Source organism: Streptomyces amakusaensis, assembly GCF_039532665.1.
GTDB classification, from domain to species: domain Bacteria; phylum Actinomycetota; class Actinomycetes; order Streptomycetales; family Streptomycetaceae; genus Streptomyces; species Streptomyces amakusaensis.
Genome location: NZ_BAAASB010000030.1, coordinates 1 through 56,585, shown reverse-complemented (window position 1 = coordinate 56,585; position 56,585 = coordinate 1). Strand labels below are relative to the sequence as shown.

Here is a 56,585-nt window from a genome sequence, read left to right as displayed (position 1 = left end):
GCACCCGGGAGACGATCGTCGTGATGTTCTCGGCCTCGTTGTAGGTCGGAATGATCACCAAGGATCTGCCGAGCGGCCCATACCGCTTCGCCTGGGCTTCGCTGTCCCTAGCGCCGTCGTTCACTGCTGGCCCCTTTTATGTCCGTGCACAGAGCCCAACCATAGCGATCGCCGGGCGGGGCTCCCGCGACGGCACGGGGCTGGGGTGTCGGCCGGGGCGTGGCCGAGGGGCCGGGGGCCCGCCGCGCGCGAGACGACGGGAGAGGCGACAAAGGGTACGGACAGGGGTCCGGCGTCCTTCGGGCCGGCCTGGGACCCGCCGGCTGCGGGCCGACCGAGAGCCGTTGTCTACTGAACGCCGGACCCCGTCCGGGTCTCACCTGCCGTCCGGCTGAAACCTTCCCTCGCTCCCGAGGCGCGGGCGCTGGACCTGGCTCCCAGTGGCGGTGCTCCGGTGCGGCGCACTGCCCCATGGCCCAGCGGCGTTCGACGACTGCGTGGAGGTCTGCCGGTCGGACGTCCTGTGGTGGACTCGGCCGAACCTACCCGCCCCTGGGCGCTTCATGTCAACAGTCGAGCGATCTGCGCGGTTTGCCCAATTCAGCCGGTTCCACGGGAAAGACTCGCAGGTCGCGGCCGACCGCCCGGAACGGCGGGCCGGGGAGTGAGATACCCGTACGTCACTCGTTCGGCGGCTCACGACCGGTTGGTCCAGCTCACGACCGGTTGGTCCAGACGGTCCGTCCGCGCACCACCGTCCGCAGACAGACCGGCAGCTCCCGGCCGGGGGTGAGGTCGGGCAGTCCGGGGGTGCCGGAGCGCGGGTCGGTGGACCAGCGGGCGACCCGGTCGTCGGGGGCCTGGACGATGAGTTCGCCGGTGCGCCACAGGGCGTAGTCGGCCGGGGCTCCGGGCACCAGTACGCCCGCGTCGTCCCGGCCCGCGGCCCGCCAGCCGCCCCGGGTGTGCGCGGTGAAGGCGGCGCGGACCGAGATCCGGTGCTCGGGGGTTTGGTGGAAGGCGGCGGCGCGGACGGTTCCCCACGGGTCGAGCGGGGTGACGGGGCTGTCGGAGCCGAGGGCCAGCGGGACCCCGGCGCGCAGCAGCGCCGCGTACGGGTTGAGGGTGCGGGCCCGCTCCACGCCCAGGCGCTGGGCGTACATGCCCTCGTCCCCGCCCCAGGCCGCGTCGAAGGCGGGCTGCACGGAGGCGGTGAGGCCGAATTCCGCGAAGGCGGCGACGGTTTCGGGGGTGAGCATCTCGGCGTGCTCGATCCGGTGGCGGGCGGCGCGCACCCGGGCGAGGCCGAGGGTGTCGGCGGCCCGGCGCACACCCGCCACGACGGCGGTGAGGGCGGCGTCGCCGATGGCGTGGAAGCCGGCCTGAAGACCGGCCTCGGTGCATGCGGTGACATGGGCGGCGATGTCGCCCTCGTCGAGATGGGCGGTGCCGGTGTGGTCCGCGTCGGCGTAGGGGGCGTGGAGGCAGGCGGTGTGGGAGCCGAGGGAGCCGTCGGCGAAGAGGTCGCCCGCCGCGCCCCGCGCCCCCAGCTCCCGTACCCGCTGGGCGTCCTTCTCGTCCGCGACTCGCTCGGCCCAGTAGCCGACGACCCGGGGGCCGGGGCGGGCGGCGGCGAGGGAGAGCAGGCCGGTGAAGTCGTCCTCGTCGGAGATGTCGGGCCCGGCGCACTCGTGGATCGTGCCGATGCCCAGCGAGGCCGCGTGCTCCAGGGCGGCGAGCTGGGCCCGCTCGCGCTGGGCGGGAGTGATCGCCGCGTGGGCGGCGGCGCGTACGGCGTGGTGGGCGGCGTCGGTGAGCGGCCCGTCGGGGTGGTAGCCGGTCAACCCGGTGACCTGGGGCGCGAGGTCGAGGAGGGCGGTGGTGACCACGGCCGAGTGGACGTCGATACGGGTGAGGTAGAGCGGGCGGCCACCGCTCGCCTCGTCCAGCTCGGCGCGGGAGGGGTGCCGCCGCTCGGGCCAGCGCGCGGCGTCCCAGCCGTGGCCGATGAGCACTTGGCCGGCGGGGCGGCCGGCGCTGTGCTCCCGCACCCGCCGCAGCGCGTCGGCGAGGGTACGGGAACCGGAGAGGTCGAGGCCGGTCAGCGCGAGGCCGGTGGCCGTGGTGTGCACATGCGCGTCGGTGAACGCCGGGGTGACCAGAGCCCCTTCGAGATCGACGACCTCGTCGACCCCCGCGGCGAAGGCGTCGGCCGCGCCCTCGGAGCCCACCCAGGCGACATGCCCCCGCTCGACGACCATGGCGGTCGCGAAGGGGTCGGCGGGGCTGTGGACTTCTCCGCCGCGCAGCAGTGTGGTGCGGTGCTCGTCGCTCGGGTGGCTGTTCTCGGTCATGGCACCACCCTAGGTCGTGCCCTCGGGCGGCCGGATTCAGGCGGTCCGGTTCAGCCGGTCCAGTTTCGCGGGCCGGTTTCGCGGGCCGGTTTCGCGGGCCGGTTCAGATGCGCGGCGGGCGGGCCTCGTAGGGGGTGGAGAGGACGACGGTGGTACGGGTGGAGACACCGGCCAGCGAGCGGATGCGGGTGAGGAGGTTCTCCAGCTCCAGGGGGGTGGCGACCCGCACCTTGAGGATGTAGTTCTCGTCGCCCGCGACGCTGTGGCAGGCCTCGATCTCGGGGACGTCGGCGAGGCGTTCGGCGATGTCGTCGGGGGCGCTGGGGTCGAAGGGCTTGGCCGAGATGAACGCGGTGAGCGGCAGCCCGACCGCCTCGGGGTCCACAACCGCGGCGTAACCGCGGACGACTCCGCGCTGTTCGAGCCGGCGCACCCGCTGATGCACCGCCGAGGTGGACAGGCCGGTGGCCTTGCCCAGGTCGGTGTAGCTCATGCGGCCGTCCTTGACGAGCAATTCAACGATGTGACGATCCAGCTCCTCCATGCGGATCAACCTAATTGCCCGAGCCGTCTCCGGCACAGTCCCGCGGGCCGTGCCGGGGCATCTACGAGGCTCATGTGACGAACGCCACAGAGATGGAGGGGGCTCGGCCGTGACCGGACGGTTACCAGCTAATCGCATGGGGAAGTGCTTGCTGTGGTCGAGGCCACATGTCCCTGGTTGGCCCACCCGAGGGGGAGAACCCATGCAGAGTGTCAAGAACATCGGCCGTCCCGAACCGGAGCCTCTCGATCCGGCCGAGTCGGCTGAGCTGGACGAGTTCGACGCGTACGACACCTTCGAGATGTACCGGGTCGTATGCCCCGACTGCTCCCAGCCAATCGCGCTTCTCGCGGAGGAGGAGACACTGCCGGAGCACGCGCTGTGCCCCACTCCGTGGAATCCGTTCGGGCTGACCGTCTGCTCCGGCACCGGCCGCTCCGCCGGCGCGGCCCGGCCCGCCGACGAGACGCTGGAGGTCCAGGAGCAGGAGATGGGGCTGCTGCTGACGCTGCCTCAGAGCCTGGACTGGCGTATGCAGCCCTTCTCGCACGTCGGCGGCCCCGGCTCCCGTCCGGTGCCGACCCGGTCCGCGCACCGGCGCGCCGCCTGACCTTCCGTACCCGTACGACCCTCCGCACCCCGTACGACCCGGCGGTCCGGGAGCCCCGCGGCGGCCCGGGACGGAAAACGGCAGTGCCGCGCTCTCCGGGAGAACGCGGCACCGGGGCGGGGAGGTTCAGCGCGACTCGGGTCCGGCCAGATGGCGGGCGATGACCATGCGCTGGATCTGATTGGTGCCCTCGACGATCTGGAGCGCCTTCGCCTCGCGCATGTAGCGCTCCACCGGGAAGTCGGCGGTGTACCCGTAGCCGCCGAGCACCTGGACGGCGTCGACGGTCACGCTCATCGCCGCGTCCGTGCAGAACAGCTTCGCCATGGCGGCCTGCCGGGAGAAGGGGCGTCCCGCGTCCCGCAGCCGGGCGGCGGAGAGACAGAGCGCGCGGCCGGCCTCGATCCGGGTGGCCATGTCGGCGAGCATGAACCGCAGCCCCTGGAAGTCGGCGACCGGGCGGCCGAACTGAAGGCGTCCGGTGGCGTATCCGAGGGCCTCGTCCAGGGCGGCCTGGGCGACGCCCACGGCGCAGGCCGCGATGCCGAGCCGGCCGGAGTCGAGGGCGGAGAGCGCGATGGCGAAGCCCTGCCCCTCCTCGCCGAGCCGGCGGGCGTCCGGGACACGGACCCCGTCGAAGTGGAGCTGAGCGGTGGGCGAACCCTTCATGCCCATCTTCTTCTCGGGCAGGGCGGCCTCAAGGCCGGGCGCGTCGCCGGGGACCAGGAAGGCGGTGATGCCCCGGGCCCCCTCCTCTCCGGTGCGCGCGAGCACGGTGCAGAAGTCCGCGACACCGCCGTGGGTGATCCAGGCCTTGGTCCCGGTGATGATCCAGTCCTCGCCGTCGCGCACCGCCCTGGTGCGCAGCGAGGCGGCGTCGGAGCCGGAGGACGGCTCGGAGAGGCAGTACGCGCCGAGGAGTCCGCCGCCGAGCATGTCGGGCAGCCACTTCGCCCGCTGCTCCTCGGAGCCGTATCCGGCGAGTGCGTGGCAGGCCAGCGAGTGGACGCTGACGCCGAGGCCCACGGTGAGGCGGGCGGCGGCGAGTTCTTCGAGGACCTGGAGATAGACCTCGTACGGCTGGTCCCCGCCGCCGTGCTCACCGGCGTAGGGGAGGCCGAGCAGTCCCGAGGAGGACAGCAGGGAGAAGAGTTCCCGGGGGAAGTGCCCCGACTCCTCCTCCTCGGCGGCCCGGGGGGCGATCTCCCGCCGGGCGATGTCTCGGACCAGGGCGATCAGTTCCCCGGCCTCCTCCGTGGGCAGTTGGCGGTCCACCGGCTGCGGGACGCTGTCGGGCATTGCGCGTGCTCCTCCCTGTCGGGCGCTGTGGCGTGGCGCGCGAAGGGTGGGTGCGCGCATCGCCCGTCGTTCTGCCAGGCCGATGCTGCGCCTCCGGATCACGGAAGGCGCTGGTCGGCGGCTGTGGCGCGTTGAGTATGCCCGATCGGATGAGATACGTCACGGGTTGGCGGAGGCCGATGCTCCGTCAACTCCCGGCACGGTGGGAGGCGCTGCTCCGACGACGCGCCTCAGATCAGGCCGAGCCGGGTGACGAGCATGGCGACGACGACCACCAGGGTCCAGCCGACGATGTGCTCGACGAGGTCGGAGCGGTCGTCGGGGCCGCCGGTGCGGGTGCGGGCGGCGGCGGGAGCGACGGCGGTGGCTGCGGAGCCGGAGGCAGAGGTCATGGCGGTCTCGCTCGGTCGGACGGCGGGGGACGGGGGACGGCTCCCCGGGGGGTCTCGAAAAGCTCCCCGGTCGGCCGGTGTCCCGACCACAGTGCCAGGCGGACCGCCCCGGGGGTAGAGACGTACGTCACCGGCCCCGGGGCCGCGCCCGGCGTCAGCGCACCCCGAGAGCGTCCAGAGCCCGGCGCTGGGCGGGCGTGGGGCGCTCGGGCCAGTAGAGGTAGCAGACGCCTCCTGTGCCGGACGACACTTTCCCGCTCGCGTTGTACCGCTTGGTACGGAGCCAGATGTTCTCCCATTCCCGGCGGCGGTAGACCCTCCGTACCTCCTCGTTGGAGTCGGACGCGGGATCGTTGGCGATCACATCGCCCTCGGGGGTGAACCCGATCACGGTCATCAGATGGCCCGCGGTGCCGTAGCCCGCGCCGGTCAGCTCCTCCTTGAGGAAGGACTGCGAGGTGATCACGGGGATGCCCGCCGCGATCAGCCGCTCCAGGTCGGTCAGCGAGGTCAGCCGGGTGACGACCGCGTTCATCCCGGGGTGGGACGCCGCGTAGGCGGCGTTGAAGGGCCAGTTGCCGCAGCCCCGGTACTGATGGTCGTAGGTGGACCGGGCCGCGTGGCAGACCTGGGGGTCGTCGAAGGCCGGGTCGACCCAGGCGAGATCGCCGGGGGTGGGGCGGCGGCCCCAGTACTCGATGATCATCTGTGAGGAGGCGGGGCTGCACCACGCCTCGCCGCCGTTGTCGTACTCCGGGTAGCGGCCGATGTGGATGTTCTGGGAGTAGCGCGGCACCTCCAGCTCGCGCGCGGCACCCGGCCGTGTCACAGGTGTCGCGGGCACCGTGAAGCGGTCCGGTACGTCGGAGGCCATCGCCCCGGCCCGGTGGACCGTGGGGGTGAGCCGGCTGCCCGGCCTGCGGTGGAGGGTGAGCCGCAGCCGGTACGAGCGCAGCCGCGGCCCGTTCGCGGCGTCGTCGATCGAGAGGGTGTCGGTCCAGACGGAGGCCCGGCCGTCGGACTGGCCGTCCAGCGAGGTGCGTCCGATGTCCTGGTCGCCCGAGGCCCAGCGTCCCAGCACGAACCACGGCGAGGCCGTGCCGTCGGAGTAGACGCCCCTCAGCTCGGTCTGGAGCCAGGTGCCGGCCGGGGTCTCGGCGTTCCAGGAGGCGATGACCTCGGTCGCGGGGACCTCCGGGCAGTGCTCGGGCGAGGTCCAGGTGGCGTACTCCCAGCTCTCGGTCCGCCCGGTGTGCGGATCGGCGTACTCCAGCAGCCCGGCCGGGCGGGTGATCACCAGGCCGGAGCGGCGTCCGGCGACGGCCCGGACGCCCTCCCGGTCGCCGGAGCGCCAGTCGGCGTACGAGGACCAGAAGCGGTTGTCCACGGTCGGGGGCATCCGGTGCGGCCGGGGCGGACGCGGCGGCCGTCCGGCGGGCAGAGTCGCGGGTACGGAAAGAGCTGGGACGGGAAGGGCGGCGGCGGACGCGGTGGAGAGCGCTCCCGCTCCCGCGGCCGCCGCGATCGCGGCGCTCAGCACGGTTCTGCGCGAAGTGGCCAATGGAACCCCCAGGTCGGTGACGCTCGGCCGGTTGGACTCGACGGGGGCCACTATCGCCGCTGCCGACGGGTCCCGGCCAGCGTTCCGACCCCCTTCCCGCACCCCAGTATTGGCCTGGACCACTGGTGTGACCTGCGGCGTCCGCCCGCCGTAGGCTGGCCGAATGGAGGATCTCGACCGACTCGCCCGAACGCTGCGCGCACGGCCGCCGTCCTGCGGCCCGGTACGGCTGGTCGCGGTCGACGGCCACGCGGGCTCCGGCAAGAGCACCTTCACCGCCCGGCTCCGGGAGGCGCTGGCGCGCCTCCCCGGCCCCGAGGCCCCCGTCCCCGTCCCCGTCCCCGTACTGCACCTGGACGATCTGGCCAGCCACGAGGAGCTCTTCGACTGGACGGGCCGGCTGTTCGACCAGGTGATCGGGCCCCTGGCCCGGGGGGCGGACGCGCGCTACGCCCCGTACGACTGGAACGAGCGCCGCTTCACCCCGGCGCGCGCCCTGCCCACCGCGCCCGTCGTCCTGATCGAGGGCGTGGGGGCCGGCCGCCGGGCGCTCCGGCCCCACCTGGCGGCACTGCTGTGGATGGAGCGGGACGCCGAGGACTCCTGGCTCCGCGGCCGGCGGCGGGACGGCGAGGGGCTGACCGCCTTCTGGGACGGCTGGACGGCGGCGGAGACACGCCATTTCTCGGCCGACCCGTCGCGCCCTTTCGCGGATGCGCTGGTACGTGAGCGCCCCCAGGGGTACGAGTTGCTCCCAGGGCCCCGAACAAACGCACGTCAGAACCAGATCATCACACTGGGTGACCACCCTGCGGTGGGGTGGGGAGTCGTCGGAAAACCGCCCCCAGGGGGCCCGAACTCCGCTTGACCAAGGGGCCATACAGGTCTTACGTTCTCAATGTGCGGCCTTGAAGGCCGACTCGGACGCGAAGCCCCCGGTTGTTCCCCCGTGACCGGGGGCTTCGTTCTGCCCTTCTTCTCCGCCCGGATCCGCCAACCGCGACACCTCTTCCTCACCCTCGGTCACCGCGATCCGGATCACTTGACGGCACCCTTAATCTCGGCGTCTCCTCGCAGGTACGATGCCCTTCGTTGGGGTCAAATCCCGTCCAAGGAACGGCGGTTCGGTGCCTTGGCCGCCGTCACCCGCCGACGGCGGGCCGGGGGACGTCCTCCCGGACACGGCGCAGGTGCACTTTGTGGGGGGCCTGATGGACATCGGCACGCAGGGCGCACCGGCCCCCGCAGACCTCGCCTGGGTGCGCGGCGTGGACGCGTACACCATGGGGGCCTACCCCCAGGCGGAGGACGAGTTCCGGACCGCCGTACAGCTCGACCCCGGCATGGCCGACGGCTGGCTGGGACTGCACGCGCTGCGCGTCGACACCTCCAACGCGCTGCTGCGGATGTACCGCTCCCGCGACCGCTTCGGCGAGCAGCGCTCCCGCCACCGGCGCACCCTCAACTCCTGGTACTGGCTCGGCTGGTGGGTCCAGCCGGTCCTGGAGACCCCGCGCGATCTGCTGCTCGCGCACGCCTCCCACTGGCTCGACGGCCGCCATGTGCCCGATCTGGACCGGGCGCTGGCCGGGCTGCCGCCCGTGGACGCCGACCCCCAGGTCCGCTTTCTGCACGCCTGCCGCGCCTATCTCGTCAAGGACTGGGAGGAGTTGGTCCGCCACACCGAACCCCTGGTCGGCGACGCGCTGCTGGGCATCGAGGCCGGTCTCTTCGGCGGCATGGCCCGGGTGCGGCTGGAGATGTACGGACAGGCCGAGCCGCTGCTGTCGGCGGCCCTGATGCGCTGCCGCAGCGAACAGCCCCAGCGCAAGGAGCTGCGCTACTGGCTGGCGCGGGCCCATGAGGGCACCGGCCGCAGTGCGGCCGCCCTTCCGCTGTACCGCGCGGTGCACCGTGTCGACCCCGCCTTCATGGACACCTCGGCCCGGCTGACGGCGATCGCCGAGTACGACGGGATCGACGGCTACGACGAGTCGGCCGGGCTCGCCGTCTCCCTCGCCGGATTCGGCCCCGAACCCCTCCAGGAGCGGGCGGCCGAGGCCGTGGAGGCCGAGGGGACCGTCCCGGCCGAGGCCCGCCCCGGGCCCGACCAGCAGAGCCAGCTGCCCGGCGCGACCCCGCCCGGCCCGCCGTCCGACGCGATCAGACGGCGGACCCAGGGCGCGGGGCCGGACTCCCCCACCCTGCTGCCCTCGGGCCCCACCGATCCCGCGCTGCTCGCCGAGGCACTGGCCGAGCTGGAGCGGATGGTCGGCCTTGAACCGGTGAAACGGCAGGTCAAGGCGCTCTCGGCGCAGCTGGAGATGGCCCGGCTGCGGGCCGGTCAGGGGCTGCCGGTGCAGCCGCCGAAACGCCATTTCATCTTCTCCGGGCCCTCGGGCACCGGGAAGACCACCGTCGCCCGGATCCTCGGCAGGGTCTTCTACGCCCTCGGTCTGCTCGGCGGCGACCATCTGGTGGAGGCCCAGCGCTCGGACATGGTGGGCGAATTCCTCGGCCAGACGGCGGTGAAGGCCAATGAGCTGATCGACTCGGCGCTCGGCGGTGTCCTCTTCGTGGACGAGGCCTACAGCCTGGCCAACTCCGGCTACACCAAGGGCGACGCCTACGGCGACGAGGCCCTCCAGGTGCTGCTGAAGCGCGCCGAGGACAATCGCGACCACCTCGTGGTCATCCTGGCGGGCTACCCCGAGGGCATGGATCGGCTGCTCGCCGCCAACCCCGGGCTCACCTCGCGCTTCACCACCCGGGTCGACTTCCCCTCGTACCGCCCGCTGGAGCTGACCTCGATCGGCGAGGTGCTGGCCGCCGAGAACGGCGATGTGTGGGACGAGGAGGCCGTGGACGAACTGCGCTCCATCAGCGGCCATGTGGTCGACCAGAGCTGGATCGACGAGCTGGGCAACGGCCGCTTTCTGCGGACCCTGTACGAGAAGAGCTGCGCCTACCGCGATCTGCGGCTGTCCGGCTATCCGGGCACGCCCACCCGGGAGGATCTCGCCACGCTGCGGCTGCCCGATCTGATGCAGGCGTACGGCGAGGTGCTCTCCGGCCGGGGCCCGCGCGACCGGGGACCTCAGGAGCCCCCGGCCGGCTGAGCCAGTGCCGCGTCAGGCAACGTTCGTCCTGTCGACGACTTGGCGTAGGGGTTCGTGGGTGTTGTGGCGGTTTCGCCTGAGGACGCAGCGACGGATCATGCCGCGCATCACCCTGGCACGACGCGCCGCCCGGCACGGAACCCGGCGGCTCGTCACTCACCACAGGGCGGGCGCGACCTGATCTGGCGTCATACGCCGGTGGTGCCGTCGATGCGCTCCCGGAGCAGGTCGGCGTGGCCGTTGTGGCGGGCGTACTCCTCGATCATGTGGACGTGGATCCAGCGGAGGTTGACGTCCTGCTCCATGAAGCGGCCTGTGTCGGTCAGGGCACGGTCGGCGCAGAGCTCGCGGGCGCGGGCGATCTCCGCCTGCCAGGTGGCGAGGGCGTCGTGCAGTGAGGCGCCCTCGGCCAGTTTGAAGCCGCCGTCGGGGGCAGACGGGTCGGCCTGCGGGTCGTAGATGGGCGGGGCCTGTTCTCCGGCGAACACTCGGCGGAACCAGTTCCGCTCCACCTCTGCCATGTGCTGGACGAGGCCGGTCAAGGTGAAGCCGGACGGTGGCACGGACGCGACGGCGGCCTGCCCGTCGTCCAGGCCCTCGCACTTCATGGCGAGGGTGGCGCGGTGAAAGTCGAGCCAGCTTTCGAGCACGGTGCGCTCGTCGGCGTTCAGGGGCGGCAAAGGGCGTTCGACGGCATTCATCGGTCGATTATCGCCAGCGGCCGAAGCCGTCGGCGGGCAGGGCCTCCGACAGGGCGGACGTTGTCTGATGCGGCACTAGGAAGCGGACGGCCGGCCCGCGCGCTCGTCGACGAGCGCGCGCAGGGCGCGGGCGTCGGTGATGGCCTGCTCCCTGGCTACCCCGGGCTGGATACCGAGGACCGGCAGGCTGGTGCCGTCGCTCAGATCGAGGAAGACCCAGGGGTCACCCGGGCGGAGGTTGACCCGGACGATCTCCGCCCACTCCAGCCGGCGCACCCCGGTGATGTTGGTGACCGTGACACCCTGGTCGTCGGCGACCACCTTGGGCCTGCTGAGCAGGATGAGGACCCCGAGGAAGAGCAGACCGGTGAAGACGAAGCTGATCCGCTCCCCCGTGTTCAGCCGTTCCAGCGTGAGACCGACGAAGGCGACGACGGCGAACATCGCCACGCCCATGGTCAGCAGGAGGACTCGGGTACGGGTGGGGCGGAAGGTCACCGGGAGGGTGTCGTTACGGGTGGCGGGGCTGCTGGACATGGTGTCGGTGATCCTCAGAGCCGGCAGGCGTGGATGGCGGTGGTGAGGATGGCCCGCGCGCCCAGCTCGTACAGATCGTCCATGATCCGCTGCGCCTCCTTGGCGGCGACCATGGAGCGGACGGCGACCCATCCCTCGTGGTGCAGGGGGGAGATCGTCGGCGATTCGAGACCCGGGGTGAGGGCGACGGCCTGTTCGAGGTGCTCGACGCGGCAGTCGTAGTCCATCATCACGTAGGAGCGGGCGACCAGGACGCCCTGGAGGCGGCGGAGGAACTGCCGCACCTTGGGGTCCTCGGTGTCGGCCCCGGTGCGGCGGATGACCACGGCCTCGGAGGTCATGATCGGCTCGCCGATGACTTCGAGGCCCGCGTTGCGCAGCGAGGTCCCGGTCTCGACCACATCGGCGATGATCTGGGCGACGCCCAGTTCGATCGCGGTCTCGACCGCGCCGTCGAGGTGGACCACGGAGGCGTCGATGGCGTTGTCGGCGAGGTGCTTGGCGACGATGCCCTCGTAGGAGGTGGCGACGGTCATGCCGCCGAAGTCCTCGACGCCCTTGGCCGTGCCCGGCCTGGTGGCGTAGCGGAAGGTGGAGCGGGCGAAGCCGAGCTGGAGGATCTCCTCGGCCCCCGCTCCGGAGTCGAGCAGCAGATCGCGGCCGGTGATGCCGATGTCCAGACGGCCGGTGCTGACGTAGATCGCGATGTCGCGGGGGCGGAGGTAGAAGAACTCGACCTCGTTCTCCGGGTCGACCAGGACCAGCTCCTTGGACTCCTTGCGCTGCTGGTAGCCGGCCTCATGGAGCATCGCCGACGCAGGTCCGGACAGTGAACCCTTGTTGGGAATGGCGATGCGCAGCATGAGGTCGGCTTCCTTACGTAGGCAGGCAGGCGGGTGGAGGGGAGCGGGCCGGTGGTGGATCAGAGGTGGGCGTAGACGTCGTCCAGGGAGATCCCGCGCGCCACCATCATCACCTGGACGTGGTAGAGCAGCTGCGAGATCTCCTCGGCGGCGGCTTCCTTGCCCTCGTACTCGGCGGCCATCCAGACTTCGGCGGCCTCCTCGACGACCTTCTTGCCGATGGCATGGACGCCCTTCTCCACCAGCTCGGCGGTGCGGGACGTGGCCGGGTCGCCGTTCTCCGCCTTGAGCCGCAGCTCGGCGAAGAGTTCTTCGAAGGTTTTGTTCGCCATGATGGTCTCAGGGTACGGGGTACGGGCGGCCGGTTCAGCGCCAGGGTTCGCTGACCGAGCGCAGGGTGGCGGCGGTGGCCACGGCGGCGGTGACCGCTTCGTGGCCCTTGTCCTCGGTCGACCCTTCGATCCCCGCCCGGGCGAGCGCCTGCTCCTCCGTGTCGCAGGTGAGCACGCCGAAGCCGATGGGGACGCCGGTGTCCACCGAGACCTGGGTCAGGCCCTGGGTGACGCCCTGGCACACGTACTCGAAGTGCGGGGTGCCGCCCCGGATGACGACGCCGAGCGCGACGATCGCGTCGTAGCCCCGGCCCGCGAGCACCTTGGCGACCACGGGGAGTTCGAAGCTGCCGGGGACCCTCAGCAGGGTCGGTTCGTCGATGCCCAGCTCGCCCAGGGCGCGCAGGGCCCCGTCGACGAGCCCGTCCATGATCCTCTCGTGCCAGAGGGCCGCGATGACGGCGACACGGAGGTCGCCGACGTTGCGTACGGACAGTTCGGGTGCGCCCTTGCCACTCACGCTTCTCCTCAGAGTTCTCGTGGTTCTCGTGGTTCTCGTGGTTCTCGTGTGCGTTCGGTGGTGATGCTCGTGATGCCGGTGGTTCCCGGTGGCTGTCTTCTACTGATTTCCGCAGGCGGACGCGGTGGACGCGTCGAGACCGGGCAGATCGTGGCCCATCCGGTCGCGCTTGGTGCGCAGATAGCGGAGATTGTGCTCGCCCGCCTGAACGGGCATCGACTCCCGGCCGTGGACGGTGAGGCCGTACCGCACCAGCGCGGTGATCTTGTCGGGGTTGTTGGTCATCAGCCGTACGCTCCGCACGCCGAGGTCGGCGAGGATCTGCGCGCCGGCCGCGTAGTCGCGGGCGTCGGCGGGCAGTCCGAGTTCGAGGTTGGCGTCGAGGGTGTCGCGGCCTCGCTCCTGGAGTTCGTACGCGCGGAGCTTGGGCAGCAGCCCGATGCCCCGGCCCTCGTGGCCGCGGAGATAGACCACGACGCCCCGGCCGGCCTCGGTGATCCGGTCCATGGAGGCGTGCAGCTGGGGGCCGCAGTCGCAGCGCAGCGAGTGGAAGATGTCGCCGGTCAGGCACTCGGAGTGGACGCGGACGAGGAGGTTCTCGCCGTCGCCGATGTCGCCGTGGACGAGGGCGACGTGCTCCACGCCGTCGATGGTGGAGCGGTAGCCGTAGGCGGTGAAGCGGCCGAAGGAGGTCGGCAGGTCGACGGCGGCCTCGCGCTGGACGGTGGGCTCGGTGGCGAGCCGGTGGGCGACGAGGTCCTCGATGGAGATGATCGTCAGTCCGTGCTTGCGGGCGAAGGGGACCAGCTCGGGCAGGCGCAGCATGACGCCGTCCTCGCCGGCGATCTCCACGATGGCCCCGGCGGGGCGCAGTCCCGCGAGCCGGGCGAGGTCGACGGCGGCCTCGGTGTGGCCGTTGCGGACGAGGACGCCGCCCCGCTTGGCGCGGAGCGGGAAGACATGGCCGGGGCGTACGAAGTCGGCGGCCGAGGCGGTGCCGCCGGCCAGCAGTTGGAGGGTGGTGGCGCGGTCGGCGGCGGAGATGCCGGTGGTGACGCCGTGGGCGGCGGAGGCGTCGACGGAGACGGTGAAGGCCGTCTGCATGGACTCGGTGTTGCGCTCCACCATCTGGGGGAGTTCGAGCCGGTTCAGCTCGTCGCTCTCCATGGGGGCGCAGATCAGCCCGCGGCACTCGCTCATCATGAAGGCGACGACCTCGGGGGTGGCCTTCTCGGCGGCGATGACGAGATCGCCCTCGTTCTCGCGGCTCTCGTCGTCCACGACCACGACGGGACGGCCCTCGGCGATGTCACGGATGGCCTGCTCGACCGGGTCGAGGGCGAAGTCCTCGCGGTTGTCGGTCGAGTACCAGGTGGGGGCCGCCCCCTCGGCCGGGCGCGGCGGGAGGGGGGTGGCGGGTGCCGCCGATTCCAGGGGGAGGGAGGTCATGCCGGGGCTCCTTTCAGAACCGGGGTGCGGGAGCGCAGCCACCAGTCGCGCATGCCCCACAGGACGAGCGCGAAGTAGATGACGTAGACCAGTCCGGAGAAGGCGAGGCCGCTGCTGAAAGCGAGCGGTACGCCGACGATGTCGACCAGCAGCCAGGCGAACCAGAACTCGATCAGGCCGCGGGCCTGGGCGACCATGGCGACGAGAGTGCCGACGAAGATGTACGCGTCGGCCCAGGGGCTCCAGGACAGCGACGGGTAGAGGGTGAAGAGGCCGCCGACGGCGAGGGTGCCGAGGACCGCTCCGCCGATGAGCAGCCCGCGCTCCTTCCAGGTGGCGAAGCGGACGGCGATGGAGCCGTCCTGGGCCTGCCGGCTGCCCCGGGACCACTGCCGCCAGCCCCAGAGCGCGACGAGGATGACGAGGAACTGCTTGCCGACCCCGCCGCTCAGCTCGGCGGAGGCGTAGGCGGCGATCAGGACGACGCCGGAGAGCAGCTGGGCGGGCCAGGTCCAGATCGAGCGCCGCCAGCCGAGCGCCAGGGCGGCCAGACCGATCGTGTTGCCGATCATGTCGGACCATTTGATGTCCTGGCCGAAGGCGGTGAAGGCGACGGAGTTCAGGGTGGACAGGGCGCTCATGGCGCGATCCCCTCGATTCGGGATCCGAGCAGTCGTTCGACGTACTTGGCGATGATGTCGACCTCGAGGTTGACCGGGTCGCCCTTGCCCTTGAGGCCGAGGGTGGTCAGCGCGAGGGTGGTGGGGATGAGGCTCACGGTGAAGTGGTCGGAGCCCGCCTCCACGACGGTGAGACTGACCCCGTCGACGGTGATGGAGCCCTTCTCCACGACATGGCGGGAGAGGGCGGCCGGGAGGGCGATCTTGACGATCTCCCAGTTCTCCGAGGGGGTGCGGTCGAGGATGGAGCCGGTGGCGTCGACGTGCCCCTGGACGATGTGTCCGCCGAGCCGTCCGCCGACCGGTGTGGGTCGCTCCAGATTGACCCGGGAGCCGGGGGCGAGGGCGCCGAGGCTGGAGCGGCTCAGGGTCTCCGCCATCACATCGGCGGTGAACTCCCCGCCGCCGGTCTCGACCACGGTGAGGCAGACGCCGTTGACGGCGATGGAGTCGCCGTGTTTCGCGCCCTCGGTGACCACGGGGCCGCGCAGACGGAAGCGGGACGCGTCGCCGAGGTCCTCGACGGCGGTGACCTCACCCAGTTCTTCGACGATTCCGGTGAACACTCAGCGCTCCTTGGGTGCGATGACGGGGACGGGGCCCGTGGTGTCGGGGACGGCCGTGTCGGCGGTGTCGGGGACGGCCGTGATCCGGAGATCCGGGCCGATGCGTACGGTTTCCGTCGTTCTGAGCCGGAACGCTTCACCGATGGTGGAGATTCCGGCGTCGCCGAGGGCGGCTGGGCCCGCGCCGAGGAGTACGGGGGCGAGGTAGCCGACGACCTCGTCGACGGCTCCGGCGGCGACGAAGGCCCCCGCGAGGGTGGGGCCGCCCTCCAGGAGCACGGCGCGCACCCCCCGGGCGTACAACTCGTCCAGCAGGGCGTGGACGGAGAGGCCGCCGCCGTCGCCGGCCGGGAGGCGGACGGTGTCCACCCCGGGCAGCGAGCCGGTGTCGGCGCGCTCGCCCACGGCGATCAGGGTCGGCGCGGCGCCGTCCAGGACGCGGGCCGCGGGCCGGATCACGGCATGGGTGTCGAGGACCACGCGCAGCGGCTGGCGCGCGCCGTCGACGCCGCGCACGGCGAGCTGCGGATCGTCCGCGGTGAGGGTTCCGGAGCCGACCACGACCGCGTCGGCCTCGGCGCGCAGCCGGTGCACGTCGGCGCGGGCCTCGGGCGAGGTGATCCAGCGGCTGGTGCGGTCCCGGGCGGCGATCCGGCCGTCGAGGGTGGCGGCGTACTTCCACCGGACATGGGGGCGGCGCAGGCGTACGGAGGTGAGCCAGGCCGCGTTGCCCGCCGCCGCCTCGGCCGCGAGCAGGCCGGACTCGACCCGGACGCCGGCCGCCCGCAGGGTCTCGGCTCCCCCGGTGGCCTGCGGGGTGGGGTCGCCCACCGCGTAGACGACCCGGTCGACGCCGGCCTCGATGAGCGCCCGCGTACAGGGGCCGGTGCGGCCGGTGTGGTCGCAGGGTTCGAGAGTGACGTACGCGGTGCCGCCCCGGGCGCTCGCGCCCGCCGCGGCGAGGGCGTGCACCTCGGCGTGGGGTCCGCCCGCGCGCTGGTGGTGGCCGATGCCGGTGATCTCTCCGGAGGCGTCGGCGATGACGCATCCCACGACCGGGTTGGGGCTGGTGAAGCCGAGGCCGCGGGCGGCGAGCGCGATGGCTCGGCGCATGGCGGCGGTGTCGGCTGCGGTGGCCACCGGGTCCTCCTGCCTCTTCGGGCACGGACTCCGGGGCCTGTCGATGACGACAGAGAGCGGGACGCCTGACACGCAACAGCGCCGGGCCGCCGGACACACCGATCGCCGCGAGGGCGATCAGCCGCCGATGACGGCCGGCGTGCCGTGAAGGGCCGCCCGCCGCGCACTGCCTCCCATCCGGACTTTAACCGTCGGTCCAGGAATTTCACCTGGTCAACCGGCCGCTGGATGCGGACGGGTCGCGGACTGTAACCGCCGGTTCGGAATTTCACCGACCCCGGAGTGCGCTGCTGCTGATACAGGGCCAGTCTGCCACGGGAGGGTGTGGACCATGCGGGTGAAGCGTGTGGTCTGACTCACAGGCATCGGCCAACGAGCTTGCCCACTGGCTTGATTTCCCCCTATTGACCCCTCTGGTCTAGTCCTTTTACGCTCTGCGGACCTCCGCACGCGCGCGGGGTGACGGACGCCCGGCGGCGGAGTCCCGGCCCTTGCCGCCGCCGGGCGTCCCTCCGCGCCGGGCCGCGGCACAGATCACGGCTCCGGTACTCAGAGAGCCGGGCCGAAGACCTCCTCCTGCGCCGCGTCGCGGGCGGTGAGCAGCGCCCCGCGCAGCACCGCCGCGCCGCCCAGCTCCCCCGCCCTGACCCGGGTGGCCAGCGGGGTCAGCTCCGCCAGCGCGGATTCGACCCGGGCCGCCAGCTCCGCGCCGCCCGCCAGACCCACCTCCCCGCCGAGCACCACGCACCCCGGGTCGAGCACGGAGGCCACCGCCGCCGCCCCCAGGGCCAGCCGCCGGGCGAGCGCGTCCAGGAAGGCGTCCTCCCCCGCCGCGACCGCCTCGGCGACGATCGCCGCCGCGGCCGGGCCCGGCGCGTCGGGCGCCTTGACGCCGTACTCCTCGGCAAGGAGACAGATCGCCGCCGACCCCGCCAGGGAGTGGAAGCCCCCCTCGCAGCCGTGGGCGGAGGGCAGCCCGCCGGTGCCGGGCACCGGGAGGAAGCCGATCTCGCCGGCGCCGCCCGACGCGCCCCGGCGGAGCCGGCCGTCGAGGAAGAGCGCCGCGCCGACGCCGTGGCCGAGCCAGAGACAGACGAAGGTGTCGCGGTGGCGCGCCGCGCCCGCGCGCTGCTCCGCGACGGCGGCGAGATTGGTCTCGTTCTCCAGCACCACCCGCGCGGGGAGTCGTTTCTGCAGCTCGGCCACGAGGAGCCGGTGCCAGGCGGGCAGGCCCGTGGCGTCGCGCAGCTCTCCGGTGGCCGGGTCGATCAGGCCGGGCACCCCGATGCCGACGGTGTGCAGCCTGGTCGCGCCCGCCTCCCGCACGGTCCGCTCCAGCACCGCCACCGTCCGCTCGACGGCCGGGCCGGGGCCGGTGTCCCGGTCGATGGGGAGCGCGGCCTCGGCGAGGATCTCGCCGAGGAGGTCCGCGACGACGAGCGAGACGCCCTCGGTGCGGATGTCGAGGGCCGCGAGATGGGCCCGGTCCGCGACGATCCCGTACACCCGGGCGTTGGGGCCGCGCCGGCGCGCGCCCGTCTCGCCGACCACTCCGACGAGCCCGGAGGCCTGGAGGCGTTCCACCAGATCGGCGACGGTGGGCCGGGAGAGTCCGGTCAGGGTCTTCAGCTGTCCGGCCGTCAACGGACCCTCGCTCTGGAGCAGTTCGAGCGCGAGCCGATCGTTGATGGCCCGTGCGGTGCTCGGGGATGCGGGCATGCGGGAATCCTTTCAGATCGGCTCCCCCGCATTGACCATTATCTATCAGGCAGGGTTCCTGATAGTTTACTGCCAACCAACGGACAGGGAGGGACGCCGGCATGGCGTACGCAGTGGTTTCTGGGCAACAACGATGGAAACGGGCGCGGTTCGCCGTGGCCATGGTCTTCTGTGTGCACGGCGCGGTGACGGGCAGCTTCGCCACCCGCATCCCCTGGATCCAGGATCACGCCGGGGTCAGCGCCGGACAGCTCGGGCTCGCGCTCGCCTTTCCCGCGATCGGCGCTTCGCTGACGATGCCGCTGGCCGGCACGGTCAGCCACCGCTTCGGCGCACGGAACGCCCTGCGCGGACTGCTCGCCCTGTGGACCCTGGCGCTGACACTGCCCGCCCTCGCGCCGAATCTCGTGGCGCTCTGCGGCGCGCTCTTCCTGTACGGGGCCGCCGCCGGGCTCTCCGACGTGGCGATGAACGCGCTCGGGGTGGAGACCGAGAACCGGATCGGCCGCTCGATCATGTCCAGCCTGCACGGCATGTGGAGCGTGGGCGCGCTGATCGGCTCGGCGGGCGGCACCCTCGCCGCGCACCTGGGCACCGACGCCCGGCTGCACCACGCGATGGCGGCGGCGGTCCTCACCGCGCTCGGGCTGATCGCCTGCCAGGGCGTGCTGGATCTGCGCAGCACCCCCGACGAGGAGGCTCCGCCGAGGTTCGCGCTGCCGCCCAGGTCCGCGGTGGTCATCGGAGCGATCGGTTTCTGCGCGGTGTTCGCGGAGGGCGCGAGCCTGGACTGGTCGGCGGTCTACCTCCGCGACGAGCTGGGCGCGTCCGCCGGTCTGGCCGCCGCCTCCACCACGGCCTTCGCCCTCACGATGGCGGTGGCGCGGCTGGTCGGCGACCGGGTGGTGGACCGCTTCGGCCCGGTGCGCACGGTCAGGTCGGGCGGAGTGCTGGCGACCGCCGGCGGACTGCTGGTGGTGCTGGCCCCCCATCCGGCGCTGGCCGTCAGCGGCTTCGGCCTCATCGGCCTCGGGGTCGCCGTGGTCGTCCCGCTCGCCTTCGCCGCGGCCGCCCGGAGCGGGCCCCGCCCCGCCCAGGCCATCGCGGGCGTCGCGACGATCACCTACACCTCGGGCCTGATCGCCCCCTCCGCCATCGGCGCGGTCGCCGACGCGACCAGCCTCATCGTCTCCTTCGGCCTGGTGACGGCGCTCGCCTTCGGCATCATCCTCGGCGCGGGGGTGCTGCGCTCCGCGCGCGGCGAGCGGGCCCGGTCGGCCCCGACGGCCCCGACGGCCACCCAGGACCACGCCCTCACCAAGCCGAAGGCCTGACCCGGGGCCGGGCCTCCGGGCCTCCCCTCCGGGGTGAGCACCGGCGCGACGAAGGACGCGCCGAACATGGCCACGCCCCGGACGCGCTGCCGCCCCGGTCGAGGCGGGCCCGTACGGTCCGGGCGCAGGGCAGGACGAGAGGCAGGCCGTGTCCTGCCCGAGCACGGCGCGCACCCCGTACGGGCGAAGGCTTCCGACCGCCGCTCCCCCGCCGGAGGCGCACCCCCGGTGGGCGGGGTGACAATCCCGCGCCGCCCGCCCGAAGGGAAAAACCTGGCCGAAACTCGCACTACCATTGCGCCGATCGCATTGCGCCGATCGTCGAACACCCCCGAAGGACACAAAGGAGCGGCCCGTGAACCTCGGCGTGCGCTGGACCCTGCACGGCGACGGGCGGACACCCGCTCCGGGTGCCGTCGTACGCCCCGACGAACGGCTCTCCTGGCCACGGACGGCGGGCCTGGGCGCTCAGCATGTCGTGGCCATGTTCGGCGCGTCCTTCGTCGCACCGGTGCTGATGGGGCTGGACCCCAACCTCGCGATCATGATGTCCGGCGTCGCGACGATGATCTTCCTTCTCGCCACCCGGGGACGGGTGCCCAGCTATCTGGGCTGCTCGCTCTCCTTCGTGGGCGTGGCGGCGGCCATCCGGGCGGGCGGCGGCGACAGCGCGACCGTCACGGGCGCGGTCTTCGTGGTCGGTGCGGCGCTCTTCCTCGCGGGCCTGGCCGTGCAGCGCTTCGGCGCGCGGATCATCCACGCCGCGATGCCGCCGATCGTGACCGGCGCGGTCGTGATGCTCATCGGCTTCAATCTGGCCCCGGTCACCGCGAGCACCTACTGGCCGCAGGACCAGTGGACCGCGCTGCTGACGATGCTCTTCACCGGGCTCGCCGTGGTCTGTCTGCGCGGCTTCCTCTCCCGTATCGCGATCTTCCTCGGGCTGATCTTCGGCTATCTGCTCTCCTGGGTGCTGGACCGGGTCTTCGGCAAGATCAACTCCCCCGTGGGCGGCGGCGAGGCCGTCGACCACTGGCGGCTGGACTTCTCGGCGGTGGGCAGGGCCGACTGGATCGGGCTGCCCTCCTTCCACGGGCCCAGCTTCGAGTGGTCGGCGATCCTGATCGCGCTCCCCGTGGTCATCGCGCTGATCGCGGAGAACGCCGGGCACGTCAAGGCCGTCGGCGAGATGACCGGCGACTCCCTCGACGACAAGCTCGGCACCGCGATCGCCGCCGACGGCGCTGCCTCGATGCTCTCCACGGCGGTGGGCGGCCCGCCGAACACCACGTACTCCGAGAACATCGGCGTGATGGCCGCCACCCGGGTCTACTCGACCGCCGCCTACTGGGCCGCCGCCGGATTCGCCCTGCTCTTCGGCCTCTGCCCGAAGTTCGGCGCGGTGGTCGCCGCGATCCCCGGCGGGGTGCTCGGCGGAATCACCGTGATCCTCTACGGCATGATCGGGCTGCTGGGCGCGCAGATCTGGATCAACGCCAAGGTCGATCTGAGCAATCCGCTGAATCTGGTGCCGGCCGCGGCGGGCATCATCATCGGCGTCGGCGGGGTGAGCCTGAAGGTCACCGACGACTTCGAGATCGGCGGGATCGCGCTCGGCACGATCGTGGTCATCACGGGCTACCACGTGCTGCGGGCCTTCGCCCCGGCGCATCTGAAGGAGCAGAAGCCGCTGCTGGACGCCGGGACCTCGGCGTACGACTCCGGGAACGGCCCCGCCGACGGTCCCGAGGGCGGCACGGAGCGGTAGCCGCCTACCCCGTTCCGGGGAAGTCCGGGCCCGCTCGCCCCGTGAGCGGCCCGGCTGCTGGGACGCTGCCCCCATGACGTACAGCGAAGTGATCGCGACGGACCCGGCGAACCCGGCGGATGTGGCCGATGTGGCCGATGTGGTGGCGCGGCTGCGGGCGCTCGGCTCCCGCTGGCCCGCCGCCGACGGGGTGGCGGTCTTCAACCGGGTCTATCTGGCGGTGACCGAGGAGATCGGCCGGCGCATCGGGGCGGGCGAGTTCCCCGACCGCCGGGCGGCGGCCACGCTGGACGTGCTCTTCGCCGGGCGCTATCTCGCGGCGGTGACGGCGGCGGAGACGGGGGCCGGGGCCCCCGCCTGCTGGCGGCCGCTCTTCCAGTACCGGCACCATCCCGGTGTACGCCCGGTGCAGTTCGCCCTCGCCGGGGTGAACGCGCACATCGGGCACGATCTGGCGCTCGCGGTGGTCGACTCCTGCCGGGCGCTGGGGTGCGAGCCGGCCGAGCTGGAGACCGAGTTCGACCGGGTCGGCGAGATCCTCCGGCTGATGGAGGAGTCCGTGCGCGAGGATCTGATGCCCGGCCCCGACGCGCTGGAGCTGGCCGATCCGCTCACCCATCTGGTCGGCGCGTGGAGCCTGGACCGGGCCCGTGAGGGGGCCTGGTCGGCGGCCCGGCTGCTGTGGCGGATCAGGGAGCTGCCCTCCCTCGCCGAGGAGTTCACCGAACGGCTGGACTCGGGGGCGGGGCTGGTCGGCCGCTGTCTGCTCACCCCCTGGTCCTGAGCCGCGCCACGACGCGGAAGGCAGCGGTCCGTCAGTCCTCCGGCAGCTCGACCGGCGCGATCTCCTCGTACAGATCACCGGGACCGGGGTTGCCCGGGTCGCTCGCGCCGCCGAAGTGGGTCATCACTCCCCAGACCGCGTTCAGCGCGGTCTGCACGGCTCCCTCGGCCCAGCCCGCCGTCCAGGAGATGTCGTCACCGGCCAGGAAGATGCCCCGCTTGTCCTCGGGCAGCCGGTCCTGCATGAAGTGGGTGAACAGCCGCCGCTGGTAGCGGTAGTGACCGGGCAGATTCGCCTTGAACGCGCCCATGAAGTACGGCTCGTTCTCCCAGGAGACGGTCACCGGGTCGCCGATGATGTGCCGGCGGATGTCGACCTTCGGATAGATCTCGCCGAGCGACTTCAGCATGACCTCCATCCGCTCGTGCGCCGAGAGCGGCAGCCACTTGAGGCTGTCGTCGCACCAGGTGTACGAGAGGCAGATGACGGCCGGCGCGTCCGGGCCGTTGTCCAGCAGATAGGTGCCCCGGGTCATCCGGTCGGTCAGCGTCATCGACATGGCGTCCCGCCCGGTCTCCTCGTCCTTGTCCAGCCAGAACGGCCGGTCGACGGGGACGAAGAGCTTGGAGGACTCCATGTAGTGGGTGCGCTCGATCGCCGTCCAGTGGTCGATCGGGAAGAGCGAGTCGTCGCAGGCGATCTTGGACAGCAGCATCCAGGACTGTGCGGTGAACACGGCCGCACGGTAGGTGCGGATGGATCCCGAGGAGTCCGTGACGGTGATCCGGTTGCCGGCCGTGCGGTTCAGCCGGGTGACGGCGGGCCGGGGCTCGCCGCCGTGCAGCGAGGCGAGCGAGGTGCCGAGCGGCCAGTGGACGATCTTCGCGGGCTCGCGCTCCCACAGCCGCAGCGGAAGCTGCTGGCTGCCCTCCACGATGCCCCGGTGGTGGTCGTCCGCCTCGGAGTAGACCACCCGGAGGATCTCCAGGATCGAGTTGGGGAAGTCGGTGTCCCAGCCGCCGGTGCCGAAGCCGACCTGGCCGAAGATCTCGCGGTGGCGGAAGGACTTGAACGCCTCCGACTCGCAGAGGAAGCCGTAGAAGGTCTGGTTGTCCAGCTTCTCCACCAGCCGCGCCCAGATCTCCCGGATCCTCGGCACATCGCGCTCGCGCATGGCGCGGTTCATGTCCGAGAAGTCCGCGCCCTCGTCCAGACAGGCGTTCCAGGCGTCCATCACATCGCGGTAGACCTGCGGCAGATCGTCGATGGTCTCGGCGTAGTGCGTCTCGCCCTTGAGGTCGACCACGGTCGAGGGGGTGCCCGGGGCCAGCGGGTTGGGGAAGGGGGTGGTGGTCAGCCCCACCAGGTCGATGTAGTGCTGGAGCGCGGTGGAGGACGGCGGGAACCGCATCGCGCCCATCTCGGCGCTCAGCGAGGGGTCGCACCCCTCGAAACCGACCGTGCGCAGCCGGCCGCCGATCCGGTCCGCCTCGTAGACGACCGGCTTGAGCCCCATCTTCATCAGCTCATAGGCCGCGATCAGCCCGGAGAGCCCGCCGCCGATCACCGCGACCTCGGCCCCGTGCTCGGTCGCGGGGATCTGGCCGAGCCCGGCGGGGTGCGCGAGGAAGTCGTCGTACGCGTACGGGAAGTCCGGACCGAACATGGTGATCGGCGGCTGCGCGTCGGTGTGCTGGACGGCGGTGGGCACCGTGGACGTCATGGGGTACGGACTCCTTGCGCGGGAAAAGCGGAAAAGCTTCAGAGCGGGTGGGACGGGGCGGCGAGAGGGGCGGGGCGGTACGCGGGCGGGTCAGCCCAGCGAGGAGTAGAGGCCGGGCCTGCGGTCGCCCAGATAGGGGTTGGCCTCCCGGGAGTCCCGGAGGAAGTCCGGGTCCACCTCGCCGACGACCAGTTCCTCGCCGCGTCCGGCGCGGGTGCGGGCCAGCCCGTCGGGGCCCGCGAGACAGCTCAGCCCGACGAACTCGAACTCGCCCTCGGGGCCCGTCCGGTTGACGTACGCGATGTAGAGCTGGCTCTCGAAGGCACGCACCGGGATCATCGATTCGGCGACGAACTGGAAGGGGTGCATCTGCGCGGTGGGCACGGCCAGCAGATCGGTGCCCGCGAGGGCGTGCGCCCGGACGTTCTCGGGGAACTCCACGTCGTAGCAGATCAGCATCCCGATCCGGACGCCGTCCAGCTCCGCCTGGACCACCGGCTCCTCGCCGGGGGTGAACCAGCGCTGCTCGAAGGGGCCGAAGAGATGGGTCTTGCGGTAGCCCGCGAGCCGGTCGCCCCCGGGGCCGATCAGCTGGACGGAGTTGAAGATCCGCTCCCCCGAGCGCTCGGGGTATCCGTAGGCGATGCCGAGACCGTGGCGTACGGCGATCTCGGCCACCGCCCCGGCGGCGGGCCCGTCGGCGGCCTCGGCCAGCACCGGCACCCGGTCGCCGATCGCGTACCCGGTCAGAAACAGCTCGGAGGTGATCAGCAGGCGCGCGCCGGCCTTCGCGGCACGGGCGGCGGCGGTGTCGAGCGCCGTCAGATTCTCGGCGACCGAGCCCGGTCGACCGGAGCTCTGGAGCAGGGCTGTGCGCAACGGCGGCATGGCTGACCTCGGGCGATGTACGGACGGAAGCACCGGATGTCCGGGGCGTCGCCCGGGGGTTTAAGGACCTCCAGAACCGTACGATCCGGGCTCGGGTGCGGGCAAGGCGCGAGCGTTGCGCTCCGACGGCCGATTCATTGCGCGATTCGGGCCGGGTGCGGCGATTCGTTGCGCGGCGCGTTTCGCTGAGCGGTACGGAGGGGCCCGGCGGGGCCGGACGGGGTCAGGCGGGTGAGCCCGAGGAGTAGCGGCGCAGCAGCGGGGAGAGGACCAGCACGGATTTGGTGCGCTCGACGAAGGGCTCGCCGGCGATCCGCTCCAGCACGCGCTCGAAGTGGCGCATGTCGGAGGCGAAGACCTGGACGATGGCGTCGGCCTCCCCGGTGACGGTGGAGGCCGAGGCGATCTCCGGGTAGCGCTTCAGGCCGCGCTCGATGGCCTCGGGGGAGGTGTTGCTGCGGCAGTACAGCTCGATGTACCCCTCGGTCTCCCAGCCCAGCGCGGCCGGGTCGACCCGCACGGTGAAGCCGGTGATGGCCCCCACCTCGCGCAGCCGGTCCACCCGGCGTTTCACCGCCGGGGCCGAGAGCCCCACCAGCGCGCCGATGTCGGCGTAGGAGCGGCGGGCGTCCTCCGCGAGGGCGTGGACGATGCGTTCGTCGAGGTCATTGAGGAGCACTGCGGGTGGATCACTTCTCTGCCGGGCCGGTGGGGCGGGGACAGCACGAGGCCGTCACCGCAGTAGACCATGGCGGCGGGGGCGATCCGGAACGGTGGGCGGCCACCGGGGCGATCTTCTTCGCCCCGGTGGCCGCCCACCGTCCGTTCATCCGGCTCGCCCGGCTCACTCGGCGACGAGGAGTCCTTCGCGGAGCCGGGTGGTGATCCGGGTCAGCAGCCGGGAGACATGCATCTGGGAGACGCCCAGCTCGGCGCCGATCTGCGACTGGGTCAGCTCCTCGCCGAAGCGCATCCGGAGGATCCTGCGGTCGCGGTCGTCCAGCTCCTCGATCAGCGGCTTGAGCGCCTGGACGTTCTCGGCGATCTCCAGATCGGCGTCGGGCGCGCCGAGCCGGTCGGAGAGCGGGGTCGCGGTGTGGTCGGAGGAGTCCTCCATGGGCATGTCGATCGACCCGGCCGTGTAGCCGTTGCTGGCGACGACGCCCTCGATGACCTCCTGCTGGTCGATCCCGAGGTGTTCGGCCAGTTCGGCGGTGGTCGGGGAGCGGTCCAGCCGCTGGGAGAGGTCGTCCGTGGCCTTGGCGAGGTCGATCCGCAGCTCCTGGAGCCTGCGCGGGACATGGACGGCCCAGCTGGTGTCCCGGAAGAATCGTTTGATCTCGCCGACGATGTACGGGACGGCGAAGGTGGCGAACTCCACCTCGCGGCTCAGCTCGAAGCGGTCGATCGCCTTGATCAGGCCGATGGTGCCGACCTGGACGATGTCCTCCATCTGCTCGGCCCGATTGCGGAAGCGGCCCGCCGCGTACTTCACCAGCGCCAGATTCAGCTCGATGAGCGTGTTCCGGACGTACTGGTGGTCGCGGGTGCCCTCTTCCAGTTCCGCCAGCCGGACGAAGAAGATCCGTGAGATCTCCCGCGCGTCCTTGGGGGCGACTTCCCCAGGGTTCGGCACCTCCGGAAGATGCAGCTCGGCGCTCGGCCCCCGTGTTCCCGGCTGTGTGAGTTCGGTCGCGACCTGGCTCGCCGTGGACACTCAGTCCTCCCCTGCTCCGTGGTCAGTGCACAGCGCGCCTACCCCGGTTCACTCCTTCCATGCGCGGGAGATTTTCCAGGGGGGTGTCCGGGGGGCCGGAAACGGCGGATCCGGCCCCCGGGGACTCTTGGGGACCGGATCCGCCGGACAGGCGGCGGGTCAGCTCCAGCTGGCGTGCAGCGGCTTGCCCTCGGCGTAGCCGGCGGCGCTCTGGACACCGACGATCGCCCGCTCGGCGAACTCCTCCAGGGAGCCCGCGCCCGCGTAGGTGCAGGAGGAACGGACGCCCGCGATGATCGAGTCGATCAGGTCCTCCACGCCCGGGCGGTCGGGGTCGAGGAACATCCGGGAGGTGGAGATGCCCTCCTCGAAGAGCGCCTTGCGGGCCCGGTCGTACGCCGACTCCTCGCTGGTGCGGTTGCGGACGGCGCGCGCGGAGGCCATGCCGAAGGACTCCTTGTAGAGCCGTCCGTCGGCGGTCTGCTGGAGGTCGCCGGGCGATTCGTAGGTGCCGGCGAACCAGGAGCCGATCATGACGTTGGAGGCTCCGGCGGCCAGTGCCATGGCGACGTCGCGCGGGTGGCGGACCCCGCCGTCGGCCCAGACGTGCTTGCCGTACTTCTTCGCCTCGGCGGCGCACTCCAGCACGGCGGAGAACTGCGGCCGGCCGACGCCGGTCATCATGCGGGTGGTGCACATCGCGCCGGGGCCGACGCCGACCTTGATGATGTCCGCGCCCGCCTCGATGAGGTCGCGCACGCCCTCGGCGGCGACGATGTTGCCCGCGACGATCGGGACCTGGGGGTCGAGCGCGCGGACCGCCTTGATCGCGGAGATCATCGACTCCTGGTGGCCGTGGGCGGTGTCCACCACGAGGGTGTCCACACCCGCGTCGAGGAGCTGCTTGGCCTTGCCCGCGACATCGCCGTTGATACCTACGGCGGCGGCGATGCGCAGCTTGCCGGCGGCGTCGACGGCCGGGGTGTAGAGGGTCGCCCGCAGCGCGCCCCGGCGGGTGAGGATGCCGACGAGCCTGCCGTCGCCGTCGACGGCGGGGGCGTAGCGGCGGTTGGCGTGGTCGAGCTTGTGGAAGGCGTCGCGGGGGTCTATGTCCGCGTCGAGGAGCAGCAGATCCGTGGACATGACCTCGGTCAGCTGGGTGAAGCGGTCCACTCCGGCGAGGTCCGCGTCGGTGACGACGCCGACCGGGCGGTGGTCGCCGTCCACGACGACGCCCGCGTCGTGCGCCCGCTTGGGGAGCAGGGAGAGCGCGTCGGCGACGGTCTGGTGGGGGGCGAGCACGATGGGGGTGTCGAGGACCAGATGACGGGTCTTGACCCAGGAGACGACGTCGGTGACGACCTCGATCGGAATGTCCTGGGGGATGACGACGAGACCGCCCCGGCGGGCCAGTGTCTCGGCCATCCGGCGGCCCGCGATGGCGGTCATATTGGCGACGACCAGCGGGATGGTGGTGCCGGTGCCGTCGGGGGACGAGAGGTCGACGGCCTGGCGGGAGCCCACCGCCGAGCGGCGCGGGACCATGAACACGTCGTCATACGTGAGGTCGTACGGCGGCTTCAGATCATTGAGGAAACGCACGTGCTGAACATCCCAGTCGATCGGAGTTGGCCCCCGGGCAGATGGAACGGGGGAAAACGCACGTACTTCATTCTCCCACGAGGCGGGCCCCGGGTGTGCTGGGAGGAAGCTCCAGCGCGCGGGGGCGGCGTCAAGCCGATCCTCCAAAGGGGGGGACGGCCTCCTTCGAGGCGGCCTCGTACCGGTCGACGAGCCGCCCGACGACATGGCGGACGCGCCGGTCGGCCATGGCGCGCAGCAGCCGGAGATTGGCGACGGCCTGGACGACATGGGGGTCGTCGTCGGCGCGGACGAGGAAGTCCTTGGAGTGTCCGAAGCAGGCGGCGACGGCGCTGAGCGGGGCGGCGCTGAAGTAGCCGACGTCGACCTTGAAGTAGTCGGCGTATTTCTGGGCCAGGACGATCGAGGGGTTGTTCTTTCCCGCCCGGAGGTTCCCGACGTGCTGTTTGTTGCTCTTGAGCGCCTCGGCGACCTCGGTCTGGGTCACCTGCTTCCCCGTGCGGGGGGAGACCCGGGTGCGGAAGAGACACTCCAGGCGCTGGGCGAAGAGCCGCTCCCGCTGCTTCTCGCCGATCTGCGGATCCACGTCCTCGGGCGGGAGGGCGGCGGCGCGCAGTCCGTCCACGTACTCGGTGTCGACCCCGGCCCGGGCGGCGATCTCGGCGCTGCTCCAGGGGCGCTGGAGGGCGGCGGGCCGGATGACGTCGAAGAGCAGGTTCAGCCGTGCGGCCACTCGCCGGGGCAGTTCCGCCGCGCCGGACTCGTCCGTCATGCGCTGGGGACCTCCCTGGTCATACGTCCGCGGAGGACCTGACGGCAGAAGTATGTGCGGGGCGCACAGGCCGGTCAAGGAAAGTTGACGGACTGTCTGATACCAGTGATTGTACGGCGGTTCGGAGGCGATGGAACCATCGCGGACGCCCGGCGACGGCTCCCGGCGAGGCGTGCGCGGGACCGCGGCGCGCGGGGGGCTCCCGGGCGGCGTGGACCGGGGCGCGGACCGGGGCGTGGACCGTACGGGCCGGGGCACACGTCGGGCCCGTACGGTCGGTCGTACGGGCCCGGGCGAACGGTGGGACCGGTTCCGCCGGTCCGGCGCGGTCGGTCGCGGTCAGTCGCGCTCAGTCGTCGGGGTCCGCGCGCTCCAGCGCGGGCCTCGGACCGGCCGGCACCGACAGCAGATGGTCGGCGGCGGCGGTGTCCGTCACCAGGCTGGTGACCAGGCCGGACCGGAGTACGGCCGCGATCGCGTCCGCCTTGCGCTGACCGCCCGCGATCGCCACCACCTCGGGGATACGGCGCAGCCGGTCGGCCTCCACCGTGATGCAGCGCTCTCCCAGATCGCGGCCGACCCGGCGGCCGTCGCGGTCGAAGAGATGCGCCGACATCTCGGCGGCGACGCCGTACGAGGCGTACCGCGCGCGCTCGTCGTCGCTCAGCATGTCGTGGACCGTGGAGATGCCCGGCTCCCAGGAGCCGATGGAGACGGCCGCCACGGTCACCTTGTCGAAGTAGTCGAAGGCGCGGGCGATGCCGGTCTGATTGCGCAGCGCGGCGGCGGTCGCCGCGTCGGGCAGCAGCATCGGCGCGTAGATGGGGTGGGCGTCGCCGCCGGACACCTGGGCGGCGCGCCGGACGGCCTCCACCGAGCCGCGCTCGGCGGTTCCGGCGTCGTACACCCCCGTGAGCTGGACGACCGTGCACTGCGGCAGCCGGTCGAGCGCGGCGGCCATGTGAATGGTGGAGCGGCCCCAGGCCAGCCCCAGCACCGCGCCCTCGTCGACCAGCTCGCCGAGCAGATCGGCGGCCACCTCGCCCAGATTCTCCGGGTCGGGCGACTCCTCCGCCTCCGCCGGGGACTCCACGACCACGGCGTGCCGCAGCCCGAAGTGCGCGCGGAGCGCGTCCGAGCGCTCGGCGTCCAATTCCGCCGGAACACGGATCTCGATACGCACGAGATCACGCTCCAGCGCCGTCTCCAGAACCCGAGCGACCTTGAAGCGGCTGACGCCGAACTCCTCCGCGATCTGGATCTTGGATTTGCCCTCTAGATAGAAGCGGCGGGCCATGGCCGCCGCCTGCACCAGCTCCGCGGGTCCCATCCGCGCAGCTGACCGGCCCGTCGACACCGCGATCTCCTCACTGCAGTACATACTCCGGATCCGTCATCCTGTCAGATCCGATGGATGTTGATCAGCCCTGTCGGGCCGAGTTCGGTTGTTGTGGACCGGGGGCGGCACGCGCGGTGCACGGTGTGCGCACGCGCGGTCCCCCCGGTGATGCTCACCGGCCGGCCGACCGGTGGAAGTCCTCGGTGCTCCCGGTCAGTGACGGCACGCCCGGCCGGCCGCGGCGCTCGCGCCGTCGGCCTTGGCGCGCAGGGCCCGGACCGCCTCGGCCGGGTCGCTCGCGCCGTAGACGGCGGACCCGGCGACGAAGACGTCCGCGCCCGCCTCGGCGCACCGCTCGATCGTCGTGTCCGAGACCCCGCCGTCGACCTGAAGCCACAGTTCGAGCCCGTGCTTGGAGATCAGCTCCCGGGTGCGGCGGATCTTCGGCAGCATGATGTCGAGAAACGCCTGCCCGCCGAAGCCGGGCTCCACGGTCATGATCAGAAGCATGTCGAGTTCGGGGAGCAGATCCTCGTACGGCTCGATCGGGGTCGCGGGCTTGAGCGCCATGGAGGCGCGCGCCCCCTTGGCCCGGATCTCCCGCGCCAGCCGCACCGGGGCGGCCGCCGCCTCCGCGTGGAAGGTGACGGATCCCGCCCCCGCCTCGACGTACTGCGGAGCCCAGCGATCGGGGTCCTCGATCATCAGATGGCAGTCCAGCGGGGTGTCCGTCGCCCGGCTGAGGGACTCCACGATCGGCACGCCCAGCGTCAGATTGGGCACGAAGTGGTTGTCCATCACATCGACATGGAGCCAGTCGGCGCCCTCGACTGCGCGGGCCTCTTCCGCCAGACGGGAGAAGTCCGCGGAGAGGATGCTGGGATTGATCTGTACGGCCATGGGGCAAGACTGCCATGCTCCGGGACCCTTCCCCGCCCCGGCCGGTGATCCGGTACAGACCAATTCGGCCGGGCGGCGCTGTGGTACACCTGAAAAATCCGCTCCGCCCCAGGTCAGGGGCGGGAGACCGTCAGGCGGTACGCCTCAGCAGAGCCAGATACATCGCGTCCGTCCCATGCAAATGCGGCCACAGCTGGACGTCCGGGCCGTCGCCGAGGGCGGGCACACCGGGCATCAGCGGCCTGGCGTCCACCCACTCGGCCTCGACGGGAGTGTTCCCGCCGCGTCCGCGCAGCACGTCGTCCACGACCACCCGGGTCTCGGCGAGATGCGGCGAGCAGGTCGCGTACCCGACCACTCCGCCGACGCGGACGGCCTTGAGGGCCTCCCGCAGCAGGGCCCGCTGAAGGGGCGCGAAACCCTCCAGGTCCTCCGGGCGGCGACGCCAGCGGGACTCCGGGCGGCGGCGCAGCGCGCCGAGGCCGGAGCACGGGACGTCCATCAGGACCCGGTCGAAGACCCCGGGCCCCCACGGCGGGCGGGTGCCGTCGGCGGTGATGACCTGGTAGGGGCCGGGGTTGCCGGCCAGGGCGCGCTCCACCAGCCGGGCGCGGTGCGGCTGCTTCTCGGAGGCGAGCAGCGAGGCGCCGCGCCGGGCGGCGAGCCCGGCCAGCATGGCCGCCTTGCCGCCGGGGCCCGCGCAGCCGTCGAGCCACCGGGTGTCGGAGCCCTCCAGCGGCGCGTCGGCCAGGGCCATCGCGACGAGCTGGCTGCCCTCGTCCTGGACGCCGGCCCGGCCCTCGCGGACGGCTTCCACCGCTCCGGGCTCGCCGCCCTCCACGAGCCGTACGGCATGGGGCGACCAGCGGCCCGGCAGCCCGGCGTCCTCCTCCAGCGAGCCGAGCAGCTCGTCGGCGGTGGAGCGGCCGGGGCGGGCGACGAGGGTGACCTCGGGGCGCTCGTTGTCCGCCTCCAGCAGGTCCTCGATGCCGGCCCGGCCGCCGCCCAGCGCGTCCCAGAGCGCGGAGACGATCCACCGGGGGTGCGAGTGCACCACCGCGAGATGCTCCTCGGCGTCCTCGTCGTAGGGCGGGGCGACCCGCTCGACCCAGGTGTCCAGATCGTCCCGCGCGATCTTGCGCAGCACGGCGTTGACGAACTTGGCGCGGCCGTCGCCGAGCACCACCCGCGCCAGCTCGACAGTGGCGGAGACGGCGGCGTGGCTGGGGATACGGGTCGCCAGCAGCTGATGCGCACCCAGGGAGAGCACATCGAGCACCGGGGGGTCGACCTCGCGCAGCGGCCGGTCGACGCAGGCGGCGACGATCGCGTCGTAGGTGCCCTGGCGGCGCAGGGTGCCGTAGACCAGCTCGGTGGCGAGCGCCGCGTCGCGCGCGTCGAAGTCGCCCTCCTCCCGGGCCTTCCGCAGCAGCGGGGGGAGCACGAGATTCGCGTACGCGTCGCGCTCGTCGACGGCCCGCAGCGCCTCGAAGGCGAGGATCCGCACGGGATCCTTCTTCGGGCGGCGGTAGGGCTTGGAGGATCGGCGAGGGCCGTGGGCGCGTGCCTGGTCGTTCAAAGGTGCTCCGCTGTCACAAGGGTTCCGAACCCTGTAAGGGTAGTCCCCTTCCCGCGCGGGCGGCTCCGCGCCGGGAGCCCGCCCGCCCCGGCTTCCGGCCGGGGCGGCTGCGGGGACGGATCCCGGGTCGGAAGGATCCCGGGTCGGACTGCCCTCGGATCGGACGGCCCCGGGTCAGACGGATCCCAGCAGCTCGCCGGGGGCGATGCGGACACCGCGCGCCCAGTCGGCGGCGCGCATCGGCTTCTTGCCCTGGGGCTGGACCCAGAGCAGCTCGACGGCGTGCGAGCCCGTTCCCGCGTACACGTCGTTCTTGCCCGCGGCCAGCTCGCCGGGGGCGAGGTCGCCGCGCTCGGCGTCCAGCCGTACGGAGACGAGCTTCAGCCGCTCGCCCCGGAACTCGGTCCACGCGCCGGGGGCTGGGGTGCAGCCCCGGACGAGCCGGTCGACGCGGAGCGCCGGGGCCTTGAAGTCGACGCGGGCGTCCTCGACGGTGAGCTTCGGCGCGAGGGACACGCCCTCGGCGGGCTGCGGGACGGCCTTCAGGGTGCCGTCCTCGATGCCGTCCATGGTGGCGGTGAGCAGCCCCGCGCCCGCGAGGGCCAGCCGGGTGAGGAGATCGCCGCTGGTGTCGGTGGGGCGGACCCGCTCCGTGAGCACCCCGAAGACCGGGCCGGAGTCGAGTCCCTCCTCGATCTGGAAGGTCGCGGCGCCGGTCATCTCGTCCCCGGCGATCACGGCGTGCTGGACGGGGGCCGCGCCGCGCCAGGCGGGCAGCAGCGAGAAGTGCAGATTGACCCAGCCCCGGGCGGGCACGTCGAGGGCGACACGGGGCAGCAGCGCGCCGTAAGCGACGACCGGGCAGCAGTCCGGCCCGATCTCGCGCAGCCGGGCGAGGAAGTCCTCGTCACGCGGGCGGGCGGGCTTGAGGACCTCGATCCCCGCCTCCTCGGCGCGCTGGGCCACCGGGCTGGCGACCAGTCTGCGGCCCCGGCCCGCGGGTGCGTCCGGCCGGGTGACGACGGCGGCCACCTCGTGCCGGTCGGAGGCGATCAGGGCGTCCAGGGCGGGTACGGCGACCTCGGGGGTGCCTGCGAAGACGAGCTTCATCGGTGCTGATTGCCTCTCAGGCTGATGGGTGCGGTGCGCCGGTGACGTGCGCGGAAGGCCTTCGGCGGTCCTTCGACGGCCCTGGGGCGGACCATCGGCGCGTACGAGAACGGGCGGCGCACCAGTCTAGGCCGTCCGGCGCGACGCGCGCGGGGACGGCCCGGAGGTGGCCCCGAGGTGATCCGGGAGCGGCCGGGGAGTGGTCCGGGGGTGCTCCGCGCGGGGGGCGTACGGGAGCCCGCGCGCCCTGTCCGTACGCGCTTACGCCCCTGGACCGTGACCACATCGCCCGGTGGCGCGTTGGTCAAGTGAGATTGACCAACGCGGGCCGTTCGGATGCGACACGGCCCGACCCCCTTTCAACGCCGGTTCGAGAGGCTTTCCCATGGCCGACCACGCAACCCACGACGCCCAAGCCCGGGCGAGCCTGCATCTGTTGGTGCGGGACATCGAGCGGGTCCGCCGACAGGTGGACGCGCTGCGCACGCTCACCGCCCAGCTGGGCAATGTCTACCGTCCACGCCGCTCCGGTCCCTCCACCGGTTTCGTCGTCTACGGCCGGGCCCCGGCCCCGACCGTGCGTCTCGCGCAGGAGCTGCGGGACAGCGTCGAGACGCTGGTGACGGCGGCGGTCGACTTCGACCGCTCGCTGGGCTTCTCGTGGGACGCGGTCGGCTCGGCCCTCGGCGTCACCAAGCAGGCCGTGCACCGCAGGTACGGGGCCCGCCGGGCCGCGCAGCCGGCGGGGGGCGAGCAGGAGCGGGCGGTGGAGGCCACCACCGCGGCGACCCGGACCCTGGCGGTCCCGGGCCTTCCGGCGGCGGTGCCGGCCGCCCGCGCCATGCCGCCGCAGCACGCGGTGACCGGCCAGGCCTTCCGCGACGAGGCCCGCCCCGGCGCGTTCCCCGGGCCGCGCAACGGCTGACCGGGGTCGCCCCCGGCCCCCCGGCGATCGGGCACGGCCCGGACGGCTCCATGCCGCCGGGCCGTGCCTTCGCACGCGCGGACGGACGCAGCCCCGGCCTCGGGGCTCCGGGCCGGGGCAAGGGCACAGGGCAAGGGCCAGGGCCTCAGCCGATGTCCAGCGGGTCGATCCTGATCCGGACCTGGTCCGTGCCGCCACGGGCCAGCCGGGCGGCCTGGGCCGCCTTCAGCGCGGCGGCCAGCTCCGCCCCGCTGCCCGGCGGCACCCGGAGCAGCGTGCGCTCCCACACCTCCCCCACCGGCGGCTCCCCCGGCCTGCGGGGACGGCCCGGCGGCGGCACGGGCAGCGGCACCGGCCCCAGGACCTCCGCGTCGGCCGGGAGCCGCATCACCGCCATGAACGCGCCGACCACATCGGCGCGACCGGTCACCGACGCCATCCGGGACACCGGCGGAAAGCCCAGCTCGGCGCGGTCCGCCAGCTCGCGCCGCGCATGGCCCGTCGGGTCCCAGCGGACCAGCGCCTGCACCGGGCGCAGCGTCGGCTCGGCGACGACGACCACCGTGCCGCCGTCGTCCTGGCCCCGCACCAGCGAGGCCGCGTCGATCCAGCGGCGCAGCGCGTCCTCGCCCGCCCGCAGATCGGGCCGGGTGAGCATGGCCCAGCCGTCCAGCAGCAGCGCCGCCGCGTAGCCGCCCTCGGCGACCGGCTCCGCGCCGGGGGTGGACACCACCAGCGCGGGCCGCCCGGGGACCGCGTCCAGCACATGGTCGCGGCCGGAGGTGCGGACGGGGACGGCGGGAAAGGCCCGGCCCAGCTCCTCGGCCGTGCGCCGCGCGCCCACCACCCGGGCCCTCAGCCGGGTGCCGCCGCACTCGGCGCAGTGCCAGTCGACCGCGCCCAGGCCGCACCAGCGGCAGGTCAGCTCACGCTCGTCGGGGGCCTCCAGCGGCCCCGAGCAGTGGCGGCAGCGCGCCGGGGTGCGGCAGCGCTCACAGGCCAGCCGGGGGGCATAGCCCCGTCGGGGCACCTGGACCAGCACCGGGCCGCTCTTGAGGCCCTCCCGCACCACCTGCCAGGCCATGCTGGGCAGCCGGGCGGCGCGGGCCGCCTCGTCGCGGGCCAGATCGCCGTCGCCGACGGTCCGCACCAGCGGGGCGGCGCGGCGCACCTGCTCGCGGCCCGCGGCCAGCGGCCGGGCCCAGCCGCTCTCCACCAGCTGGGCCGCCTCCACCGTGCAGCTGGTGGAGCCCAGCAGAAAGGCGCATCCCTCCTGGGCGGCGCGCAGCTGGAGAACCTCGCGGACATGGGGGAAGGGCGCACGGTCGTCGCTGTGGCTGGAGTCGCCGTCGTCCCAGATCGCGACCAGCCCCAGGGCCCGCACCGGGGCGAACATCGCCGAGCGGGTGCCGACGACGGCCCGGACCGAGCCCCGGCTCACCGCGAGCCACTGGCGATACCGCTTCTCGGGGCCCGAGTCGGCGGTCAGCAGGGCGTGGCGGCCCTCGCCGAGCAGCGCGGTCAGCGCGGCGTCGAGACGGGCGGCGCGCCGCCCGTCGGGCACCACGACCAGGGCCCCGCGCCCGGACGCGAGGGCGGCGGCGACGGCGCGCGCCAGCTCCTCGGGCCACCCCGGACCGGGCAGCGCGGTCCATACGGCCCTGGGCGCGCCCCCGCCCGCCAGCGCCGCCAGGAACGCCGGGCCACTGGCGTACCGCTCCCAGCTCCCGGGCGCGGGCGCGGGGGGCGGCGGCAGGGGCTCGGGCGAGGGCCTGGACTCGGCGCGGCCGTTCCTCGGCGGGATGGCGAGCTGGAGCACATCGGCGAGGGATCCCGCGTACCGGTCGGCGACGGCGCGGGCGAGCGCCAGCATCTCGGGGCCGAGGACCGGCTCGGGCGAGACGACATAGGCGAGGGCGGCCAGCGCTCCCCCGTAGTCCGAGTCGGCGCGGCGCTCGACGAGGAAGCCGTCGATCAGGCCGCCGCCCTCCCGGCGGCCGTCCCGGACCCGGTGCGCCCCGGCCCCGAACCGCACCCGGACGCGCACCCCGGGCCGGGCCTCGGCGTCCAGCTCCTCGGGCACCGCGTAGTCGAAGTACTGGTCGAGATGGAGCACGCCCTTGTTGACCACCACGCGCGCGACGGGCAGCTCCTTCGCCAGCGCGGCCCCCCGCCAGGTCCTCGGCTTGGCCTTCGGCACCTTGGCCCCGCGCACGGTCTCCCTGATCAGCGCAAGCTGCTCGGGCCCACCGGCGGCGGGCGCGCTGTCGGCGGGCCCACCGGCGGCGGGCTCGCCGGGCCGCTCGTCCTCGCTGCTCACAGCCAAATTCCTACCAGACGCCACTGACAACGCCACCGGCCCCGGAACGGAACCGGCCCGGGAGGGACCCCGGGACAGGCCGAAGGCCCCGGCCGCCCGTGAAGGGGCCGGGGCCTTCGGCGTACGCGGAGGTGCTTACAGACCCGCGGCGGCGCGCAGGGCCGTCACACGGTCGGTGCGCTCCCAGGTGAAGTCCGCCTGCTCACGGCCGAAGTGGCCGTAGGCGGCGGTCTGGGCGTAGATCGGGCGGAGGAGGTCGAGGTCGCGGATGATCGCGGCCGGGCGGAGGTCGAAGACCTCGGCGATCGCCTGCTCGATCCGCTCGGTGTCGACGGTCGCCGTGCCGAAGGTCTCCACGAAGAGACCGACCGGCTCCGCCTTGCCGATGGCGTAGGCGACCTGGACCTCGCAGCGGGCCGCGAGGCCGGCCGCGACGACATTCTTGGCGACCCAGCGCATGGCGTACGCGGCCGAGCGGTCGACCTTGGAGGGGTCCTTGCCGGAGAACGCGCCACCGCCGTGGCGGGCCATGCCGCCGTAGGTGTCGATGATGATCTTCCGGCCGGTGAGCCCGGCGTCGCCCATGGGGCCGCCGATCTCGAACCGCCCGGTCGGGTTCACCAGGAGGCGGTAGCCCTCGGTGTCCAGCTTGATGCCGTCCTCGACGAGCTGGGCGAGGACGTGCTCGACGACGAACTCGCGGATGTCGGGGGCGAGCAGCGAGTCCAGGTCGATGTCCGAGGCGTGCTGCGAGGAGACCACCACGGTGTCGAGACGGACGGCCTTGTCGCCGTCGTACTCGATGGTGACCTGGGTCTTGCCGTCGGGACGCAGATACGGGATGGTGCCGTTCTTGCGGACCTCGGAGAGCCTGCGGGAGAGCCGGTGCGCGAGGTGGATCGGCAGCGGCATCAGCTCGGGCGTCTCGTCGGTCGCGTAGCCGAACATCAGGCCCTGGTCGCCCGCGCCCTGCTTGTCCAGCTCGTCCTCGTCGCCCTCGACACGCTTCTCGTACGCCGTGTCCACGCCCTGGGCGATGTCGGGGGACTGCGCGCCGATGGAGACCGAGACGCCGCAGGACGCGCCGTCGAATCCCTTCTTCGACGAGTCGTACCCGATCTCCAGGATCTTGTTGCGTACGAGGGTGGGGATGTCGGCGTAGGCCTTGGTGGTGACCTCGCCGGCCACATGGACCAGACCGGTGGTGATCAAGGTCTCGACGGCGACGCGGGACGTCGGGTCCTCCCGGAGGAGAGCGTCGAGGATGGTGTCGCTGATCTGGTCGGCGATCTTGTCGGGGTGACCCTCGGTCACGGACTCCGAAGTGAAGAGACGGCGGGACACATCGCTCCCTGGGGTTGCAGCGGCTGCTGGCTGATCATTGGCGGACCGGCAGGGGGCTGCGCCCCGCGACGTTCCACGACCAGTTTATCCGCCACCACTCCGCTCTGAACCACCCGTCTCGATCCGTGGAGACGAATGGCTGTCAAGCGACGGTTCTAGCGAGATCCGGCCAGCGACCCCGGAGCCGCCGATCACAGGGCGTAGAGCTGCGCGGAAGTCCGAAAATCGCTGGCTGTGATGCCGGTCTCATCCACTTTCATCCGGATCTCTCACGACATAAAGAATTCACAGAAGACGCGGCAGCACCAAGCTCCACACCGTGTCGGCGAGGGCTTCCTTCGGTCCGTACGGCACCGGCGTCTCCTCGCCGTCGGCCGCGAGCACCACGGCCTCGTTCTCCTCCGAGCCGAAGGTCTTGTGCTCCCCCACCTCATTGACCACCAGAAGATCACAGCCCTTGTGGCGCAGCTTCCGGCGGCCGTTGGCGAGGACGTCGTCCGTCTCGGCGGCGAAGCCCACGATCACCTGCCCGGCCCGGGGCCGTTCGGCGGAGAGCTCGGCGAGGATGTCGGGGTTGCGGACCAGGGCCAGCGGCGCGGGCTCCTGGCCGTCCTTTTTCTTGATCTTTCCGCTGGCGTATTCGGCAGGTCGGAAATCGGCCACGGCAGCGGCCATCACCACCGCGTCGGCGTCCGAGGCCGCCTTGAGCACCGCCTCACGCAGCCGGACCGCCGTGTCGACATGGATCACATCGACGCCGGCCGGGTCGGCCAGCTGGGTGTTGGCCTCGATCAGCGTCACCCTGGCCCCTCGGGCCACCGCCGTGCGGGCGAGGGCGTACCCCTGCTTGCCGGAGGAGCGATTGCCCAGGTAGCGGACCGGGTCCAGCGGCTCCCGGGTGCCGCCGGCGCTGATGACGACATGGCGTCCGGCGAGGTCGGGGGCGGTGACCCCACGGGCCAGCACCCCTCGGCAGACCTCGAAGATCTCGCCCGGGTCGGGCAGCCGGCCCTTGCCGGTGTCGACACCGGTGAGACGGCCGACGGCGGGCTCGATCACGATCGCACCGCGCCGGCGGAGGGTGGCCACGTTCTCCTGGGTGGCGGGGTGCTCCCACATCTCCGTGTGCATGGCCGGCGCGAAGACGACCGGGCAGCGGGCGGTGAGCAGAGTATTGGTGAGCAGATCGTCCGCGAGGCCGTGGGCCGCCTTGGCCAGCAGGTCGGCGGTGGCGGGGGCGACGACGACCAGATCCGCGCCCTGCCCGATCCGGACATGCGGCACCTCATGGACATCCGACCAGACCTCGGTGGCGGCCGGGTGGCCGGAAAGCGCCGACCAGGTCGCCGCTCCGACGAAGTTCAGCGACGCGGCGGTCGGTACGACCCGTACATCATGGCCGGATTCCGTCAGTCTGCGGAGCAGCTCGCACGCCTTGTAGGCGGCGATTCCCCCACTGACCCCCAGAACGATCCTCGGCTTTTCCACTGTGTCTCCCCGCACTCGGCCGGTCATTCCCCCATGAGACACCACAGGCCCGGCGGACATCCCGCCGGGCCTGTGGTCACTGAGCTGTACCGCGTGCTTACTGGGCCGGGCCCTCGATGGCCTCGGAGGTCAGCAGCCCCGCGTTGATCTCACGCAGGGCGATCGACAGCGGCTTCTCGTGAACATGCGTGTCAACGAGCGGACCGACGTACTCCAGCAGGCCCTCACCGAGCTGCGAGTAGTACGCGTTGATCTGACGCGCGCGCTTGGCCGCGTAGATCACGAGGCTGTACTTGGAGTCCGTGGCCTCAAGCAGCTCGTCGATCGGCGGGTTGATGATGCCCTCGGGCGCGGTGATGGAAGAGGACACGCTCTACCTTCCGAAGAATGGAAAAAACCGAATGGTGTGAGGTTCCGGGATCGTTCCCCGGAAAACCCGGGAAGTCACTCCCCGGAAGACACCGTCATCAAGGCTAGCAGCTCACGGGCCACGTCCTCGACGGAGGTGTTGACAAGCGTGGTGTCGAACTCCGACTCGGAGGCGAGTTCGACCTTGGCGACGGTCAGCCGGCGCTCGATCACCTCGGCCGACTCGGTGCCCCTCCCGGTGAGCCGGCGGACCAGCTCGTCCCAGTTCGGCGGGGCGAGAAAGACCAGCCGGGAGTCCGGCATCGCCTGCTTGACCTGGCGGGCGCCCTGGAGATCGATCTCCAGCAGCACCGGCTCCCCGGACTCCAGGCGCTCCAGGACCGCGTTGCGCGGTGTCCCGTACCGATTGCCCGCGAACTCGGCCCACTCCAGCAGCTCGCCATTGGCGATCAGCTTGTCGAATTCATCGTCCGAGACGAAGAAATACTGGACACCGTCGCGCTCACCGGGGCGCGGCTTTCTCGTGGTGGCCGACACCGAGAGCCAGACCTCGGGGTGGACCTTGCGCATATGCGCGACGACCGTGCTCTTGCCGACCCCTGAGGGGCCGGAGAGCACGGTCAGCCGCGGACGTACCTCTACTGCCATGCAGCAGATTATCCAGGTTCCCGGGAGTGCCCGAGAACCTCAGGCGGGGCCACCGCCGAACTCGCGCTCCAAGGACGCGATCTGGTTGGAGCCGAGACCACGCACTCGGCGGCTCTCGGAGATGCCGAGCCGCTCCATGATCTGCTTGGCGCGGACCTTGCCCACGCCCGGCAGGGACTCAAGCAGGGCGGAGACCTTCATCTTGCCGATGACGTCGTTCTCCTGACCCTGCTTGATGACCTCATGGAGCGAGGCGCCGGAGTGCTTGAGTCGATTTTTGACCTCGGCCCGCTCCCGGCGAGCCGCGGCGGCCTTTTCGAGCGCGGCTGCGCGCTGTTCAGGGGTAAGGGGCGGAAGAGCCACGCCTACGTCACCTCGGATGTCGAACTGTCGGATACGGACCGGTGAGGAACCTAGTCGCCCCACACCAGGGGAGCAACGAGCAACGCGTTGCACGTTCGCTCTTCGACGGAGACTAGCGGCCATCAACGCTCCAGTCAGCGAGAACAAGCGAAAAGTCCTGGTCAGCATCGGCCGACCAGGACTTTTCCGACATTAGGGCTGTGATTTAGGCCAAGATTCCGTCAAGAGGGCTGGTACACGCGTTTTACCGGCCTTCCACGGCGGCCCTGACCTCGTCCGCGAAACGCTCCGCCGACCCCCTCAGCCCCGCGAGGTCCGGTCCGTGCCGCAGCACGCCCCGGCTCACGCTCGGCACCACATTGCCGACCGCCGCGCCGAAGACGCCCGGCAGATCCGCCGGGGTCGCGCCCTGGGCGCCGATGCCGGGGGCGAGCAGCGGGCCGTTGATCGCCAGATTCACCCCGGCGTCGCCGAGAGTCGCGCCGACCACCGCGCCCACCGAGCCCAGCGGCTTCGCGTCCGCGTTCTCGGCGGCCATGTGGTCCAGCATCAGCTGGGCCAGCGAGCGCCCGTCGGCGGCGGTGGCCCGCTGGACCTCCGCGCCCTCCGGGTTGGAGGTGAGGGCCAGCACGAAGACGCCCGAGCCGGCCGCGGCGGCGGCGTCCAGGGCCGGGCGCAGCGAGCCGAAGCCGAGGTACGGGGAGACGGTCACCGCGTCCGAGAAGAGCGGGGACGCGGGGTCGAGGTAGGTGGCGGCGTAGGCGCCCATCGTGGATCCGATGTCGCCGCGCTTGGCGTCCATCAGCACCAGCGCGCCGGCCGCCCGGGCCTCCTCGACGGCCTTCTCCAGCACCGCGACGCCGCGCGAGCCGAAGCGCTCGAAGAACGCGGACTGCGGCTTGAGGACGGCGACCCGGTCGGCCAGCGCCTCGACCGTCGTACGGGTGAATCGCTCCAGGCCGGCGATGTCGTCGCCGAGGCCCCACTGGGCCAGCAGGGAGGCGTGCGGGTCGATGCCGACGCAGAGGGGGCCCCGGGTGTCCATGGCCTCCCGCAGACGGGTACCGAAGGGGATCACGCGGCGGACTCCTCGACGCTGGTGGCGGTGGTGGTGTTCTCGCGGACGCCCGCGCCGACGGCCTCGGCGAGGGTGGCGTACTCGCTGGCGGCGAGGCGCGCGGCCAGGCCCCGGTGGACGGAGCGGCTCCAGAACGGGCCCCGGTAGATGAAGGCGCTGTACCCCTGGACCAGGGTCGCCCCGGCCAGGATGCGCTGCCAGGCGTCCTCGGCGTTCTCCACGCCGCCGACGCCGACGAGGGTGATCCGGTCGCCGACCCGGGCGTAGAGCCGCCTCAGGACCTCCAGGGAGCGCTCCTTGAGGGGCGCTCCGGAGAGCCCGCCGGCCTCCTCGGTCAGCGAGGACGGGGAGAGCAGGCCCTCGCGGCCGATGGTGGTGTTGGTGGCGATGATGCCGTCGAGGCCCAGTTCGAGGGCGAGGTCGGCGACCGCGTCGACGTCCTCGTCCGCGAGATCGGGCGCGATCTTGACCAGCAGCGGGACGCGCCGGCCGGTGACCGTGCGGTCGGCGGCCTCGCGCACGGCGGTGAGCAGCGGGCGCAGCGACTCGGTCGCCTGGAGGTTCCGCAGGCCCGGGGTGTTGGGCGAGGAGACGTTCACCACGAGATAGTCGGCGTGCCGGGCGAGCCGCTCGGTGGAGGTGACGTAGTCCGCGACGGCTTCGGCCTCGGGGACGACCTTGGTCTTGCCGATGTTGACGCCGACGACGCCCTTGAAGACCGGGCGGCGTTCGGCGAGCCGCTGGGCGACCGCGGCCGAGCCCTCGTTGTTGAAGCCCATCCGGTTGATGAGCGCCCGGTCGGGGATCAGCCGGAAGAGCCGCTTGGCGGGGTTGCCGGGCTGGGCCAGGGCGGTGACGGTGCCGATCTCGATGTGGTCGAAGCCGAGCATGGTCATGCCGTCGATGGCGACGGCGTTCTTGTCGAAGCCGGCCGCGAGCCCGAAGGGGCCGTGCATCCGCAGCCCGAGGGCCTCGGTCCGCAACTCCTTGTGGCGGGGGGCGAGCACGGCGGCGACGAAGGTGCGCAGCACGGGGACGCCCGCGGTGAGGCGGATCCAGCGGACGGCCAGGTGGTGGGCGCGCTCGGGGTCCATCCAGCGGAAGACGAGGGCGAAGAAGAGCTTGTACATGGGTGGTGTCCTCATGAGGAGGGGGACACCGTTTCCGGTGTCCCCCATCCCCGTGTGCTAGTCGCGGGCCGCGGTCAGGTGTTCGGCGTGCTCCTGGAGGGAGCGGACGCCGACGTCGCCGCGGCTGAGCGCGTCGATGCCCTGGACTGCGGCGGCGAGGGCCTGGACGGTGGTGAGGCAGGGGACCGAGCGGGCGACGGCCGCGGTGCGGATGTCGTAGCCGTCGAGCCGGCCGCCGGTGCCGTAGGGGGTGTTGACGATGAGGTCGACTCCCCCGTCGTGGATGAGCTGGACGATGGTCTTCTCGCCGTTGGGGCCCTCGCCCTCGCTGTGCTTGCGCACGACGGTGGCGTTGATCCCGTTCCGCTTGAGGACTTCGGCGGTGCCGGAGGTGGCGAGCAGCTCGAAGCCGTGGGCGACCAGCTCGCGCGCCGGGAAGATCATCGACCGCTTGTCGCGGTTGGCGACGGAGATGAAGGCGCGGCCCTTGGTCGGCAGCGGTCCGTAGGCGCCGGCCTGGGACTTGGCGTAGGCGGTGCCGAAGACGGAGTCGATGCCCATGACCTCGCCGGTGGAGCGCATCTCCGGGCCGAGGATGGTGTCGACGCCCCGGCCGTGGATGTCGCGGAAGCGCGACCACGGCATCACGGCCTCCTTGACGGAGATCGGCGCGTCCATGGGGAGCGTCCCACCGTCGCCCTCGCGGGGCAGCAGGCCCTCCGCGCGCAGCTCGGCGACGGTCGCGCCGAGCGAGATGCGGGCGGCGGCCTTGGCGAGGGGCACGGCGGTGGCCTTGGAGGTGAAGGGCACGGTCCGGGAGGCGCGGGGGTTGGCCTCCAGGACGTAGAGGATGTCGCCGGCCATCGCGAACTGGATGTTGATCAGTCCGCGGACGCCGACGCCGCGCGCGATGGCCTCGGTGGAGGCGCGCAGCCGCTTGACGTCGTAGCCGCCCAGGGTGATGGGGGGCAGGGCGCAGGCGGAGTCGCCGGAGTGGATGCCGGCTTCCTCGATGTGCTCCATGACGCCGCCGAGGTACAGCTCGTGGCCGTCGTAGAGGGCGTCGACGTCGATCTCGATGGCGTCGTCGAGGAAGCGGTCGACCAGCACCGGGCGGGTGGGACTGATCTCGGTGGACTCGGCGATGTACGAGGAGAGCCGGGCCTCCTCGTAGACGATCTCCATGCCGCGGCCGCCCAGCACGTAGGAGGGGCGGACGAGCACGGGGTAGCCGATCTCGTCGGCGATGGCCTTGGCCTCGGCGAAGGTGGTGGCGGTGCCGTGCTTGGGGGCGGGGAGTCCGGCCTCGGCGAGGACGCGGCCGAAGGCGCCGCGGTCCTCGGCGGCGTGGATGGCCTCCGGCGGGGTGCCGACGACGGGGACGCCGTTGTCCTTGAGGGCCTGGGCCAGGCCGAGGGGGGTCTGGCCGCCGAGCTGGACGATCACTCCGGCGATGGGTCCGGCCAGCGACTCGGCGTGGACGATCTCCAGGACGTCCTCCAGGGTGAGCGGCTCGAAGTAGAGCCGGTCGGAGGTGTCGTAGTCGGTGGAGACGGTCTCGGGGTTGCAGTTGACCATGACGGTCTCGAACCCGGCGTCGGAGAGCGCGAAGGAGGCGTGGACGCAGGAGTAGTCGAACTCGATGCCCTGGCCGATGCGGTTCGGGCCGGAGCCCAGGATGATCACCGCGGGCTTCTCGCGCGGGGCGACCTCGCTCTCCTCGTCGTAGGAGGAGTAGAAGTACGGGGTCCTGGCGGCGAACTCGGCGGCGCAGGTGTCGACCGTCTTGTAGACCGGGCGGATGCCGAGCGCGTGCCGGACCTCGCGGACGACGTCCTCGCGCAGACCGCGGATGTCGGCGATCTGGGCGTCGGAGAAGCCGTGGCGCTTGGCGTCGGCGAGCAGCTGGGGGTGGAGCTTGTCGGCGGCGGTCAGCTCGTCCGCGTACTCCTTGATCAGGAAGAGCTGGTCCACGAACCAGGGGTCGATCCGGGTGGCGTCGAAGACCTCCTCCTGGGTGGCTCCGGCGCGGATGGCGGCCATGACGGTGTTGATCCGGCCGTCGGTGGGGCGCACCGCCTCGCGCAGCAGTTCGTCCTTGTCGCCGACGGGCGAGGTGAAGTCGAACTGGCTGCCCTTCTTCTCCAGGGAGCGCAGGGCCTTCTGGAGGGCCTCGGTGAAGTTCCGGCCGATGGCCATCGCCTCGCCGACCGACTTCATGGTGGTGGTGAGGGTGGAGTCGGCGGAGGGGAACTTCTCGAAGGCGAACCGGGGGGCCTTGACCACGACGTAGTCGAGGGTGGGCTCGAAGGAGGCCGGGGTCTTCTCGGTGATGTCGTTGGGGATCTCGTCCAGCGTGTAGCCGACGGCCAGCTTGGCGGCGATCTTGGCGATCGGGAAGCCGGTGGCCTTGGAGGCGAGCGCGGAGGAGCGGGAGACGCGGGGGTTCATCTCGATGACGATGATCCGGCCGTCGTCGGGGTCGATGGCGAACTGGATGTTGCAGCCGCCGGTGTCGACGCCGACCTCGCGGATGATCGCGATGCCGATGTCGCGGAGGCGCTGGTACTCGCGGTCGGTGAGGGTCATCGAGGGGGCGACGGTGATCGAGTCGCCGGTGTGGACGCCCATGGGGTCGAAGTTCTCGATGGAGCAGACGACCACGACGTTGTCGTGCTTGTCGCGCATCAGCTCCAGCTCGTACTCCTTCCAGCCGAGGATCGACTCCTCCAGGAGGACCTCGGTGGTCGGGGAGAGCGTGAGTCCCTGGCCGGCGATGCGGCGCAGCTCGTCCTCGTCGTGGGCGAAGCCGGAGCCGGCGCCGCCCATGGTGAAGGAGGGGCGGACGACGACGGGGTAGCCGCCGAGGGTGTCGACGCCCTTGATGACGTCGTCCATGGTGTGGCAGATGACCGAGCGGGCGGACTCGCCGTGGCCGATCTTCGCCCGTACCGCGTCGACGACGCCCTTGAAGAGGTCGCGGTCCTCGCCCTTGTTGATGGCCTCGACGTTCGCGCCGATCAGCTCGACGCCGTACTTCTCCAGGACGCCCTGCTCGTGCATGGAGATGGCGGTGTTGAGCGCGGTCTGGCCGCCGAGGGTGGGCAGCAGCGCGTCGGGGCGCTCCTTGGCGATGATCTTCTCGACGAACTCGGGGGTGATCGGCTCGACGTAGGTGGCGTCGGCGATCTCCGGGTCGGTCATGATCGTGGCCGGGTTGGAGTTGACCAGGATGACCCGCAGGCCCTCGGCCTTGAGCACCCGGCACGCCTGGGTGCCGGAGTAGTCGAACTCGGCGGCCTGTCCGATGACGATCGGGCCGGAGCCGATGACCAGGACGGACTGGATGTCGGTGCGCTTAGGCACGCTGGCCCTCCATCAGGGATACGAAGCGGTCGAACAGGTACGCGGCGTCGTGCGGGCCCGCGGCCGCTTCGGGGTGGTACTGGACGCTGAAGGCCGGCTGGTCGAGCAGCTGGAGGCCTTCGACCACGTCGTCGTTGAGGCAGACGTGGGAGACCTCGGCGCGGCCGTAGGGGGTGTCGGAGATCTTGTCGAGGGGCGCGTCGACGGCGAATCCGTGGTTGTGCGCGGTGATCTCGACCTTGCCCGTGGTGCGGTCCTGCACGGGCTGGTTGATGCCCCGGTGGCCGTACTTCAGCTTGTAGGTGCCGAAGCCGAGGGCGCGGCCGAGGAGCTGGTTGCCGAAGCAGATGCCGAAGAGCGGGGTCCTGCGCTCCAGGACCGCCTTGACGACGGTGAGGTCGGCGGTGGCGGGGTCGCCGGGGCCGTTGGAGAGGAAGACGCCGTCGGGGCGGACGGCGTAGACCTCTTCGGCGGTGGCGGTGGCGGGCAGGACGTGCACCTCGATGCCGCGCTCGGCCATCCGGTGCGGGGTCATGCCCTTGATGCCGAGGTCTATGGCGGCGACGGTGAAGCGCTTGGTCCCGATCGCGGGCACCACATAGGTCTCGGCGGTGGCGACCTGCGAGGAGAGGTCGGCGCCGGTCATCTGCGGGGCCCGGCGGACGCGGGCGAGCAGGCTCTCGTCGTCGGCCCCGGCGAGGGCCGGGCCGGAGAAGAGGCCGACGCGCATCGCGCCGCGCTCGCGGAGGTGGCGGGTGAGGGCGCGGGTGTCGACGCCGCTGATGCCGACGACGCCCTGGCTCGTCAGCTCCTCGTCGAGGGTGCGGCGGGAGCGCCAGTTGGAGGGGATGCGGGCGGGGTCGCGTACGACGTATCCCGCGACCCAGATCCGGCGGGACTCGTCGTCCTCGTCGTTGACCCCGGTGTTGCCGATGTGGGGGGCGGTCATCACGACGACCTGGCGGTGGTACGAGGGGTCGGTGAGCGTCTCCTGGTAACCGGTCATGCCGGTGTTGAACACCGCCTCGCCGAAGGTCTCCCCCACGGCCCCGTAGGCGCGGCCGCGGAAGATGCGGCCGTCCTCCAGGACGAGTACGGCGGGAGCCTGGCCGGCTCCCCGGGTGGAGGTCGTCATCGTGCGCCTTCCGTTGTGCTGATCAGGTGGTTCAGGGTGGTGACCCACTCGTTGTGCCCGGCCGCCGTGTCGGAGCGGAAGCCGGAGTCGATGAGGGTGTCGCCGTGCTTCCAGGTGAGGACCAGGAGGCCGCCCTCGGCGAGGACCTTGCCGGCGATGCCCTTGTCGAGCCTGGCTTCGCGCAGTGCGTCCATCGGGATGAAGAAGTCGGTCGCACCGGGGCGCAGGACGGTCAGTCCCGCGTCGGTGAGGGTCAGCTCGACCCGGCTGCGGACGCCCAGACCGTGGGCGACGATCCGGTCGAGCCACTGGCCGGCCGTGGTGGAGCCGTGGTAGCGGCCGGTCAGGCTGAGCCGGGGTTCGCCGGCCGTCTCGGGCGCGGCGGGCAGCTCGGGCAGTCCGGACTGGAGACTGCCGCGCCACTTCCAGCCCTGGCGCATCAGCCAGTAGACGAGGGCGATGAAGAGCAGCAGACCGACGACCCAGCCGATGCGGGCCGCCCAGTCCGTCACCTCCGCAGACTTCTTCTCGGCTGCGAGGTGGGCTGCGAGGTGGGTGAGTGATGTCACGCGAGTTTCCCGTCGAGTACCGTTGCCCGGCCCCGCAGGAAGGTGTGGGTGACGCGTCCCGGCAGCTCACGACCCCGGTAGGGGGTGTTGCGGCTGCGGGAGGCGAAGCCCGCGGGGTCCACCGCTCCACGGTATGCCGGATCGACGAGCGTCAGGTTGGCGGGCTCACCGGCGGCGACGGGACGGCCGTGGCCGGCCAGCCGGCCGATGACCGCGGGGCGGAAGGACATCCGGTCGGCGACGCCGGCCCAGTCGAGCAGTCCGGTCTCCACCATCGTCTCCTGGACGACGGAGAGCGCGGTCTCCAGGCCGACCATGCCCATGGCGGCCGCGCCCCACTCGCAGTCCTTGTCCTCGTGCGGGTGCGGGGCGTGGTCGGTGGCGACGCAGTCGATGGTGCCGTCGGCGAGCGCCTCGCGCAGGGCGAGCACATCGGCCTGGGTGCGCAGCGGCGGGTTCACCTTGTAGACGGGGTCGTAGGTGCGGACCAGCTCGTCGGTGAGGAGGAGGTGGTGCGGGGTGACCTCGGCGGTGACGTCCCAGCCCTTGGACTTGGCCCAGCGGACCAGCTCGACCGAGCCGGCGGTGGAGAGGTGGCAGATGTGCAGCCGGGAGCCGACGTGGGCGGCGAGGAGGACATCGCGGGCGATGATCGACTCCTCGGCGACGGCGGGCCAGCCGCCGAGTCCGAGTTCGGCGGAGACGACGCCCTCGTTCATCTGGGCGCCCTCGGTGAGCCGGGGCTCCTGGGCGTGCTGGGCGACGACTCCGTCGAACGCCTTCACGTACTCCAGCGCCCGGCGCATGATGACGGCGTCGTCCACGCACTTGCCGTCGTCGGAGAAGACCTTCACTCCGGCGGCGGAGTCGTGCATCGCGCCGAGTTCGGCGAGCTGCTTGCCCTCCAGGCCCACGGTGACCGCGCCGACCGGCTGGACGTCGCAGTAGCCGGACTCCCGGCCGAGCCGGTAGACCTGCTCGACGACGCCGGCGGTGTCGGCGACGGGGAAGGTGTTGGCCATGGCGTGGACGGCGGTGAAGCCGCCGACGGCGGCGGCCCTGGTGCCGGTGAGGACGGTCTCGGAGTCCTCGCGGCCGGGCTCGCGGAGGTGGGTGTGGAGGTCCACCAGGCCGGGGAGGAGGATCTGGCCGGCGGCCTCGACGACCTGCGCGCCCTCGGCGGACAGCCCGGTGCCGACCGCGGCGATGGTCTCGCCGTCGATCAGGACGTCCTGAGACTCGCCGCCGAGCACCTGTGCGCCACGGATAAGGATCTTGCTCATGGTTACTTGGTCTCCTCGGTACGGGCGGAAGCGGTGGTGACGGCGGGCTCTGCGCCGCCGAGCAGCAGATAGAGGACGGCCATCCGGATGGAGACGCCGTTGGCGACCTGCTCGACGACCGTGCAGCGGTCGGAGTCGGCGACCTCGGCGGTGATCTCCATGCCCCGGTTCATCGGTCCGGGGTGCATGACGACGGCGTGCTCGGGCATCCGCGCCATCCGGTCGGCGTCGAGGCCGTAGCGGCGGGAGTACTCACGCTCGGTGGGGAAGAAGGCCGCGTTCATCCGCTCGCTCTGGACCCGCAGCATCATGACGGCGTCGGACTTGGGCAGTACCGCGTCCAGGTCGTACGAGACCTCGCACGGCCAGTTCTCGACGCCGACGGGGACCAGGGTGGGCGGGGCGACGAGGGTGACGTGCGCGCCGAGGGTGTTGAGCAGCAGGACGTTGGAGCGGGCGACCCGGCTGTGCAGGATGTCGCCGACGACGGTGATCCGGCGGCCCTCGAGGTCGCGGCCGAGGCCCGCGTCGCGGCCGACGAGCCGGCGGCGCACGGTGAAGGCGTCGAGCAGGGCCTGGGTGGGGTGCTCGTGGGTGCCGTCGCCCGCGTTGACGACCGCGCCGTCGATCCAGCCGGAGTTCGCCAGCCGGTAGGGGGCTCCGGAGGCGTGGTGGCGGATGACGACGGCGTCCGCGCCCATCGCCTCCAGGGTCAGCGCGGTGTCCTTGAGGGACTCGCCCTTGGAGACCGACGAGCCCTTGGCGGAGAAGTTGATGACATCGGCGGAGAGGCGCTTGGCGGCGGCCTCGAAGGAGATCCGGGTCCGGGTCGAGTCCTCGAAGAAGAGGTTGACGACGGTACGGCCGCGGAGGGTGGGCAGCTTCTTGATCGGCCGGTCGGCGACGCGGGCCATCTCCTCGGCGGTGTCGAGGATGAGGACGGCGTCGTCACGGGTGAGGTCGGCGGCCGAGATGAGGTGGCGCTTCATCGAGGGGCTCCGATGTGTCGGGGAGAGGGCTCGCGGGGGCGGCCGCCGGTGTCACCGGCGCGCGGGGGCGCGGCGGACATGCGGGCGCACGGGACCCGCCGGGCGGCGGGCCGGACAGACGGGGGTGCTACTGCTCGGTGGCTCGGGCGGGAGCGGGTTCGCGGACTCCGAGCAGCACGGTGTCGCGGCCGTCCTCCTCGGCGAGCTGGACCTTGACGGTCTCCCGCAGCGAGGTGGGGATGTTCTTGCCCACGTAGTCGGCGCGGATGGGCAGCTCGCGGTGGCCCCGGTCGACCAGGACGGCGAGCTGTACGGCGCGGGGGCGGCCGAGGTCGCCGAGCGCGTCGAGGGCGGCGCGGATGGTGCGTCCGGAGAAGAGCACGTCGTCCACGAGGACCACCAGCCGGCCGTCGAGGCCCTCGCCGGGGATCTCGGTGCGGGCCAGCGCCCGGGCGGGCCGCAGGCGCAGATCGTCGCGGTACATGGTGATGTCGAGGGAGCCGACCGGCATCGTGCGGCCGGTGATCTCCTCGAGCTTGTCGGCGAGCCTGCGGGCGAGGTAGACACCGCGGGTCGGAATGCCGAGGAGGACCACGTCGTCGGCGCCCTTGGCGCGCTCGACGATCTCGTGGGCGATGCGGGTCAGTACCCGCGCGATGTCGGGAGCCTCGAGAACGGGGCGGGCCACATCGGAGCTGTGCGTGTCCATATGAAACGGACCTCCTTCTCCGCCTCACGGGACGGACCTTAAAGGACGTCGAAATTGCGTCACCACCGTACCAGGGCCCAACAGGCCGCCCGGCCTCCCCCCCTGGCAGAATCCGTCGCGGGAGCACGGCCCGGAAGGGGCCGGATCATGACGACTGACCGGTCCGGACCATTCGGCTTGACTCATCCAAGTAACGCTGCGTAACCTCACAGTGAGTTACCAGCCAGGCGGCGGCGCCGCACGTCGACACAGCGTCCGGGGAGCTATATGTCCAGCGAATACGCAAAACAGCTCGGGGCCAAGCTCCGCGCGATCCGCACCCAGCAGGGGCTGTCCCTCCACGGTGTGGAGGAGAAGTCCCAGGGCCGCTGGAAGGCCGTGGTGGTCGGTTCGTACGAGCGCGGCGACCGCGCCGTGACCGTGCAGCGTCTGGCCGAGCTGGCGGACTTCTACGGGGTTCCGGTGCAGGAGCTGCTCCCCGGCACGACGCCGGGCGGGGCCGCCGAGCCGCCGCCGAAGCTCGTCCTGGACCTGGAGCGGCTGGCCCATGTGCCGGCCGAGAAGGCGGGCCCGCTCCAGCGCTACGCCGCCACGATCCAGTCGCAGCGCGGCGACTACAACGGCAAGGTGCTGTCGATCCGCCAGGACGACCTGCGCACGCTGGCCGTCATCTACGACCAGTCGCCGTCGGTTCTGACCGAGCAGCTCATCGGCTGGGGCGTGCTGGACGCGGACGCGCGCCGCGCGGTCACCCACGAGGAGAGCTGAGAGACCTCTCCCGGGCTTGATCCCCGCTCCGGCAGGAGTATGGAGAAACGTCACACCGGAAGGGCGGACCCGCCATGAGCGGGTCCGCCCTTCCGTGCGTCCGCCCCCGGGTGCGTACGAAAGGGCTGGCCGCCGCTCTGAGTCTCCGGGAGCCCGGCACCGGCACCCGGCTCGCACAGCGGTCCCACAGGGCGCGAGCGGGGCGTGTGAGGCCGCTGAGGGCGGCCCGGACGCGCCCCGCGCACGCCCCGCCCGGAAACGGCGGCGGGCCCGAAGCGGACGACTGTCGTCGCCGGCTTCGGGCCCGCCGTGGCCATTCGCCCGCCGTCCGCTATTCGCGGCGCAGGTTGGGCTTCAGCTCCTTGAAACGGCCGAGCATGCCGTTGACGAAGGAGGGGGACTCGTCGGTGGAGAACTCCTTGGCGAGCTGCACCGCTTCGTCGATCACCACCGCGTCCGGGGTCTCGTCCACCCACACCAGCTCGTAGGTGCTCAGGCGGATGATGTTCCGGTCCACGACGGGCATCCGGTCGATCTCCCAGTCGACCGAGTACGTGGAGATCAGGTCGTCGATCCGGGCCGCGTACTGCGCGTACCCCTCGACCAGCTCCATCGTGTACTCGGTGACCGGAGGCTGCCGGGTGTCGGTCCGTGAGTGCCGGATCCAGTCGGCGAGGACCGTCTGCACGGTCGTACCGCGCTGGTCGGCCTCGAAGAGGATCTGGAAGGCGCGCTTACGGGCCTTGTTGCGGGCGGCCACGGTTAGCTGTTCACCCGGCTGAGGTAGTCGCCGGAGCGGGTGTCGACCTTGATCTTCTCACCGGTGGTGATGAAGAGCGGGACCTGCACGGTGAAGCCGGTCTCCAGGGTCGCGGGCTTGGTGCCACCCGTGGAGCGGTCGCCCTGGACACCGGGCTCGGTCTCCTGGATGACCAGCTCGACCGCGGCGGGAAGCTCGACGTAGAGCACCTCGCCCTGGTGAGTGGCGACGGTGGCCGTGAAGCCCTCAATCAGGAAGTTCGCGGCGTCGCCGACGGCGGCGCGGCCGACATGCAGCTGGTCGTAGGTCTGCATGTCCATGAAGACGAAGTACTCGCCGTCCATGTACGAGAACTGCATGTCGCGGCGGTCGACGGTGGCCGTCTCGACCTTCACGCCGGCGTTGAACGTCTTGTCGACGGTCTTGCCGGAGAGCACGTTCTTGAGCTTGGTGCGCACAAAGGCCGGGCCCTTGCCGGGCTTGACGTGCTGGAACTCGACGACGGACCAGAGCTGGTCGTTGTCGAGCTTGAGCACCATGCCGTTCTTGAGGTCGTTCGTGGAAGCCACGGTTGCGGAATCTCCTGGACTGACGCTGGTGGACGACCGGGGGCTACGGCAGTGCGCGCTAGAGCGCGAGCAGCTCCTTGGTCGTGATGGTGAGTAGCTCGGGGCCGCCGTCCGCCTCCTGGCGCACGACGAGCGTGTCATCGATCCGGACCCCGCCCCGGCCAGGGAGGTGAACCCCCGGTTCGACGGTGACCGGCACGCAAGCGTCCAGTTTACCCATGGCGGCCGGGGCCAGCTGCGGGTCCTCGTCGATTTCGAGGCCCACGCCGTGCCCGGTGAGGGGTGCGAGGCCCTCTCCATGGCCCGCGGCGCTCAGAATCTGGCGGGCCGCGCGGTCCACGTCACGGTACGCGGCCCCGGGCAGCAGGGCCTCACGGGCGGCCCGCTGAGCGGCGAAGACCAGGTCGTACAGCTCGATCTGCCAGTCCGCGGGAGAGGTGCCGATCACAAAGGTACGGCCGATCTCACAGCGGTAGCCCCGGTAGTCCGCGCCGACGCAGACGGAGAGGAAATCGCCCTCCTCGACCCTGCGGTCGGTGGGGTGGTGCCCCCGGCGGCCGGAGTTGGGCCCGGTGGCGACGGAGGTGGGGAAGGCGGGCCCGTCGGCCCCGTGGTCGATCAGCCGCCGCTCCAGCTCCAGGGCCAGATGCCGCTCGGTGCGGCCGACGAGGATCGACTCCAGCAGTTCGCCCAGCGCCTGATCGGTGATCTCGGCGGCGATCCGCAGACAGGCGATCTCCTCCTCGTCCTTGACGATGCGCTGCTGCTCGACGGCGAGACCGAGGTCCGCGAGGCGGAGCCGGGGCGCGACGGAGCTGACCGCCCGGTGCCGGGCGACGGTGAGATGGTGCTCCTCGATGGCGAGCGACTCGCCCGCGGTGCGGGCCAGCTCGGCGGCGGCGACGGCGGGATCGCCCGCCGAGCTGGGCAGCACGGACAGCCGCACCCGCTCGTCGGGACGGCCGCCCGCCGGGTCTCCCGCGAGGGTGCGGGGGCAGAGCAGGACGTCCTCGGCGGGCCCCAGCAGCAGCACCGCGCCCGGGGGCACCGCGCCGGCGAGATAGCGCACATTGGCGGGGCGGGAGACGAGGACCCCGGTGCTGCCGGCGGCGGCACACCGGTCACGCAGCCGGTCGCGGCGGACCCCATACACCTCAGACATGCCCCGATCGTACGAGCGGACGCCCCGCTCGGCCCGGTCAGCGCGTCCGACCGGGGTGCCCGGGGGACGCGCGGGGCTACCAGGCCGGGGGGCTGGCGACGGCGCGGGCGAGGACGTCGTCCAGGACCCGGGCGGTGGTCTCCACGTCGTACGCCGAATTGTCGATGATCGGCAGGCCCGATCCGTACCAGCCCGCCATGCGGCCGTGGATGGCGGCGACCTCCTCGTCGGAGAGCCGGCGGTTGCCGCTGCGCTCCGCGTTCCGCTCCAGGACGATCTCCAGGCCGGGCAGCAGCACGACGGGGAGCAGCCCGGGGCCCACATGGCGCTTCCAGCCGCCCAGGCCGACGACCGGGCGGTCCGGGAAGACCGCGTCGTCGAGGATGCAGGAGATTCCGTTGGCCAGGAAGTTGCGGGCGGAGAAGCCGCAGGTGCGGCGGGCCAGCCGGTACTGGGCCTCGGAGTGGTCGTTCCACCCGGTCTGCGGGTCGGCGAAACCGGCGCGCACCCATTCGCGGACGTCGTCCAGGCTGATGTGGGCGGTGGGGACCCGGCGGCGGGTCGCCCAGTGGCGCGCCACCGTGGTCTTCCCCGCGCCGGCCGGGCCGATCAGCAGCACCGCGAGGGTGGCCGTGCCGGTGCCCTCGGGCGGCACGGGCAGCGGCACCGGACCGCCGGGCGGGAGGCGGACCGGGCCGGTGATGTCGCGCGGGGGCCCCGCGAGGGGCGGGCGCGACGGGCCCGGCGGGGCCCAGCCGGGCGGGGTCGGACCCGGGGGTGTCCTGGGCGGGGGCGGCACCGCGGGAGGTCCCTGCCCGGCGCCCCGAGTCCATCCCGGCCCGTGCCCCGGCCCGTGGGGCGGCGGCAGCGGGGATCCCCCTGGATGCTGCATCCGGTGCCACTCCGTCTCGTACGACTGACGCTGGTCAGGCGGAAACTCGGCTGTCATGCCCTCGAACGGTACCCTCCGGGCGCGCCGTGAATCTCCGCCGATTCCCGGTCCTCATGGGCTCCAACGGCCGGGCGCGTCCCGAAGTGCCCGGCCCGCCGGAACGGGGCGGCACGGCACCGGGACGGGGGCGGCGGGGGCGGGGACGCTCCGGGGAGCGCCCCCGTCCTCGCTCAGGCGGAGAGTTCCTCGGCCAGCGCGCGCAGCGCCAGCCGGTAGGAGCCGATGCCGAAGCCGGCGACGGTGCCGCTGGCGACGGCGGCCACCACCGAGGTGTGGCGGAAGGTCTCCCGGGTGTACGGGTTGGAGATGTGGACCTCGATCAGCGGCGCGGTGCGCTGTGCGGCGGCGTCCCGCATCCCGTACGAGTAGTGCGTGAAGGCTCCGGGGTTGAGGACCACCGGGATCGAGCCGTCCGCGGCCTCGTGGAGCCAGCGGATCAGCTCGCCCTCGTCGTTGGTCTCCCGGACGTCCACGTCCAGACCCAGCTCGCGGCCGAGCTCCTGGCAGCTCTCCACCAGTCCGGCGTAGGAGGTCGCGCCGTAGACATCGGGCTCGCGGGAGCCGAGCCGGCCCAGATTGGGGCCGTTGAGGACCAGTACCCGGCGGGTCACGCCGAGACCTCCCCGTAGGCGGCGAGGAGTACGGCGGGGTCGGGGCCCTCCAGGACGGTGGGCTTGGCGAGGCCGTCGAGGACGATGAAGCGGAGCAGATTGCCCCGGGACTTCTTGTCGACCTTCATGGTCTGAAGGAGTTTGG

At 72.2% G+C, this 56,585-nt stretch carries 53 protein-coding genes, 1 pseudogene and 1 riboswitch (1 of these 55 running past the window's edge); of the genes and pseudogenes, 8 read left to right on the top strand and 46 right to left on the bottom strand.

Annotated elements, in window-relative coordinates:
• From ABD371_RS33480 to ABD371_RS33470, 3 genes are all read right to left on the bottom strand, one after another.
• A protein-coding gene (locus ABD371_RS33480; protein ID WP_344485685.1) for a polyprenol monophosphomannose synthase crosses the window boundary here: on the bottom strand, positions 1-124 show its 5' end (the start). The gene continues 662 nt to the left of window position 1, outside the view; 124 of the gene's 786 nt are visible here — the first part of the coding sequence; it begins with the start codon at positions 122-124; the stop codon falls past the left edge of the window.
• Positions 125-716: 592 nt separating this feature from the next.
• Positions 717-2,354: an amidohydrolase gene (locus ABD371_RS33475; protein ID WP_344485682.1), complete on the bottom strand. Its 1,638-nt coding sequence runs from the start codon at positions 2,352-2,354 to the stop codon at positions 717-719.
• Positions 2,355-2,457: 103 nt separating this feature from the next.
• On the bottom strand, positions 2,458-2,898 hold the full coding sequence (locus ABD371_RS33470; RefSeq protein WP_344485679.1) for an Lrp/AsnC family transcriptional regulator: 441 nt from the start codon (positions 2,896-2,898) through the stop codon (positions 2,458-2,460).
• A gap of 202 nt (positions 2,899-3,100) precedes the next feature.
• On the opposite strand from ABD371_RS33470, the gene ABD371_RS33465 reads away from it, so the two are divergent.
• Positions 3,101-3,508, top strand: coding sequence for a hypothetical protein (locus tag ABD371_RS33465; protein WP_344485677.1), 408 nt, complete (start codon positions 3,101-3,103; stop codon positions 3,506-3,508).
• A gap of 126 nt (positions 3,509-3,634) precedes the next feature.
• Here the strand turns inward: ABD371_RS33465 and ABD371_RS33460 are convergent, their stop codons facing one another.
• The 3 genes from ABD371_RS33460 to ABD371_RS33450 form a co-directional block, all read right to left on the bottom strand.
• Entirely contained in the window at positions 3,635-4,807 is a 1,173-nt protein-coding gene (locus ABD371_RS33460) for an acyl-CoA dehydrogenase family protein (RefSeq protein WP_344485675.1), read from the bottom strand.
• 230 nt (positions 4,808-5,037) lie between these two features.
• Positions 5,038-5,199 carry an SCO1431 family membrane protein gene (locus ABD371_RS33455; RefSeq protein ID WP_344485673.1) on the bottom strand — a complete coding sequence of 54 codons (162 nt, stop codon included), beginning with the start codon at positions 5,197-5,199 and terminating at the stop codon, positions 5,038-5,040.
• 154 nt (positions 5,200-5,353) lie between these two features.
• A complete protein-coding gene (locus ABD371_RS33450) occupies positions 5,354-6,760 on the bottom strand; it encodes a C39 family peptidase (RefSeq protein WP_344485671.1) in 1,407 nt (468 codons plus the stop codon).
• A gap of 163 nt (positions 6,761-6,923) precedes the next feature.
• On the opposite strand from ABD371_RS33450, the gene ABD371_RS33445 reads away from it, so the two are divergent.
• Together ABD371_RS33445 and ABD371_RS33440 are read left to right on the top strand one after the other, a co-directional pair.
• The gene (locus ABD371_RS33445) at positions 6,924-7,628 is read left to right on the top strand and encodes a uridine kinase family protein (RefSeq protein ID WP_344485668.1); all 705 of its coding nucleotides are present in this window, start codon (positions 6,924-6,926) and stop codon (positions 7,626-7,628) included.
• A 343-nt stretch (positions 7,629-7,971) separates the two neighbouring features.
• Positions 7,972-9,879, top strand: coding sequence for an AAA family ATPase (locus ABD371_RS33440; RefSeq protein WP_344485665.1), 1,908 nt, complete (start codon positions 7,972-7,974; stop codon positions 9,877-9,879).
• 188 nt (positions 9,880-10,067) lie between these two features.
• Here ABD371_RS33440 and ABD371_RS33435 read toward each other — a convergent pair whose 3' ends face one another.
• The 10 genes from ABD371_RS33435 to ABD371_RS33390 all read right to left on the bottom strand — a co-directional run bounded on the left by ABD371_RS33435 (position 10,068) and on the right by ABD371_RS33390 (position 18,386).
• Positions 10,068-10,580 carry a DinB family protein gene (locus tag ABD371_RS33435; RefSeq protein ID WP_344485662.1) on the bottom strand — a complete coding sequence of 171 codons (513 nt, stop codon included), beginning with the start codon at positions 10,578-10,580 and terminating at the stop codon, positions 10,068-10,070.
• Positions 10,581-10,655: 75 nt separating this feature from the next.
• The gene (locus ABD371_RS33430) at positions 10,656-11,117 is read right to left on the bottom strand and encodes a PH domain-containing protein (RefSeq protein ID WP_344485659.1); all 462 of its coding nucleotides are present in this window, start codon (positions 11,115-11,117) and stop codon (positions 10,656-10,658) included.
• 14 nt (positions 11,118-11,131) lie between these two features.
• Positions 11,132-11,980 carry an ATP phosphoribosyltransferase gene (gene hisG / locus ABD371_RS33425; protein WP_344485656.1) on the bottom strand — a complete coding sequence of 283 codons (849 nt, stop codon included), beginning with the start codon at positions 11,978-11,980 and terminating at the stop codon, positions 11,132-11,134.
• Positions 11,981-12,039: 59 nt separating this feature from the next.
• A complete protein-coding gene (locus ABD371_RS33420) occupies positions 12,040-12,312 on the bottom strand; it encodes a phosphoribosyl-ATP diphosphatase (RefSeq protein WP_190126504.1) in 273 nt (90 codons plus the stop codon).
• Between the two features lie 34 nt (positions 12,313-12,346).
• A complete protein-coding gene (ribH, locus tag ABD371_RS33415; protein WP_344485652.1) occupies positions 12,347-12,832 on the bottom strand; it encodes a 6,7-dimethyl-8-ribityllumazine synthase in 486 nt (161 codons plus the stop codon).
• A gap of 99 nt (positions 12,833-12,931) precedes the next feature.
• Complete coding sequence (locus tag ABD371_RS33410; RefSeq protein WP_344485650.1) at positions 12,932-14,281, bottom strand: bifunctional 3,4-dihydroxy-2-butanone-4-phosphate synthase/GTP cyclohydrolase II; 1,350 nt, start codon at positions 14,279-14,281, stop codon at positions 12,932-12,934.
• Positions 14,278-14,922 (bottom strand): nicotinamide mononucleotide transporter family protein, encoded by a 645-nt coding sequence (locus tag ABD371_RS33405; RefSeq protein ID WP_344485648.1) that lies wholly within the window; start codon positions 14,920-14,922, stop codon positions 14,278-14,280. Before ABD371_RS33405 ends, ABD371_RS33410 begins: the two co-directional genes overlap by 4 nt.
• Complete coding sequence (locus ABD371_RS33400; RefSeq protein ID WP_344485645.1) at positions 14,919-15,527, bottom strand: riboflavin synthase; 609 nt, start codon at positions 15,525-15,527, stop codon at positions 14,919-14,921. The genes ABD371_RS33405 and ABD371_RS33400 overlap by 4 nt, the downstream gene beginning before the upstream one ends.
• Positions 15,528-16,667, bottom strand: a complete 1,140-nt coding sequence (gene ribD, locus ABD371_RS33395; protein ID WP_344485642.1) for a bifunctional diaminohydroxyphosphoribosylaminopyrimidine deaminase/5-amino-6-(5-phosphoribosylamino)uracil reductase RibD — start codon at positions 16,665-16,667, stop codon at positions 15,528-15,530.
• 159 nt (positions 16,668-16,826) lie between these two features.
• A riboswitch (FMN riboswitch) is annotated at positions 16,827-16,957 on the bottom strand.
• A 259-nt stretch (positions 16,958-17,216) separates the two neighbouring features.
• Positions 17,217-18,386 (bottom strand): ROK family transcriptional regulator, encoded by a 1,170-nt coding sequence (locus ABD371_RS33390; protein ID WP_344485639.1) that lies wholly within the window; start codon positions 18,384-18,386, stop codon positions 17,217-17,219.
• A 101-nt stretch (positions 18,387-18,487) separates the two neighbouring features.
• Here ABD371_RS33390 and ABD371_RS33385 point away from each other — a divergent pair, with 101 nt between their 5' ends.
• The 3 genes from ABD371_RS33385 (at position 18,488) to ABD371_RS33375 (ending at position 22,272) form a co-directional block, all read left to right on the top strand.
• A complete protein-coding gene (locus ABD371_RS33385; RefSeq protein ID WP_344485636.1) occupies positions 18,488-19,720 on the top strand; it encodes an MFS transporter in 1,233 nt (410 codons plus the stop codon).
• Between the two features lie 355 nt (positions 19,721-20,075).
• Positions 20,076-21,488 (top strand): uracil-xanthine permease family protein, encoded by a 1,413-nt coding sequence (locus tag ABD371_RS33380; protein ID WP_344485633.1) that lies wholly within the window; start codon positions 20,076-20,078, stop codon positions 21,486-21,488.
• A 73-nt stretch (positions 21,489-21,561) separates the two neighbouring features.
• Positions 21,562-22,272, top strand: coding sequence for a DUF5995 family protein (locus ABD371_RS33375; protein ID WP_344485630.1), 711 nt, complete (start codon positions 21,562-21,564; stop codon positions 22,270-22,272).
• Positions 22,273-22,303: 31 nt separating this feature from the next.
• Here the strand turns inward: ABD371_RS33375 and ABD371_RS33370 are convergent, their stop codons facing one another.
• The 10 genes from ABD371_RS33370 to fmt all read right to left on the bottom strand — a co-directional run bounded on the left by ABD371_RS33370 (position 22,304) and on the right by fmt (position 33,902).
• Entirely contained in the window at positions 22,304-23,995 is a 1,692-nt protein-coding gene (locus tag ABD371_RS33370; RefSeq protein ID WP_344485627.1) for a flavin monoamine oxidase family protein, read from the bottom strand.
• A gap of 90 nt (positions 23,996-24,085) precedes the next feature.
• Positions 24,086-24,883, bottom strand: a complete 798-nt coding sequence (locus ABD371_RS33365; protein WP_344485624.1) for a carbon-nitrogen hydrolase family protein — start codon at positions 24,881-24,883, stop codon at positions 24,086-24,088.
• Between the two features lie 223 nt (positions 24,884-25,106).
• Positions 25,107-25,562, bottom strand: a complete 456-nt coding sequence (locus tag ABD371_RS33360) for an Lrp/AsnC family transcriptional regulator (protein WP_190126514.1) — start codon at positions 25,560-25,562, stop codon at positions 25,107-25,109.
• A gap of 165 nt (positions 25,563-25,727) precedes the next feature.
• Positions 25,728-26,600, bottom strand: a complete 873-nt coding sequence (locus ABD371_RS33355; RefSeq protein WP_190126515.1) for an RNA polymerase sigma factor SigF — start codon at positions 26,598-26,600, stop codon at positions 25,728-25,730.
• A 159-nt stretch (positions 26,601-26,759) separates the two neighbouring features.
• Positions 26,760-28,202, bottom strand: coding sequence for a GuaB1 family IMP dehydrogenase-related protein (locus ABD371_RS33350; protein ID WP_190126516.1), 1,443 nt, complete (start codon positions 28,200-28,202; stop codon positions 26,760-26,762).
• 130 nt (positions 28,203-28,332) lie between these two features.
• Positions 28,333-28,974, bottom strand: coding sequence for a helix-turn-helix transcriptional regulator (locus ABD371_RS33345; RefSeq protein ID WP_344485617.1), 642 nt, complete (start codon positions 28,972-28,974; stop codon positions 28,333-28,335).
• 349 nt (positions 28,975-29,323) lie between these two features.
• Positions 29,324-30,355, bottom strand: coding sequence for a sugar-binding transcriptional regulator (locus tag ABD371_RS33340; protein WP_344485613.1), 1,032 nt, complete (start codon positions 30,353-30,355; stop codon positions 29,324-29,326).
• A 171-nt stretch (positions 30,356-30,526) separates the two neighbouring features.
• Complete coding sequence (gene rpe, locus ABD371_RS33335) at positions 30,527-31,213, bottom strand: ribulose-phosphate 3-epimerase (protein ID WP_344485610.1); 687 nt, start codon at positions 31,211-31,213, stop codon at positions 30,527-30,529.
• A 130-nt stretch (positions 31,214-31,343) separates the two neighbouring features.
• On the bottom strand, positions 31,344-32,792 hold the full coding sequence (locus tag ABD371_RS33330; protein ID WP_344485607.1) for an RsmB/NOP family class I SAM-dependent RNA methyltransferase: 1,449 nt from the start codon (positions 32,790-32,792) through the stop codon (positions 31,344-31,346).
• A 174-nt stretch (positions 32,793-32,966) separates the two neighbouring features.
• Entirely contained in the window at positions 32,967-33,902 is a 936-nt protein-coding gene (gene fmt / locus ABD371_RS33325) for a methionyl-tRNA formyltransferase (protein WP_344485604.1), read from the bottom strand.
• A 385-nt stretch (positions 33,903-34,287) separates the two neighbouring features.
• On the opposite strand from fmt, the gene ABD371_RS33320 reads away from it, so the two are divergent.
• The gene (locus ABD371_RS33320; RefSeq protein ID WP_344485601.1) at positions 34,288-34,827 is read left to right on the top strand and encodes a hypothetical protein; all 540 of its coding nucleotides are present in this window, start codon (positions 34,288-34,290) and stop codon (positions 34,825-34,827) included.
• Between the two features lie 145 nt (positions 34,828-34,972).
• Here the strand turns inward: ABD371_RS33320 and ABD371_RS33315 are convergent, their stop codons facing one another.
• From ABD371_RS33315 to pyrR, 14 genes are all read right to left on the bottom strand, one after another.
• Positions 34,973-37,147, bottom strand: a complete 2,175-nt coding sequence (locus tag ABD371_RS33315; protein ID WP_344485598.1) for a primosomal protein N' — start codon at positions 37,145-37,147, stop codon at positions 34,973-34,975.
• A 135-nt stretch (positions 37,148-37,282) separates the two neighbouring features.
• On the bottom strand, positions 37,283-38,491 hold the full coding sequence (gene metK / locus ABD371_RS33310; RefSeq protein WP_344485595.1) for a methionine adenosyltransferase: 1,209 nt from the start codon (positions 38,489-38,491) through the stop codon (positions 37,283-37,285).
• A 285-nt stretch (positions 38,492-38,776) separates the two neighbouring features.
• Positions 38,777-39,979 carry a bifunctional phosphopantothenoylcysteine decarboxylase/phosphopantothenate--cysteine ligase CoaBC gene (coaBC, locus tag ABD371_RS33305; RefSeq protein WP_344485592.1) on the bottom strand — a complete coding sequence of 401 codons (1,203 nt, stop codon included), beginning with the start codon at positions 39,977-39,979 and terminating at the stop codon, positions 38,777-38,779.
• A gap of 97 nt (positions 39,980-40,076) precedes the next feature.
• Positions 40,077-40,349 (bottom strand): DNA-directed RNA polymerase subunit omega, encoded by a 273-nt coding sequence (gene rpoZ / locus ABD371_RS33300; protein WP_005319902.1) that lies wholly within the window; start codon positions 40,347-40,349, stop codon positions 40,077-40,079.
• Positions 40,350-40,423: 74 nt separating this feature from the next.
• A complete protein-coding gene (gmk, locus tag ABD371_RS33295) occupies positions 40,424-40,996 on the bottom strand; it encodes a guanylate kinase (RefSeq protein WP_190126526.1) in 573 nt (190 codons plus the stop codon).
• 39 nt (positions 40,997-41,035) lie between these two features.
• A complete protein-coding gene (locus ABD371_RS33290) occupies positions 41,036-41,359 on the bottom strand; it encodes an integration host factor (RefSeq protein WP_003956414.1) in 324 nt (107 codons plus the stop codon).
• A gap of 244 nt (positions 41,360-41,603) precedes the next feature.
• Positions 41,604-42,437, bottom strand: a complete 834-nt coding sequence (gene pyrF / locus ABD371_RS33285) for an orotidine-5'-phosphate decarboxylase (protein WP_344485586.1) — start codon at positions 42,435-42,437, stop codon at positions 41,604-41,606.
• Positions 42,434-43,567: a quinone-dependent dihydroorotate dehydrogenase gene (locus ABD371_RS33280; protein WP_344485721.1), complete on the bottom strand. Its 1,134-nt coding sequence runs from the start codon at positions 43,565-43,567 to the stop codon at positions 42,434-42,436. The genes pyrF and ABD371_RS33280 overlap by 4 nt, the downstream gene beginning before the upstream one ends.
• Before the next feature lie 57 nt (positions 43,568-43,624).
• The gene (gene carB / locus ABD371_RS33275; protein WP_344485583.1) at positions 43,625-46,933 is read right to left on the bottom strand and encodes a carbamoyl-phosphate synthase large subunit; all 3,309 of its coding nucleotides are present in this window, start codon (positions 46,931-46,933) and stop codon (positions 43,625-43,627) included.
• Entirely contained in the window at positions 46,926-48,068 is a 1,143-nt protein-coding gene (carA, locus tag ABD371_RS33270) for a glutamine-hydrolyzing carbamoyl-phosphate synthase small subunit (protein ID WP_344485580.1), read from the bottom strand. Before carA ends, carB begins: the two co-directional genes overlap by 8 nt.
• Positions 48,065-48,637 (bottom strand): PH-like domain-containing protein, encoded by a 573-nt coding sequence (locus tag ABD371_RS33265; RefSeq protein WP_190126531.1) that lies wholly within the window; start codon positions 48,635-48,637, stop codon positions 48,065-48,067. The genes carA and ABD371_RS33265 overlap by 4 nt, the downstream gene beginning before the upstream one ends.
• Positions 48,634-49,920 carry a dihydroorotase gene (locus ABD371_RS33260; RefSeq protein ID WP_190126532.1) on the bottom strand — a complete coding sequence of 429 codons (1,287 nt, stop codon included), beginning with the start codon at positions 49,918-49,920 and terminating at the stop codon, positions 48,634-48,636. Before ABD371_RS33260 ends, ABD371_RS33265 begins: the two co-directional genes overlap by 4 nt.
• A 2-nt stretch (positions 49,921-49,922) precedes the next feature.
• Positions 49,923-50,909 carry an aspartate carbamoyltransferase catalytic subunit gene (locus tag ABD371_RS33255; protein ID WP_344485574.1) on the bottom strand — a complete coding sequence of 329 codons (987 nt, stop codon included), beginning with the start codon at positions 50,907-50,909 and terminating at the stop codon, positions 49,923-49,925.
• Between the two features lie 127 nt (positions 50,910-51,036).
• Positions 51,037-51,618 carry a bifunctional pyr operon transcriptional regulator/uracil phosphoribosyltransferase PyrR gene (gene pyrR / locus ABD371_RS33250; RefSeq protein WP_344485571.1) on the bottom strand — a complete coding sequence of 194 codons (582 nt, stop codon included), beginning with the start codon at positions 51,616-51,618 and terminating at the stop codon, positions 51,037-51,039.
• Positions 51,619-51,885: 267 nt separating this feature from the next.
• Between pyrR and bldD the strand changes: the two genes are divergently transcribed.
• Positions 51,886-52,386, top strand: coding sequence for a transcriptional regulator BldD (bldD, locus tag ABD371_RS33245; protein ID WP_190126535.1), 501 nt, complete (start codon positions 51,886-51,888; stop codon positions 52,384-52,386).
• 331 nt (positions 52,387-52,717) lie between these two features.
• Here bldD and nusB read toward each other — a convergent pair whose 3' ends face one another.
• The 6 genes and pseudogenes from nusB to ABD371_RS33215 form a co-directional block, all read right to left on the bottom strand.
• A complete protein-coding gene (gene nusB, locus ABD371_RS33240; RefSeq protein WP_344485566.1) occupies positions 52,718-53,146 on the bottom strand; it encodes a transcription antitermination factor NusB in 429 nt (142 codons plus the stop codon).
• Between the two features lie 2 nt (positions 53,147-53,148).
• Positions 53,149-53,715 carry an elongation factor P gene (gene efp, locus ABD371_RS33235; protein ID WP_190126537.1) on the bottom strand — a complete coding sequence of 189 codons (567 nt, stop codon included), beginning with the start codon at positions 53,713-53,715 and terminating at the stop codon, positions 53,149-53,151.
• Positions 53,716-53,773: 58 nt separating this feature from the next.
• Complete coding sequence (locus ABD371_RS33230) at positions 53,774-54,877, bottom strand: aminopeptidase P family protein (RefSeq protein WP_190126538.1); 1,104 nt, start codon at positions 54,875-54,877, stop codon at positions 53,774-53,776.
• A 76-nt stretch (positions 54,878-54,953) separates the two neighbouring features.
• Positions 54,954-55,769 (bottom strand): AAA family ATPase, encoded by an 816-nt coding sequence (locus tag ABD371_RS33225; RefSeq protein ID WP_344485718.1) that lies wholly within the window; start codon positions 55,767-55,769, stop codon positions 54,954-54,956.
• 230 nt (positions 55,770-55,999) lie between these two features.
• The gene (gene aroQ, locus ABD371_RS33220) at positions 56,000-56,440 is read right to left on the bottom strand and encodes a type II 3-dehydroquinate dehydratase (protein WP_344485561.1); all 441 of its coding nucleotides are present in this window, start codon (positions 56,438-56,440) and stop codon (positions 56,000-56,002) included.
• A pseudogene (locus tag ABD371_RS33215) lies at positions 56,437-56,585 on the bottom strand (3-dehydroquinate synthase); the annotation flags it as partial. The gene aroQ and the pseudogene ABD371_RS33215, both read right to left, overlap by 4 nt.

Excerpts from the sequence above, each read along its gene's own strand:
- ABD371_RS33435 (WP_344485662.1), bottom strand. The coding sequence starts at position 10,580 with ATGAATGCCGTCGAACGCCCTTTGCCGCCCCTGAACGCCGACGAGCGC.
- ABD371_RS33460 (WP_344485675.1), bottom strand. The coding sequence starts at position 4,807 with ATGCCCGACAGCGTCCCGCAGCCGGTGGACCGCCAACTGCCCACGGAG.
- ABD371_RS33465 (WP_344485677.1), top strand. The coding sequence starts at position 3,101 with ATGCAGAGTGTCAAGAACATCGGCCGTCCCGAACCGGAGCCTCTCGAT.
- ABD371_RS33340 (WP_344485613.1), bottom strand. The coding sequence starts at position 30,355 with ATGTACTGCAGTGAGGAGATCGCGGTGTCGACGGGCCGGTCAGCTGCG.
- ABD371_RS33385 (WP_344485636.1), top strand. The coding sequence starts at position 18,488 with ATGGCGTACGCAGTGGTTTCTGGGCAACAACGATGGAAACGGGCGCGG.
- ABD371_RS33455 (WP_344485673.1), bottom strand. The coding sequence starts at position 5,199 with ATGACCTCTGCCTCCGGCTCCGCAGCCACCGCCGTCGCTCCCGCCGCC.
- ABD371_RS33280 (WP_344485721.1), bottom strand. The coding sequence starts at position 43,567 with ATGTACAAGCTCTTCTTCGCCCTCGTCTTCCGCTGGATGGACCCCGAG.
- gmk (WP_190126526.1), bottom strand. The coding sequence starts at position 40,996 with ATGGCAGTAGAGGTACGTCCGCGGCTGACCGTGCTCTCCGGCCCCTCA.
- ABD371_RS33370 (WP_344485627.1), bottom strand. The coding sequence starts at position 23,995 with ATGACGTCCACGGTGCCCACCGCCGTCCAGCACACCGACGCGCAGCCG.
- ABD371_RS33230 (WP_190126538.1), bottom strand. The coding sequence starts at position 54,877 with ATGTCTGAGGTGTATGGGGTCCGCCGCGACCGGCTGCGTGACCGGTGT.
- ABD371_RS33440 (WP_344485665.1), top strand. The coding sequence starts at position 7,972 with ATGGACATCGGCACGCAGGGCGCACCGGCCCCCGCAGACCTCGCCTGG.
- ABD371_RS33255 (WP_344485574.1), bottom strand. The coding sequence starts at position 50,909 with ATGAAGCGCCACCTCATCTCGGCCGCCGACCTCACCCGTGACGACGCC.
- carA (WP_344485580.1), bottom strand. The coding sequence starts at position 48,068 with ATGACGACCTCCACCCGGGGAGCCGGCCAGGCTCCCGCCGTACTCGTC.
- ABD371_RS33445 (WP_344485668.1), top strand. The coding sequence starts at position 6,924 with ATGGAGGATCTCGACCGACTCGCCCGAACGCTGCGCGCACGGCCGCCG.
- pyrR (WP_344485571.1), bottom strand. The coding sequence starts at position 51,618 with ATGGACACGCACAGCTCCGATGTGGCCCGCCCCGTTCTCGAGGCTCCC.
- ABD371_RS33470 (WP_344485679.1), bottom strand. The coding sequence starts at position 2,898 with ATGGAGGAGCTGGATCGTCACATCGTTGAATTGCTCGTCAAGGACGGC.
- rpe (WP_344485610.1), bottom strand. The coding sequence starts at position 31,213 with ATGGCCGTACAGATCAATCCCAGCATCCTCTCCGCGGACTTCTCCCGT.
- ABD371_RS33225 (WP_344485718.1), bottom strand. The coding sequence starts at position 55,769 with ATGCAGCATCCAGGGGGATCCCCGCTGCCGCCGCCCCACGGGCCGGGG.
- ABD371_RS33430 (WP_344485659.1), bottom strand. The coding sequence starts at position 11,117 with ATGTCCAGCAGCCCCGCCACCCGTAACGACACCCTCCCGGTGACCTTC.
- ABD371_RS33475 (WP_344485682.1), bottom strand. The coding sequence starts at position 2,354 with ATGACCGAGAACAGCCACCCGAGCGACGAGCACCGCACCACACTGCTG.
- ABD371_RS33365 (WP_344485624.1), bottom strand. The coding sequence starts at position 24,883 with ATGCCGCCGTTGCGCACAGCCCTGCTCCAGAGCTCCGGTCGACCGGGC.
- ABD371_RS33375 (WP_344485630.1), top strand. The coding sequence starts at position 21,562 with ATGACGTACAGCGAAGTGATCGCGACGGACCCGGCGAACCCGGCGGAT.
- fmt (WP_344485604.1), bottom strand. The coding sequence starts at position 33,902 with ATGAAGCTCGTCTTCGCAGGCACCCCCGAGGTCGCCGTACCCGCCCTG.
- ABD371_RS33410 (WP_344485650.1), bottom strand. The coding sequence starts at position 14,281 with ATGACCTCCCTCCCCCTGGAATCGGCGGCACCCGCCACCCCCCTCCCG.
- ABD371_RS33405 (WP_344485648.1), bottom strand. The coding sequence starts at position 14,922 with ATGAGCGCCCTGTCCACCCTGAACTCCGTCGCCTTCACCGCCTTCGGC.
- ABD371_RS33260 (WP_190126532.1), bottom strand. The coding sequence starts at position 49,920 with ATGAGCAAGATCCTTATCCGTGGCGCACAGGTGCTCGGCGGCGAGTCT.
- ABD371_RS33420 (WP_190126504.1), bottom strand. The coding sequence starts at position 12,312 with ATGGCGAACAAAACCTTCGAAGAACTCTTCGCCGAGCTGCGGCTCAAG.
- ABD371_RS33320 (WP_344485601.1), top strand. The coding sequence starts at position 34,288 with ATGGCCGACCACGCAACCCACGACGCCCAAGCCCGGGCGAGCCTGCAT.
- ABD371_RS33345 (WP_344485617.1), bottom strand. The coding sequence starts at position 28,974 with ATGACGGACGAGTCCGGCGCGGCGGAACTGCCCCGGCGAGTGGCCGCA.
- bldD (WP_190126535.1), top strand. The coding sequence starts at position 51,886 with ATGTCCAGCGAATACGCAAAACAGCTCGGGGCCAAGCTCCGCGCGATC.
- ABD371_RS33390 (WP_344485639.1), bottom strand. The coding sequence starts at position 18,386 with ATGCCCGCATCCCCGAGCACCGCACGGGCCATCAACGATCGGCTCGCG.
- hisG (WP_344485656.1), bottom strand. The coding sequence starts at position 11,980 with ATGCTGCGCATCGCCATTCCCAACAAGGGTTCACTGTCCGGACCTGCG.